Origin of the sequence: Streptomyces rhizoryzae (assembly GCF_023155275.1) — a bacterium.
GTDB classification, from domain to species: domain Bacteria; phylum Actinomycetota; class Actinomycetes; order Streptomycetales; family Streptomycetaceae; genus Streptomyces; species Streptomyces rhizoryzae.
In genome coordinates this window covers 1-43,450 of the sequence record NZ_JALMUV010000056.1, presented here as the reverse complement: position 1 = coordinate 43,450, position 43,450 = coordinate 1, and the positions used below count along the sequence as shown (strand labels likewise).

General features: G+C 74.3%; 35 protein-coding genes, 2 tRNA genes and 1 pseudogene. 25 read left to right on the top strand and 13 right to left on the bottom strand.

Annotation, left to right across the window (positions count from 1 at the left end; translation table 11 throughout):
• The coding region (locus MUU72_RS31280; protein ID WP_248016807.1) for a HAMP domain-containing protein at positions 1 to 850 on the bottom strand (850 nt) is incomplete at its 3' end.
• Between the two features lie 196 nt (positions 851 to 1,046).
• Here MUU72_RS31280 and MUU72_RS31275 point away from each other — a divergent pair.
• Entirely contained in the window at positions 1,047 to 2,945 is a 1,899-nt protein-coding gene (locus MUU72_RS31275; RefSeq protein WP_248016806.1) for a SpoIIE family protein phosphatase, read from the top strand.
• Positions 2,946 to 3,109: 164 nt separating this feature from the next.
• Here MUU72_RS31275 and MUU72_RS31270 read toward each other — a convergent pair whose 3' ends face one another.
• Positions 3,110 to 3,310 carry a DUF397 domain-containing protein gene (locus MUU72_RS31270; RefSeq protein WP_248016805.1) on the bottom strand — a complete coding sequence of 67 codons (201 nt, stop codon included), beginning with the start codon at positions 3,308 to 3,310 and terminating at the stop codon, positions 3,110 to 3,112.
• Positions 3,307 to 4,137 (bottom strand): helix-turn-helix domain-containing protein, encoded by an 831-nt coding sequence (locus MUU72_RS31265; protein WP_248016804.1) that lies wholly within the window; start codon positions 4,135 to 4,137, stop codon positions 3,307 to 3,309. Before MUU72_RS31265 ends, MUU72_RS31270 begins: the two co-directional genes overlap by 4 nt.
• Positions 4,138 to 4,393: 256 nt before the next feature.
• On the opposite strand from MUU72_RS31265, the gene MUU72_RS31260 reads away from it, so the two are divergent.
• The 4 genes from MUU72_RS31260 (at position 4,394) to MUU72_RS31245 (ending at position 7,362) form a co-directional block, all read left to right on the top strand.
• The gene (locus MUU72_RS31260) at positions 4,394 to 4,585 is read left to right on the top strand and encodes a hypothetical protein (RefSeq protein WP_248016803.1); all 192 of its coding nucleotides are present in this window, start codon (positions 4,394 to 4,396) and stop codon (positions 4,583 to 4,585) included.
• A 71-nt stretch (positions 4,586 to 4,656) separates the two neighbouring features.
• The gene (locus MUU72_RS31255) at positions 4,657 to 4,872 is read left to right on the top strand and encodes a hypothetical protein (RefSeq protein WP_248016802.1); all 216 of its coding nucleotides are present in this window, start codon (positions 4,657 to 4,659) and stop codon (positions 4,870 to 4,872) included.
• Between the two features lie 153 nt (positions 4,873 to 5,025).
• On the top strand, positions 5,026 to 5,442 hold the full coding sequence (locus tag MUU72_RS31250; RefSeq protein WP_248016801.1) for a hypothetical protein: 417 nt from the start codon (positions 5,026 to 5,028) through the stop codon (positions 5,440 to 5,442).
• A gap of 267 nt (positions 5,443 to 5,709) precedes the next feature.
• Positions 5,710 to 7,362 carry a long-chain fatty acid--CoA ligase gene (locus tag MUU72_RS31245; protein WP_248016800.1) on the top strand — a complete coding sequence of 551 codons (1,653 nt, stop codon included), beginning with the start codon at positions 5,710 to 5,712 and terminating at the stop codon, positions 7,360 to 7,362.
• Between the two features lie 46 nt (positions 7,363 to 7,408).
• Here MUU72_RS31245 and MUU72_RS31240 read toward each other — a convergent pair whose 3' ends face one another.
• On the bottom strand, positions 7,409 to 11,275 hold the full coding sequence (locus MUU72_RS31240; RefSeq protein WP_248016799.1) for a response regulator: 3,867 nt from the start codon (positions 11,273 to 11,275) through the stop codon (positions 7,409 to 7,411).
• A gap of 192 nt (positions 11,276 to 11,467) precedes the next feature.
• Complete coding sequence (locus MUU72_RS31235; RefSeq protein ID WP_248016798.1) at positions 11,468 to 11,974, bottom strand: SSI family serine proteinase inhibitor; 507 nt, start codon at positions 11,972 to 11,974, stop codon at positions 11,468 to 11,470.
• A gap of 268 nt (positions 11,975 to 12,242) precedes the next feature.
• Between MUU72_RS31235 and MUU72_RS31230 the strand changes: the two genes are divergently transcribed.
• The 9 genes from MUU72_RS31230 (at position 12,243) to MUU72_RS31190 (ending at position 19,662) form a co-directional block, all read left to right on the top strand.
• A tRNA-Ser gene (locus MUU72_RS31230) sits at positions 12,243 to 12,333 on the top strand.
• An 88-nt stretch (positions 12,334 to 12,421) separates the two neighbouring features.
• Entirely contained in the window at positions 12,422 to 13,432 is a 1,011-nt protein-coding gene (locus MUU72_RS31225) for a GlxA family transcriptional regulator (protein ID WP_248016797.1), read from the top strand.
• A 128-nt stretch (positions 13,433 to 13,560) separates the two neighbouring features.
• On the top strand, positions 13,561 to 14,325 hold the full coding sequence (locus tag MUU72_RS31220; protein WP_248016796.1) for an HD domain-containing protein: 765 nt from the start codon (positions 13,561 to 13,563) through the stop codon (positions 14,323 to 14,325).
• Between the two features lie 132 nt (positions 14,326 to 14,457).
• A tRNA-Arg gene (locus tag MUU72_RS31215) sits at positions 14,458 to 14,530 on the top strand.
• Positions 14,531 to 15,059: 529 nt separating this feature from the next.
• Positions 15,060 to 15,533, top strand: a complete 474-nt coding sequence (locus tag MUU72_RS31210; protein WP_248016795.1) for an RICIN domain-containing protein — start codon at positions 15,060 to 15,062, stop codon at positions 15,531 to 15,533.
• A gap of 434 nt (positions 15,534 to 15,967) precedes the next feature.
• Positions 15,968 to 16,483, top strand: coding sequence for a toxin-antitoxin system HicB family antitoxin (locus MUU72_RS31205; RefSeq protein WP_248016794.1), 516 nt, complete (start codon positions 15,968 to 15,970; stop codon positions 16,481 to 16,483).
• A gap of 88 nt (positions 16,484 to 16,571) precedes the next feature.
• On the top strand, positions 16,572 to 17,417 hold the full coding sequence (locus MUU72_RS31200) for a DUF4097 family beta strand repeat-containing protein (protein WP_248016793.1): 846 nt from the start codon (positions 16,572 to 16,574) through the stop codon (positions 17,415 to 17,417).
• A gap of 446 nt (positions 17,418 to 17,863) precedes the next feature.
• The gene (locus MUU72_RS31195) at positions 17,864 to 18,883 is read left to right on the top strand and encodes an ATP-binding cassette domain-containing protein (protein ID WP_248016811.1); all 1,020 of its coding nucleotides are present in this window, start codon (positions 17,864 to 17,866) and stop codon (positions 18,881 to 18,883) included.
• The gene (locus MUU72_RS31190) at positions 18,880 to 19,662 is read left to right on the top strand and encodes an ABC transporter permease (protein ID WP_248016792.1); all 783 of its coding nucleotides are present in this window, start codon (positions 18,880 to 18,882) and stop codon (positions 19,660 to 19,662) included. Before MUU72_RS31195 ends, MUU72_RS31190 begins: the two co-directional genes overlap by 4 nt.
• 104 nt (positions 19,663 to 19,766) lie before the next feature.
• Here the strand turns inward: MUU72_RS31190 and MUU72_RS31185 are convergent, their stop codons facing one another.
• Positions 19,767 to 20,561, bottom strand: coding sequence for an NAD(P)H-dependent oxidoreductase (locus MUU72_RS31185; RefSeq protein ID WP_248016791.1), 795 nt, complete (start codon positions 20,559 to 20,561; stop codon positions 19,767 to 19,769).
• A gap of 177 nt (positions 20,562 to 20,738) precedes the next feature.
• Between MUU72_RS31185 and MUU72_RS31180 the strand changes: the two genes are divergently transcribed.
• Positions 20,739 to 21,830: a GlxA family transcriptional regulator gene (locus MUU72_RS31180; protein WP_248016810.1), complete on the top strand. Its 1,092-nt coding sequence runs from the start codon at positions 20,739 to 20,741 to the stop codon at positions 21,828 to 21,830.
• Between the two features lie 4 nt (positions 21,831 to 21,834).
• Positions 21,835 to 22,893: a DUF2797 domain-containing protein gene (locus MUU72_RS31175; protein WP_248016790.1), complete on the top strand. Its 1,059-nt coding sequence runs from the start codon at positions 21,835 to 21,837 to the stop codon at positions 22,891 to 22,893.
• A gap of 13 nt (positions 22,894 to 22,906) precedes the next feature.
• Here the strand turns inward: MUU72_RS31175 and MUU72_RS35480 are convergent, their stop codons facing one another.
• Positions 22,907 to 23,470, bottom strand: a complete 564-nt coding sequence (locus MUU72_RS35480) for an NADPH-dependent FMN reductase (protein WP_282505055.1) — start codon at positions 23,468 to 23,470, stop codon at positions 22,907 to 22,909.
• Positions 23,471 to 24,110: 640 nt separating this feature from the next.
• Here MUU72_RS35480 and MUU72_RS31165 point away from each other — a divergent pair.
• From MUU72_RS31165 to MUU72_RS31140, 6 genes are all read left to right on the top strand, one after another.
• Positions 24,111 to 24,812, top strand: coding sequence for a response regulator transcription factor (locus MUU72_RS31165; protein ID WP_282505061.1), 702 nt, complete (start codon positions 24,111 to 24,113; stop codon positions 24,810 to 24,812).
• Positions 24,813 to 25,011: 199 nt separating this feature from the next.
• Positions 25,012 to 26,652 (top strand): sensor histidine kinase, encoded by a 1,641-nt coding sequence (locus MUU72_RS31160; protein WP_443743072.1) that lies wholly within the window; start codon positions 25,012 to 25,014, stop codon positions 26,650 to 26,652.
• Between the two features lie 86 nt (positions 26,653 to 26,738).
• Positions 26,739 to 28,145: a bifunctional glycosyltransferase family 2/GtrA family protein gene (locus MUU72_RS31155; RefSeq protein ID WP_248016788.1), complete on the top strand. Its 1,407-nt coding sequence runs from the start codon at positions 26,739 to 26,741 to the stop codon at positions 28,143 to 28,145.
• 149 nt (positions 28,146 to 28,294) lie between these two features.
• Complete coding sequence (locus MUU72_RS31150) at positions 28,295 to 30,562, top strand: ArnT family glycosyltransferase (protein ID WP_372503276.1); 2,268 nt, start codon at positions 28,295 to 28,297, stop codon at positions 30,560 to 30,562.
• A 104-nt stretch (positions 30,563 to 30,666) separates the two neighbouring features.
• On the top strand, positions 30,667 to 32,238 hold the full coding sequence (locus tag MUU72_RS31145; protein ID WP_248016787.1) for an MFS transporter: 1,572 nt from the start codon (positions 30,667 to 30,669) through the stop codon (positions 32,236 to 32,238).
• A 114-nt stretch (positions 32,239 to 32,352) separates the two neighbouring features.
• Positions 32,353 to 33,153 carry a TetR/AcrR family transcriptional regulator gene (locus tag MUU72_RS31140; protein WP_248016786.1) on the top strand — a complete coding sequence of 267 codons (801 nt, stop codon included), beginning with the start codon at positions 32,353 to 32,355 and terminating at the stop codon, positions 33,151 to 33,153.
• 150 nt (positions 33,154 to 33,303) lie between these two features.
• On the opposite strand, the gene MUU72_RS31135 is transcribed toward MUU72_RS31140, so the two are convergent.
• On the bottom strand, positions 33,304 to 34,596 hold the full coding sequence (locus MUU72_RS31135) for a S53 family peptidase (protein WP_248016785.1): 1,293 nt from the start codon (positions 34,594 to 34,596) through the stop codon (positions 33,304 to 33,306).
• A gap of 353 nt (positions 34,597 to 34,949) precedes the next feature.
• Between MUU72_RS31135 and MUU72_RS31130 the strand changes: the two genes are divergently transcribed.
• On the top strand, positions 34,950 to 35,843 hold the full coding sequence (locus MUU72_RS31130) for a TrmB family transcriptional regulator (protein WP_248016784.1): 894 nt from the start codon (positions 34,950 to 34,952) through the stop codon (positions 35,841 to 35,843).
• Positions 35,844 to 35,979: 136 nt separating this feature from the next.
• On the opposite strand, the gene MUU72_RS31125 is transcribed toward MUU72_RS31130, so the two are convergent.
• The 3 genes from MUU72_RS31125 to MUU72_RS31115 form a co-directional block, all read right to left on the bottom strand.
• The gene (locus tag MUU72_RS31125; protein ID WP_248016783.1) at positions 35,980 to 36,822 is read right to left on the bottom strand and encodes a YceI family protein; all 843 of its coding nucleotides are present in this window, start codon (positions 36,820 to 36,822) and stop codon (positions 35,980 to 35,982) included.
• 357 nt (positions 36,823 to 37,179) lie between these two features.
• Positions 37,180 to 39,705, bottom strand: coding sequence for an MFS transporter (locus MUU72_RS31120; protein WP_505016672.1), 2,526 nt, complete (start codon positions 39,703 to 39,705; stop codon positions 37,180 to 37,182).
• Positions 39,706 to 39,806: 101 nt separating this feature from the next.
• The gene (locus MUU72_RS31115; RefSeq protein ID WP_248016781.1) at positions 39,807 to 40,289 is read right to left on the bottom strand and encodes a MarR family winged helix-turn-helix transcriptional regulator; all 483 of its coding nucleotides are present in this window, start codon (positions 40,287 to 40,289) and stop codon (positions 39,807 to 39,809) included.
• 465 nt (positions 40,290 to 40,754) lie between these two features.
• Here MUU72_RS31115 and MUU72_RS31110 point away from each other — a divergent pair, with 465 nt between their 5' ends.
• On the top strand, positions 40,755 to 40,973 hold the full coding sequence (locus MUU72_RS31110) for a hypothetical protein (protein ID WP_248016780.1): 219 nt from the start codon (positions 40,755 to 40,757) through the stop codon (positions 40,971 to 40,973).
• Positions 40,974 to 41,029: 56 nt separating this feature from the next.
• Here the strand turns inward: MUU72_RS31110 and MUU72_RS31105 are convergent, their stop codons facing one another.
• The gene (locus MUU72_RS31105) at positions 41,030 to 41,506 is read right to left on the bottom strand and encodes a VOC family protein (RefSeq protein WP_248016779.1); all 477 of its coding nucleotides are present in this window, start codon (positions 41,504 to 41,506) and stop codon (positions 41,030 to 41,032) included.
• Between the two features lie 205 nt (positions 41,507 to 41,711).
• On the opposite strand from MUU72_RS31105, the gene MUU72_RS35475 reads away from it, so the two are divergent.
• A complete protein-coding gene (locus MUU72_RS35475; protein WP_282505052.1) occupies positions 41,712 to 42,767 on the top strand; it encodes a methyltransferase domain-containing protein in 1,056 nt (351 codons plus the stop codon).
• Positions 42,768 to 43,107: 340 nt separating this feature from the next.
• Here the strand turns inward: MUU72_RS35475 and MUU72_RS31095 are convergent.
• Positions 43,108 to 43,450: pseudogene (locus MUU72_RS31095) on the bottom strand (hypothetical protein); the annotation flags it as partial.

The following is a 43,450-nucleotide window of genomic DNA, read 5'->3' as shown; positions in this document are numbered from 1 at the left end:
GCCGGCCCTCGGTGCCGACCTCGCCGGCGACCCGGGTGACCTCGTCGGCGAACGCGGAGAGCTGGTCGACCATGGTGTTGACGGTCAGCTTCAGCTCCAGCAGCTCGCCGGTGGCCTCGACCGTCACCTGCTGGGTCAGGTCGCCGCGGGCCACCGCCGTGGTCACCACCGCGATGTCCCGGACCTGCGCGGTCAGCCGGGACGCCATGGTGTTGACCGCCTCGGTCACGTGCAGCCAGTCGCCGGAGAGCCCCTGGACCTTCGCGCGGCCGCCGAGCCGGCCCTCGGTGCCGACCTCGCGGGCGACCCGGGTCACCTCGCCGGTGAACAGCGACAGCTGGTCGACCACGCGGTTGACGCAGCGGCCCAGCCGGCGCAGATCGCCGCGCAGCTCGCGGCTGCCGTCGTGCAGGTCGACGCGGCGGGTCAGATCGCCCTCGGCGATCGAGTCCAGCACCCGGGTGGCGTTGGCGACCGGGGTGACCAGGGCCTCCAGCACCGCGTTGGCGGACTCGACGGTGGTCGCCCAGCCGCCCTGGCCGGGGCTCGCGCCGATCCGCTCGTCCAGCCGCCCCTCCCGGATGACCTCGTGACGCAGCCGCCGGAGTTCGGCGGCCAGGTGGGCGTTGCGGGCGGCGATCTGGGCGAAGACGTCGGTCATGTCGGCGAGCACGCCATCGGGCGCCGCGCCCCCTTGGGGCGGTGCGGCCCGGGCGGTGAAGTCGCCGTCCCGCAGGGCGTTCATGGCGGCGAGCAGGGGGCGCAGTTCGCTGGTGCGCACCCACGGGCCGTCGGAGCGGGGGTCCCGGGGCGGCGCAGCCGACTCGGGCCGGGTCGGATCGGGCGCCATGGCCACCATCCCCCAGTGACGAGACCGACGGGGAGCGGACGGACACCGTCCGTCGGGCGGAAGCCGTCCGGGAACGGTCCCGGGCCGGCCCGTCGACAACCCGATGCCAGGTCCGGAACTGATCGAATTGGGCAGGTATGACATAGTATAAAGCGCCCGTAATGAGTTGCTTTTCCAGGCGTATTCAGGGGGCGCAGTGACGTCGCTGTCCCCGCGATCGACGGCCCCGCAGCAGACCGAGACGGTGTGCCGCACCGGGCTGCCGGCCAACCAGCTGGCCGCCGCCGGGGCCCGCCGCTTCGTGCGCACCCTGCTGACCGAACGGGCCGCCGCCCCGGACGCCCCCGGCGCCGCCGCGATCAGCCGGGAACTCATCGACCAGTCCGTCCTCCTGGTCAGCGAACTGGTCACCAACGCGGTGATGTACGCGGGCACCGACATCGACGTCACCTGCCGGCTGGAGTACGGCCGCAAGGACGCCCCGGCCCCCGCCGGCGGCCCCCGACCCCGCGCCCCGGCCCCGGGCCCGCCGCCCGGCCCCGCCACCGTCGCCGTCGTCCTGGAGGTCTCCGACCGGCACCCCTCGCGGGTGGTGCGCGGCGGGGTGGACGCCCGCAGCGGCGAGCCCGGCTACGGCCTCCAGCTGGTCAGCGCGCTCGCCGAGTCCTGGGGCGTGACGTACCGGAAGGCCACCAAGACGGTGTGGTTCCGGCTGACGGCCACCGAGGGCGAGCCGGAGACCACCCCGGCCGGCCCGGCCCGGCCCCCGTACGGCGAGGCGACCCCGGTCCGGGGCCCGGCCGGGCAGGGCCCCGCGTGCGCCGACGCCGCCGAGTGGGCCGACCGCGGCGGCCCGTCGTTCCTCGCCGAGACCAGCGAGCTGCTCGCCGGGCAGCTCGACCAGGACATGGTCACCGCGCTCGCCGCCCAGCTGCTGGTCCCCCGGCTCGCCGACTGGTGCGCGATCTGGCTGTGCGTGGACGGCGGCCGGATGCAGCTGTCCCGGGTCTGGCACGTCGACGAGCGGCGCATCGGCCCGCTCCGCACCGACCTGGAGCGCGAACCGCCCACCGGCATCGCCCGCACCGGCGGCACCGCCTGGCCCTGGCCGGAATGTGCCGGTGCCTGCCCGTCGGGCGGCTCCGCGCTGGCCTTCCCCCTGGTGGCCCGCGACGAGCTCCAGGGGGTCCTGCTGCTCGGCCGGGCGGGCCGGCTGAAGATGACCGACACCGTGATCCGCATGGTCGAGGACGTCGCCCGGCGGGTCGCCCAGGCCGTCCACACCGCCCGCCAGTACACCCGGCAGACCAGCATCAGCCTGGCCCTCCAGCGCCGCCAGCTGCCGGCCTCGCTGGCCAGCATCCCCGGCGTGGACACCGCGGTCGTCTACGAGCCGCACGGCGCCGGGCAGACCGTCGGCGGCGACTTCTACGACATCTTCCCGATGGGCGACCGCCGCTGGTGCTTCCTGCTGGGCGACGTCCAGGGCAAGGACCCCGAGGCGATGTCGGTGACCGGGCTGGCCCGCCACCTGGTGCGCCTGCTGGCCCGCGAGGGCCACGGCGTCGAATCGGTCCTGGGCCGGCTGAATCTGGCCATGGCCGAGGAGAGCGCGGAGGCGGTGGAGGTCGACGGCGAACAGGCCGGATCCCGCTTCCTGAGCCTGCTCTACGGGGAGCTGGCGGTCGACCCCGGCGTCCCCGGGGCCCGCTGCACGGTGGCCAGCGCCGGCCACCCGCCGCCGCTGCACCTGTTCACCGACGGCACCGTCGAACCGGCCTCCGACCCGCAGATGCTGCTGGGCATCGACGAGGGCACCGAGTTCCACGCCAGCACCTTCACCCTGGCCCCCGGGGAGACGCTGCTCTGCGTCACCGACGGGGTCACCGAACGCCGCTGCGGCACCTGGCAGCTGGACGACAACGACGGCCTGGCCGAGGTCCTGCGGGACGGCCTCGGGCTGGGCGCCAAGGCGCTCGCCGAGCACGTCCGGCGGGCCGCCCACGACTTCGGCACCGGCCCGGTCGAGGACGACCTGTCGGTCCTCGTCCTCCAGCCGGTCAGCTGCGCGCCCGGCCCGGACCGGACCCGCTGACCGCCGGCCTACCGCGCGTCGGCCCCTGGGGGAACGGTGAGGACGCTGGTGTGCAGTAGCGCGGGTAGATCACCCGGCCATTGATCCGGGGAAGCGCAGCAAGGCGCCCGCGCCGGGATCCTCTCCCGGCGCGGGCGCAGTTGTCCGAGGGCGCGGACGACCCGTCAGCCGCACGTCTTGGCGAACTGCACCAGGCCGGCGAACGCCTGCGGGGTCAGAGTGAGGTGAGGGCCGTCGGGGCTCTTGCTGTCCCGGACCAGAACCTCGCCGGTGCTCCTGGCGTGCTCCGGCGCCCACTCAAGGCACGAGCCACCGTTGCTACCGCTGTAGGAGGACTTGATCCAGGTGAGGGGTTCGGTCGTCACGGGATGCCCTTTCGTGCCTGCTCGATCATGGCCACTGAGTCCGCCTGGGAGAGCGCTTCGGTCTGTAGCTGATGGTATGCCCTCACCAGCGGCACGACGGAGTTCAGTTCGCGGTCCAGGTGGCCATGAGTCTGCGACTCGACGTAGGAGACCACAGAGCGATCTGCCAGCGTGAGCAGGTGCACCAACCGGCGGAACGGTTGCCTCTCTCCCATGGCAAACGGTGCAAGCTGTAGAGCGGTGTTCGGCTGACGCGCAAACTCGACCAGACGGGCGAGTTGCCGCTCCATGACCGCGGAGCCTCCGACTGGCCGCCGGATGCAGCTCTCGTCCAGCACCACGATCACCAGCGGGGCCTGCGGGCGGGCGAGTGCGGCTTGCCGCTCTATCAAGAAGTTGACCCGCTCCGCTGCCTGCTCAGCAGTGAGGTCTCCGCGCTCTACGTTGACGGCTTCCAGAGCCTCCGCATACTCCCGTGTCTGAAGCGGGCCCGGGATCACGCCCATTTCGAAGAGCCGGATCTCCGCCGCCCGGCCCTCGTGCCTGACGTACTCCTGAAACCCCTCCAGGAGGCTTCCGTTCCGGATCTCCCGCCACTCACGTTCGAACGAAGTGCCGGTCCCCAAAGCCTTGTCAGCACCTGTCGCAAAGCGTTGGGTTGGTGGCCTGCGGCCAGTTTCAACGGCAGAGACATGCGCTCCGGTGCACCCGATGCGTTCGCCCAACTCTTCCTGCGTCCAGCCGCGTTCGTCCCGTAACCTGCGCAAACGCTCGCCGAACGCCGCATGGGGCGACTCGTCGGGTGTGAGTTCCTTGCGGTTCACCATGATCCCTCAACTTGCCAATCGGGTTTCCCTAGTTGATGGGTGCGCCGACTGTAGTCCACGCTGCACCTCCCCGGTAGTGCTACCACTACGGAGAGGAGCGACCCATGCTCATGCAGCTCATCCCCCTGTCCTGCCCCGGTTGCCGCATCGGTGAGGCCGCGGCGCACCGCGCAAAGGACAGCGCCGTTCCGGCGGCGAAGGCCCGCTTCTGCCGGACCATCGCGCCTGCGGCCCACGGGGCGGGGGTGCACCGGTCATGCCCGGCCTGAGCGGCCCCGTCCACCTGCCGGACCCGTTCCCGGAGCCCCGGCCGGTCCCCGGCTGCGACGTCTGCGCGGCCCTGGTCCGGCAACGAGAGGCACACCGCAGGCACCGCGCATACGCGCTCGCCGCGTCCTGCACGCTGGAACTCGAACGCCACTTCCACCGCGGTAAGGCGAATCCGTGAAACGGGGACAGCGGCGCCGCGCCGCCGCAATTCCTCCCTCCGTGCCCCCGCCCGTGTGAAGAGGAGCTGTCATGGCCGAAGCCGGAACCGTCGAAGAAGACGACCTGACCGTTCACGAACTGCGCGACGGAAAACCGCTCTGCGGTGAAGCGGGAATGGTCCACGAGTGGCTGCGCGCCGTCAATTGCGGTAAATGCCTCACCGCCAGGAGCGAGAAGGCACCCCGTCGCCGGGAACGACCGTGGAGAAATCCGGCGGTTGAAGACCTCCCGCCCCGCGATTCCTGAAGTCCCGGTTTTCCGGGTCGGGATTGCAGAGCATCTTTATGAAAGGTGGATGGGAGTACAGCCGGAACCATGCCCGGACGCAATGCGTCGTCAGTGGATGTCCTTCGCCCGCCTTCCCTCCTGGATTGAGCAGCCGGCAAGAGAGGACGACCGGTGCGACCACAGACATTTCAAGACTTCGTCATCGACCTGGCGAAGAACGACCCGACCACCGTCAGCGTGCGAAGCCTTGCGGACGCGGGGGACAGTGCGCACCCGTACGGCGTGGTGATCACCACGGGGCACGGCGAATCCCGCTGGCAGTTCGTGGGGCAACTCCCGGAGGGAGAACGCCATCGGGAAGACGGCGGGGACCCCGCGGCGGTGGAGGGAACGCCACTTCCGGCCGGCGAGTCTCCGCAAGCGAACGATGATCCGGAAACGTGGCTCGCCGCCCTCCTGAGCAAGGCGGAGTCCCCGCAGGTCGCTGCCGTTGAGCGCTGGTCGACGCGGGAGGGCAATCGGCCGGACCACGTGGGACTGACGATCACCTTTTACAACACGGCGCGGATCTTCGCCCGCCGTATGTGACCCCGTTATGGGCCCCGTTATGGGCCCCGTCCGCCCCGTACGGAGGGCGGACGGGGCCGGTAGGCGACAGCAAGGAGTTCAAGCTCCTGGGGTCACGGAGCAGGTCCCGAAAGTGAGGGACGGCTTATCCGCCGGCTGGGGGACGGAAGGGGCGGGCACGCCGCCGGAAGAGCCGCAGCTACCCGGGGGTAGTGACGTACCGGCCGTTACCCCAGCAGAATCGTGCGCAGGGTCGTCGAAGCGGCGACAGGACGCCCGGGAGGCTCTGTGCACGGCACGATGCAAGACGTACCACTTCTGATCAGCCGGATCCTCGAACACGGGAGGACCGTCCACGGGCAGGCGACCGTGACGACGTGGACCGGCGGGGCCGAGCCGCACCGCCGCACCTTCGCCGAGATCGGCCGCCGGGCCGCGCAGCTCGCCCACGGGCTCCGGGACGCGCTCGGCGTGGTCCCCGAGGAGCGGGTGGGGACGCTGATGTGGAACAACAGCGAGCACATGGAGGCGTACCTCGCCATTCCGTCCATGGGCGCGGTGCTGCACACGCTCAACCTCCGCCTCCCGGCCGAGCAGCTCGCCTGGATCGTCCGGCACGCCGGGGACCGGGTGATCCTCGTCAACGGCAGCCTCGTGCCGCTGCTGGCGGCCCTCCTGCCGCAACTGCCCGAGGTGGCGCACGTGGTCGTCGTCGGGCCCGGCGACCGCGCCCCGCTGGCCGGCACCCACGCCGCCGTCCACGACTACGAGGAACTGCTCGCCGGCCGCCCCGGGCACCACGACTGGCCCGCCCTGGACGAGCGGGAGGCCGCGGCGCTCTGCTACACCTCGGGGACCACCGGCGAGCCCAAGGGCGTGCTCTACAGCCACCGTTCGCTGTACCTGCACTCGCTCCAGGTCAACACCGCCGAGGCGTTCGCGCTCGGCTCCGGGGACCTCGCGCTGCCGGTCGTCCCGATGTTCCACGTCAACGCCTGGGGCCTGCCGCACGCCGCGTTCATGGCCGGCGCCTCGCTGCTGATGCCGGACCGCTTCCTCCAGCCCGCGCCGCTGGCCGAGATGATCGAGACCCTCCGGCCCACCATAGGCGCCGCGGTGCCGACCATCTGGCAGGGCCTGCTGGCCGAACTCGACGCCCGCAAGCGGGACGTGGCCTGCCTGCACACCGTCGTCATCGGCGGTTCGGCCTGCCCGCCGGCCCTGATGCGCGGCTTCCAGGAGCGGCACGGCATCCGCGTGGTGCACGCCTGGGGGATGACCGAGACCTCCCCGCTGGGCTGCGTCTCCCACCCGCCGGCCGGGCTGGACGCCGAGGAGGAGTGGGCCTACCGCGCCACCCAGGGCCGCTTCCCGGCCTCCGTGGAGGCCCGGCTGATCGGCCCGTCCGGCGAGGAGCTGCCCTGGGACGGCACCGCGGCGGGCGAGCTGGAGGTCCGCGGCCCGTGGATCGCGGGCGCGTACTACGGCGGCGCGCAGACCGGACCGCTGCGCCCGGACGACAAGTTCAGCCCCGACGGCTGGCTGCGCACCGGCGACGTCGGCACGATCACCCCGGACGGCTACCTCACGCTGACCGACCGGGCCAAGGACGTCATCAAGTCCGGCGGCGAGTGGATCTCCTCGGTCGAGCTGGAGAACCACCTGATGGCCCACCCGGGCGTCGCGGAGGCCGCGGTGGTGGCCGTCCCCGACGAGAAGTGGGGCGAACGGCCACTGGCCACCGTGGTGCTGACGGACGGCAGCGCGCTCACCTACGAGGAGCTGCGGGCCTTCCTCGCCGAGCGGATCGCCCGCTGGCAGCTGCCCGAGCGGTGGGCGGTGATCCCGTCGGTGCCCAAGACCAGCGTCGGCAAGTTCGACAAGAAGGTGCTGCGCCGGCAGTACGCGGACGGCGAGCTGGACGTGACGCTGCTGCGGTGAGGCCCGGGCGCGGGCCCGCCGGCCGGTCCGGCGGGCCCGCCCGCGGTCAGTTCGTGCCGATCTTCGCCAGCAGGTCCACGATCCGGGTCTGCACCTCGGCGCTGGTGGACCGCTCCGCCAGGAACAGCACCGTCTCCCCGGAGGCCAGCCCCGGCAGCTGCGCCGGATCCAGGTCGGCGGCGGTGTAGACGACCAGCGGGGTGTGGTCCAGCATCCCGTTGGCGCGCAGCCAGTCCACGATCCCGGCCCGGCGTCGGCGCACCTGCATCAGGTCCATCACCACGAGGTTGGGCCGCAGCTGCGTCGCCAGCGCGACCGCGTCGGTGTCCGCCCCGGCCCGGCCGACCCGCATCCCGCGCCGCTCCAGCGACGCGGTCAGGGCGCCCGCGATGGCGTCGTTCTGCTCGATCAGCAGCACCCGCGGCGGGACGTCCGCGCCGTCGCGCGGCGCGAGCGCCTTCAGCAGCACCGCGGGGTCGGCGCCGTACGCCGCCTCCCGGGTCGCCTGGCCCAGCCCCGCGGTCACCAGCACCGGCACCTCGGCGGCCCCGGCGGCCTGGCGCAGCGACTGGAGCGCGGTACGGGTGATCGGCCCGGTCAGCGGATCGACGAACAGCGCCGCCGGGTACGCGGCGATCTGCGCGTCCACCTCCTCGCGGGAGTTGACGATCACCGGGCGGTAGCCGCGGTCGCTGAGCGCCTGCCGGGTGGCGACGTCGGGCGCCGGCCAGACCAGCAGCCGGCGCGGATTGTCCAGCGGCTCCGGCGGCAATTCGTCGTCCAGGGGCGGCTGCTGACGCTCCATCACCTCGACCGCGCCGTTCGGCCCGTCCAGCGGCTCGGGCCCCTCGCTGCCCTCGTCGGGTGCCGAGATGGCGAACGCCCGGCCCTCCCCGGCGTCCATGAGGTGCGGCTGCGGGCCCGGCTGCTTGGGCCGGGCGGGCACCTGCGGCTGCGGACCGGTGGCCTGGTGCGGTACGGCACCGGACGCCGCGGCCTCCTGGCGCGCACCCTCCGGCGGCGGCGCGGCGAGCTTGCGGCGGCGGCCCGAACCGGCGGAGGTACCGCCCGGCGGCGTACTGCCCGCGGGCGCGGCACCGGGCTGCGGCGCCGGCCGCTGCGGATCGGCCAGCTGCTGGGCGAACGGCACGCCCTGGCCGAGCGTGCGCACGCTGAACGCCCGCCCGGAGGTGTGCCCGGACTCGTCCGCGCCGTCCGGCAGCGGCTGCCGCCCGGCGGGGGCGGGCCCCTGCGCGGGGACGGCGGCGGAGCCCGGCGCGGGCCGGGCGGCGGCCTCCTCGGCGGGGCTGGGGCGGCCCCGGCGGCGGCCGGTGGGCGCGGGTGCGGACGCGGGTGCGGGGCCCTGCGCGGGCACGGTCGGCGCGGGACCCGCCGGTGCGGGCGCGCCCGGGGTGCCCGGAGCGCCCGGAGCACCGGCGGCACCGGGCGCGCTGCCCGGGCCCGTCCCCGTCACCCCGGCCGGTCCCTCCGGCCCGGCGGGCTCGGCCGGCGGCGCGACCAGGCCCTCGGGGCCCGCCACGAACGTGCCGGACGCCTTGGAGTCGGCCATCGCCGCGGCCGCGCGCTCCTCGGCGGCGGCCCGCCGGGCCCGCCGCCGTCCGGTCGGCTCGGCGTCCCACGCGCCCTGCGCGCCGGGGGAGTCGGCGGTGTCCCCGGCGGGCGCCGGCCGGTCGCCGGTCCCGTCCGCGGGGCCGTTCCCGGACGCCGTCTGGGGACCGCCCGCCACCGGACGGCGCGCCCGGCGCCGTCCCGTACCGGCGGCCTCCCCCGGCCCGTCCGCGGCCTGCACCGGCATCCCGCCGGAGATCGCGGGCAGCGCCGGCTGACCGGCCGGCGGCCGGGGCCCGGGCCCGGGCTGGGGCTGGGGTGTCCGGTCCGCCGCGGCGGGCGGCAGCGCGAACGGCGCGCGCGGCGCGGGTGCGCCGGAATCCTGCGCGGGCGCCCCGGCGGACGCGCCCCGCTCGGGCGCCTCGGTCAGCGCCCGCCGGGCCCGCCGCCCGCCGGGCGGCACCGGACCGAGCGCCGGACCCACCGCGGGCGTCAGCCCGGGTGGCGGGCCTCCGGCCGGGGTCCCGCCACCGGTCCCGGCCGGCAGCGCGGGCAGCGCCGCGCCTTCCGGGGCCTGCCGCGCCCGGCGGCGGCCGCCCGGCGCCACCACCTCGGCACCGGCCGTGCCCGCGGGCAGTCCGGCGCCCTGCGTCCCGTCCGCCGCGGGGGCCTGCCCCGGCCCCGAGTGCCGGGCCCGCCGGCGCCCGCCGCCGGTACCGTCCTTGGCGCCCGCGGGCGCCAGGGCCTGTCCGGGACCGCCCGCGGTACCGCTCTCCCCGGGGCCCGCGGCCTCCTCCGGCCCGTCCGCGCCGCCGTCCGCCGGCTCCCCGTCCTCGACCAGCACCGGCAGCTCCAGCACGTACGCGCTGCCGGCCGCGCCGGAACCACCCGGCACCTTGTGCGTCTGGATCAGCCCGTCGTGCATCCGCACGATCCCGCGGACGATCGGCCCGTGCACCGGGTCACCGCCGCCGAACGGGCCGCGCACCTCGATCCGCACGACCTGGCCGCGCTTGGCCGCCGCCACCACGATCGTCGAGTCACCGGGCACCGGACGCCCGCCCGCCCCGGCGGGCCCCTCGGCGGCCGCCGTCCGGCCCGTGGAGTCCACCCCGGCGACATCCGCGATCAGGTGCGACAGCGCCTGCGCCAGCCGCTCCGGGTCGACCAGGGCCGCTATCGGCGGCGCGTGCACCGCGAACTGCGCCCGGCCCGGCCCGATCAGCTCGACCGCGCCCTCCACACCGGCCGCGACCACCTGGTCCAGCGACACCCGCGTGCGGTTGAGCTTGTCCGTGCCGGAGTCCAGCCGCTGGTAGCTGAGCACGTTGTCCACCAGCGTCGTCATCCGGGCGTGCCCGGCGGCGAGGTGGTGCAGGATCTGGTTGGCCTCCGGCCACAACTGGCCCGCCGGGTCCGACGCGAGGGTGGTCAGCTCCCCGCTCAGCTCCTCCAGCGGCCCGCGCAGCGACCGCGCCAGGACGGCCAGCAGCTGCTCGTGGCGGGCCACCAGCGCGTCGAACGGCCGCCGGTCGGTGAACGTCATCACCGCGCCCACCAGCTGGTCGCCGTCCCGCACCGGCGCGGTGGTCAGGTCCACGGCCACCGCCCGGCCGTCCTTGGCCCACAGCACCTGCCCGCGCACCCGGTGCTTGCGCCCGGACTTCAGGGTGTCGGCGAGCGGGGTGTCCTCCCACGGCAGCGCCGAACCGTCCGCCCGCGAGTGGTGGACCAGCGGGTGCAGCTCCTTGCCGCCCAGCTCGCTCGCCCGATAGCCGAGGATCTGCGCCGCCGACGGGTTGACCAGGACCACCCGCCCCTCGGAGTCGACGCCGACCACGCCCTCCGCGGCGGCCCGCAGGATCATCTCGGTCTGCCGCTGCTGCCGGGCCAGCTCGGTCTCGGTGTCCAGCGTCCCCGACAGGTCCCGCACGACGAGCATCAGCAGCTCGTCGCCGGTGTAGCCGTTGCGGTGGTCGGCGTAGGCGGCCTCGAAGGCGGACTCGTACGGGGTCCGGCCGTCCTCCAGGTTGGCGCTGGTGACCTCGACCAGCAGCTCGCGGCCGTCGGTGCGCCGCGCGATCATCCGCGTCGGCTTCGTCCGGCCCCCGACCTCCTCGTCCCGGCGCCGCATCGACCCCGGGATCCGCTTGGAGTCGAAGGTCGGCAGCAGATCGAGCAGCCCGCGCCCCACCAGGGCCGTGCCCGGCGCCTCGAACATCTCCAGGGCGATGGCGTTGGCGTTGACGACGGTGCCGTTGCAGTTGACGAGCAGCAGCGCGTCGGGGAGGGCGTCCAGTATGGCTGCGAGGCGAGCAGCGCCTCGGGATGGCCTGCTGCTCACGCGACGCTTCCTTCCCTGTTACCGCACCTTGCCGGCCCACCCTGGCGGGCCACTGGGAGGGAGTCTACGGGCACATGCCGGGGACGAGGAGGCGGATGACGGCCCGGTAATGCCGCGCCCCGGCGCGACTCGCCGCACGCCCGACATGTGCCCCTCGTCCTGACCTGGCGCGCTACTCCCGCACGAACCGGGTCAGGAAACCGTCGCCGGGAGCATGGGTTCGAACCGGCCCCAGCGGGCGATCTCACATCCGTTGGTGCGCCGGAACTCCGCGTTGACCGGCCGCCCCGCCCACACGCCGGTGACGCGCGCCCGCGCCGGACCGCCGTACATCATCGTGCACTGCGCACCCCGCGGAACCGGCGCGAACGGGTCCTTGCCCCAGCGCGCCATCCGGTCCAGCCGGTCGCAGGCGCGCCGGACGTCGAAGTGGTTCCCGCCGCGCGGATGGCAGTACAGCTCGAACCGGCCGTCCGTGCGCGCCGACCCCGACTCGGTGACGGTGATCGTCAGGTGGTCCCCGCGCCCCGCCCCGAACGCGCCGCCGGCCTCGCCCGGCGCGTGGCGGGAGGGCAGCGGGAGGGGGGCGGCGGTGGCGGCCGGCACCCCGGCGAGCGCGACGGCGGCGGTGGCCGCCGCGGCGGCGACCAGGGCGAGCGACCGGTGCGGGAACGGGAACGGCGTCCGGCGACGGAACATCACGGGCTCCTGAGACGGGTGCGGGCAGTACCCGCGCGGTGACCGGGACGGCGCGCCACGGGGCCCGTACGCGCCGGGGGCGCACACCACGCGGACGCGGCCGAGGCCCCGTCTCTCTAACGCCGCGGCGCCCGCGACGTTGCGCCGCAGGAACGTCTTTGCCGGGTGGGCCGCGGGCCTAGTACCGTAGGGGGCGATTGGTGACAGCCCACCGGGCTGTGTCATCATCTGGTCACGCCACATCGCGCTCACGCGCGTAAAGGTGTGTGGAGGCGTCGCCTAGTCCGGTCTATGGCGCCGCACTGCTAATGCGGTTTGGGTTTTAACGCCCATCGAGGGTTCAAATCCCTCCGCCTCCGCTTGCAACACTCCCCGGACCCGGTCCCAGCGACCGGGTCCGTTTTTTTCGTCCCCGGCCGGCTTCGCCCCGGGCCCTACCCTGCGGTCATGCCCCTGCCGACCCCGCCCCCGGCTCCGGAGTCCGAGCCGGGCGCCCCCGCCGCCCGCCGCGTCGTGATGCTGGCCTTCGAGGGCGCCCGACTCCTGGACATCACCGGCCCGTTGGAGGTCTTCAGCGCCGCCGCCCGGTTCGGCGGCCGCTACGCGATCCGCCTGTGCTCACCCGACGGCCGCCCGGTCACCACCTCCTCCGGCACCCGCCTGGCCGTCGACGCGGGCCTGCCGGAGATCCTCGCCGGCCCCCTGGACACCGTCCTCGTCCCCGGCGCCGAGCAGCTCACCCAGGGCCGCTTCCCGCCCGGCCTGCTGGACGCCGTCCGCGCCCTGGCCGACCGCGCCCGCCGCACCGCCTCGGTCTGCGCCGGGGCGTTCGCGCTGGCCGGCGCCGGTCTCCTGGACGGGCGCCGGGCCACCACCCACTGGCGCCACACCGCCGCCCTGGCCGCCCGCCACCCCGCCCTCTCCGTCGATCCGGACGCGCTCCACGTCCGCGACGGCGAGGTCTACACCTCCGCCGGGGTCTCGGCCGGCATCGACCTGGCGCTGGCCCTGGTGGAGGCCGACGAGGGCCCCGCCCTGGCCCGCGAGGTCGCCCGCGACCTGGTCGTCTTCATGCAGCGGCCGGGCGGCCAGTCCCAGTTCTCGGTACCCGCCCGCACCCCGCGGCCCCGCCACGACGCGCTGCGCGCCCTCCTGGACGCGGTGGCCGCCGACCCGGCCGCGGACCACTCCAACACCGCGCTGGCCGCCCGCGCCGGCCTCAGCCCCCGCCACCTCGCGCGCCTCTTCCGCGCGCACACCGGCACCACCCCGGCCGGCTACGTCGAGGCGGTCCGCCTGGAGGCCGCCCAGAACCTCCTGGCCAACGGCGAGACGGTCACCGCCACCGCCCGCCGCACCGGCATCGGCAGCGACGAGTCCCTCCGCCGCCTCTTCCTCCGCCGCCTGGGCGTCACCCCGTCCGCGTACCGCTCCCGCTTCCGGACCACCGGACGCTGACGGGGCGGCCGCTCCCACCGGGCGCGCCACGGGCTGCCGCGCCGTGTCCCCCTCCGTGTCCCCATCCGTGGGAAACGTGTCCTCGCCGCACCGGGCGCCGGCCGCCCCCGCCGGCCCACCCTGTCCCCATGACCACCGAGCACACCCCGGCCGACCCCGCCCCGGCCGACCGCGAACCCACCGTCCCCGCGTCCACCGCCCCCGACCCTGCCGACGCCGCCCCGGCGGGCTCCCGCCCGGACTCCCGCCCGGGGTCCGCGCGCTCCCTGGCCGGCATCCCCGTCCCGGACAGCCGGCTGGTCCGCGAGGCCACCGAACTGGTCCGCGACCTCACCGACGACCTGATCTACCACCACTCCCACCGCGTCTACCTCTTCGGCGCCCACCACGGCATCCGCCACGGGCTGGACTTCGACCCCGAGCTGCTCTACGTGGGCGCGCTCTTCCACGATCTCGGCCTCACCGGGAAGTTCCGCACCTCCCCGCAGCGCTTCGAGCTCGACGGCGCCGACGAGGCCCGTGCCTTCCTGACCGCCCGGGGCGTCCCCGAGGACCGCGCCCGCCTGGTCTGGGAGGGCATCGCCCTGCACACCACCCCGGAGATCCCGCACCGCATGGCACCCGAAGTGGCCCTCGTCACCGCAGGCGTCGAACTCGACGTCCTCGGCATCGGCCACGACGCCCTGCCCCCGGAGACCCGCGACGCCGTCGTCGCCGCCCACCCCCGCCCCGACTTCAAGCGCCGCATCCTCCACGCCTTCCACACCGGCCTGGCCCACCGCCCCGCGACCACCTTCGGCAACGTCAAGGCGGACGTCCTGGACCGCTTCGAAGCCGGTTACACCCGCCCGAACTTCGTCCGGATCATCGAGGACTCCGCCTGGCCGGCCTGACCCCACATTCCGACCTCCCGCACGTTTCCGCAGGTCAGAGGGGGTGCGGGAATCGGATTTCGCCTAACGGCGCAGGTCATGTAATGTTGTTCTCGCAACGCCGACCGGCAAGAAAAACCGCCGGAAAGCCAAGCGCTCGTAGCTTAACGGATAGAGCATCTGACTACGGATCAGAAGGTTGCAGGTTCGAATCCTGCCGAGCGCACAGCAAGCCGGAGGCCCTGTCGAGTGATCGACAGGGCCTCCGGCTTTTGTGTTGACGGCCGTGGACGACGGCAGTCGCCGGGAAGGACCGGTCCGGGGAGGCCGGCGGGCTGCCAGGAGGGCTCCGGCGGGCGCAGTGCCCCGTCGGGGCGGTCGGGGGCGGCGGGGCGGCCAGGGCGGGGCGCGGGCGTCGAGTCGTACGAAGGTGCAGGGGACCGTGCGCAGGTGAACGGAGCGCGGGCCGGAACTCGGTCTGCCGCGGGGAGTGCTGGGGCGGCGCGGGCAAGTGCCGGCGGGAAGCCCGGGATCCGGGCGGGCGGGGGCTTCCTGTCCGATCCGGGTGCGCAGGTGCTCCGGGCTTAACAGCACATATATCTCGCAATCACCTTTGCGGAGGGTTTGCCGCATTCGGGGGGAAGGGGCGGGAAGCCTCCTCGCGCAATGTCCCCAGGGAGCCGGTGGGCCGCGCGTTCGCGCACGTCCTCACGGTCACCATCTCCGAAACTCGCCATCAGAAAGGCGACCACTCCATGAGCTTCACGCTCCGCAAGTGCCTCAGCATTGCTGCGCTCGTGCTGGCGTCCGCCGCCCTGCCGTCGGCCACGGCCACGGCCGCCGTTGCCCCAACGACCGGCAGTGCCCAGCAAGTCGGCCGCTACTGTCTCTCGAACACCTGGGGAACGCCCGAGGTGCGCACCCGGTGGTGCGGCGAGGAGCCGGGGCAGCGCTGGCAGGTCCGGGGTGATCACATCGTGTTGCTCGTTGACCCCCGGTACTGCCTGTCCAACACCTGGGGGACGCCGGAGGTGCGTACCCGGCCGTGCGGGGAGGAGCCCGGGGAGCGCTGGGAAGTGCGGGGGGACCACATCGTGATGGCCGCCGACCCCCGGTACTGCCTGTCCAACACCTGGGGGACGCCGGAGGTCCGTACCCGGCCGTGCGCCGAGGAGCCGGGGCAGCGCTGGGATGTGGAGGGCGACCACATCGTGCTGCGGTACTCCTGAAGTCGCACTCCGCGAGTCGCTCCTTCTGAAGGCGCCGTTCCGCAACGAGGTTGTGCGCGCGGGTCGGTGTGGCGGGAGTGGAGGCCGTAGGGCCTTGCGGTAGCTGCGGGCCAGAGGTCCTGTCGAGTGATCGGCGGGGCCTTTGGGTTTTGTGGGGTGGGTGGGGGGGGGGGGGGGGGGGGGGGGGGGCGGGGGGCGGCGGGCGGCGAGCGGCGAGCGGCGTCAGGTGGCGCCACGTGGTGCCACGTGGTGTCTGGGGGCGCCAGATAGTGCCATTTCGGGGTTGCGGGGTGAGTGGGGGTGGTTGGTGTAGGGGGTGTGGTGGGGGAAAATGGGGGCGTTTTCGCAGGTTGGGGGGCGGTTGAGGGTGGGTGTGAGCTGGAGGGCGCCGGGAGGGGTTGCGAGTGGCGCCATGATGGTGTCATCATGGCGTCATGGACCTCACACCGTATGTCGAGAACCTTCGCCGTGAGCTTGCGGTGGCCGCCGAGGCGGGCGGGGATGACGCTCGTGAGCTGGCTGAGCGGCTCACCACCCCCTTGGAGTCGGCGACCCGGCTGACCATGCTCAATGTGCTCTCCGCGGCGATGGACGAGATCACCCGGGAGCTCGCGCCCGGGTCGGTCGACGTACGGCTGCGGGGGCTGGACCCCGACTTCGTCGTGTCGCTGCCGCCCGCCGGCGGCCATGCGGAGGCGCCCGTCGCACCCGTCGAGCCGGTCAAGGCACCAGCGCCCGCCGACGGCGACGAGGGGGGCACGGCACGCGTCAACCTGCGGCTGCCGGCCCACCTCAAGGCGCGGGCCGAGGAGGCCGCGAGCCGGGAGGGCCTGTCGGTCAACGCCTGGCTCGTGCGGGCCGTGTCGGCCGCGGTCGGCGGCGGCGCGCAGCCGCGCCCGGCGGAGTCGGCCGCCACCATCGGACAGAGCTTCAAGGGCTGGGTGCGCTAGCCGCGCCCGCGCCCGCCCACTTCACCCGCTACCCACACCACGTCCCACCAGCGGGGACGACTCAAGGACTCATGAGGACGGTACAGCCATGCCTTCTTTCGCCACTCCCGAAGCGATTTCCGTTACCGCTCGTGTGGACGCCGGCTCCCTCCGGTTCGCCGCCGGGGACCGCTCCGACACCGTCGTGGAGGTGCGGCCCCGCAACCCCAAGAAGGACCGGGACGTGCGGGCCGCCGAGCAGACCGAGGTCACCTACGCCGGTGGCGTGCTGACCGTACGGACCCCCAAGCCGCGCAACCTCATCGGGCCGGCCGGTACCGTCGACGTGTCGGTCGAACTCCCCGCGGGCTCGCAGGTCGACGTGACCGGCGCCTGGCTCCAGGTGTTCGGGGAGGGCCGGCTCGGGGAGGTGCGGGCGAAGACCTCGTCCGGTGACGTCCGCCTCGACACCGCCGGGCCGCTCCAGCTGACCGCCTCCCACGGCTCGATCACCGTCGATCGGGTCGAGGGCAAGGCCGAGATCACGACCAGTTCGGGCAGTCTGCGGGTGGGGTTCGTGGACGGTCCCGCCGTTCTGAAGAACTCGCACGGCAGCACGACCGTGGGCGCCGCCACCGGTGATCTGCGGGTGAGCGGCGCCAACGGCGACATCGACATCGCGCGGGCCGAGGGCTCGGTCGCCGCCACCACCGCCCACGGCACTCTTCGGGTCGGTGAAGTCGCCCGCGGGACCGTGCAGTTGGAGACCTCTTACGGCGCCATCGAGGTCGGTGTCCGCGAGGGCACCGCCGCCTGGCTCGACGTCAGCTCCGAGCGCGGGCAGGTGCGCAACACGCTCCCCGCCTCGCAGTCGCCGGACGAGACCGAGGACACCGTCGAGGTCCGTGCCCGGACCCGCTACGGCAACATCGATGTGCGCCGCGCCCGGGTCTGAGCTCCGGCCCCGTCCGGGCGGCTGAGCGGCCGGGCGGCCGGGCACCGGCCCCATGTGAGCGTCTGCGTGCCGGTTCGGCCCGCGGAACTGAGTGCCCGCGGAAGTGCGTGCCCGAGCGCCTGAGTACCCGAGCCTGCCCCCGTCCGCGCCTCGGCGCCCCTGTGTCTCCGGGTTCCCGTGCCCGCGCGCCGGTCGCTTTCCTCTCGCCGCCGGCCGGCTCACCCGGCCGCCTCCCCCGCCGCTCCGCCCGCCAGGCCCCCGGGCGCCTCTCGGGGCCGCTTCTCCGGCCGCCCCCAGCCACTTCTCCAGTCGCTACTCCGGCTGCTTCTCCGGTAGTTCGCCAGGTGCTTCTCCGGCTCCTTAACCGGTAGTTCACCGGCTGCTTCTCCGGCTCTTTCTCCAGTCACTTCAGCCTCCGAACGGGAGGGCTCATGCGTTCTTCTGTCATGCCCACACCACCTCACGCGGGTCCGCAGTCGCCCGTTGCCGTCTCCACCAGCGGACTGCGCAAGGCGTACGGCGACAAGACGGTGCTGGACGGGATCGATCTGCGGATCCCGGCCGGGTCGGTGTTCGCGCTGCTCGGGCCCAACGGGGCCGGCAAGACCACCACCGTGCAGATCCTGTCCACGCTCGTCGCCGCCGACGGCGGGCAGGCCCTGGTCGCTGGCCACGATGTCGCCACGTCCCCGGACGGGGTGCGCGCCGCGATCGGCGTCACCGGGCAGTTCGCCGCGCTCGACGACCTGCTCACCGCCGAGGAGAACCTGCTCCTGATGGCCGACCTGCTGCGGCTGGGGAAGCGTGAAGCGCGGTCCCGCACCCGGGCGTTGCTGCGGCGGTTCGATATCGCGGATGTCGCGCACAAGCGGGCCGCGACCTTCTCCGGCGGGATGCGGCGCCGGCTGGACATCGCCATGACGCTGGTCGGCGAACCCCAGGTGATCTTCCTGGACGAGCCGACGACCGGGCTCGATCCGCGCAGTCGCCGCACCATGTGGGACATGGTCCGCTCGCTGGTCGCGGGCGGCACCACGGTCTTCCTCACCACCCAGTACCTGGAGGAGGCGGACCAGCTGGCCGACCGGATCGCCGTCCTCGACGGCGGCCGGATCGTCGCCGAGGGCACCGCCGACGAGCTGAAGGCGCGGATCCCCGGCAGCCACGTACGGCTGCGGTTCACCGACGCGGTGGAGTACGAGCGGGCGGGCGCCGCCTTCCCCGGGGCGACCCGGGACGACGAGAACCTCGCCCTGCGGGTGGCGGGCGACGGCGGTCTCGACGCGCTGCGCGCCCTGCTGGACCGGCTGGACGCGGCCGGCATCCGGGCCGCGGACTTCTCCGTGCACACCCCCGACCTCGACGACGTGTTCCTCACCCTGACCGGCACCGGCACCACCGGCCCGGCCGGCACCGGTACGACCGGCACCGGCGCACCGCTTCACGACCAGGAGACCCTGCGATGAGCACCCTCACCTTCGCCGTGCACGACTCGATGACGATGCTGCGGCGCAACCTCAAGCACGCGATCCGCTATCCGGCCGTGTCCCTCGGCAGCGCCATGATGCCGATCCTGATGCTGCTGCTCTTCGTGTACGCCTTCGGGGACTCGATCGGGGCCGGGATGGGCGGCGGCCGGGACGCGTACCTGAACTACCTGACCCCCGGCGTCATCATCATGGGGGTGGCCGCCGGATCGATGTCGACCTCGATCGCGGTCTGCTCCGACATGACCGAGGGCATCATCAACCGCTTCCGCACCATGAACATCACCCGCTCGTCGTTCATGACGGGCCATGTCCTCGGCAGCGTCCTCCAGACGATGGTGAGCCTCGTCCTGGTCATGGGGGTCGCGCTGGCCCTCGGCTTCCGTCCGGCGGCGGGTCCGGTGGAGTGGCTGGCCGCGGCGGGGCTCCTCGCGGCCATCGCGTTCGCGGTGACCTGGCTGTCGGCGGCGCTCGGTCTGATCTCCAAGACCGTCGAGTCGGCGAGCAACAAGCCGCTGCTGGTCCAGTTCCTGCCGTTCCTCGGGTCGGCGTTCGTGCCGGCCGCCTCGATGGCGCCGGGCCTGCGCTGGTTCGCCGAGCACCAGCCGTTCACGCCGATGACGGAGGCGCTGCGCGGGCTGCTCTCCGGCTCGGAGATCGGCAACAACGGCTGGATCTCGCTGGCCTGGTGCGCCGGTATAGCCCTGGTCGGTTACGTCTGGTCCCGCGCGCTCTTCAACAGCACCACCAAGCGCTGAGAAGCCCGGGCCCGCGCGCCGAGAAGCCCCGGGCCCGGGCCTGTTGACCTCGGCCGAACCCCCGCTGCGGAGGGCTCGTTGACGCGAGCCCTCCGTTTGCGGGGTTACGGGTGGGCCGGCGGGGGCGGGGTTGTGTAGTGGGCGGAGGGGCCGGTGGGGGGTGTGGGGGTGAGGTGGGGGTGGAGGAGGAGGTTGTCGTCGTAGTCGCCGGTGTTCTGGTGGCGGAAGGGGAGGGGGTCGGTGGTGGGGAGGGTGAGGAGGCGGTGGCGCAGGCGGGCGGCGGCGGTGGCGTAGGCGTCGGGGGTGGTGCGGTCCGCGCCGGGGATCAGGAGGGGCGGGACGACGGTCATGCCGGTGTACCAGAGGGTGCCGTGCTGAAGGGGGAAGAGGAGGTCGTTGAGGTCGCCGTTGACCCCTCGGGGGCCGAGGGTGGCGGCGCGGGCGCCGGCGGTGACGACGACCAGGGCGCGCTTGCCGGTGAGCGGGCCGTCGCCGTAGCGGCGCGGGCGGCCGGTGGCCGGGTCGGTGAGGCCGAACGCGTAGCCCTTGACGAAGACCCGGTCGAACCAGCCCTTGAGGATGGCGGGCATGCCGTACCACCAGAGCGGGAACTGGAGGACGAGGGTGTCGGCCCAGGCGAGTTTGCGCTGCTCGGAGGCGATGTCGGGGCTCAGGCGGCCGGTGGCGTGGGCGCGTTCGGCGGCGTCGCCCACCAGGAGGCGGCCGGCCGGGTCGTGGTCGTAGTCGGCGGCGTCGACCACCGGGTTCCACTGCATCGCGTAGAGGTCGGAGAGCTGGTGGCGGTGGCCGTGGGCTTCGAGGGTGCGCAGCCCCTCCGTGGTGAGGGCGCCGTTCAGCGAGCGGTGGTCGGGGTGGGCGGACAGCCAGAGGACCTTCATGGCTCCACCCTCGCGGCGGGGCGGAGGGCGAACGAGTGGCCCGATGGTCAAGGTGTGCAAGGATCGGGCCACCGGGTGGGTGTGCAGTAACGGGGTGCGAGACGGGGAGGCCGGGGCGTGGTGGTGCGGGAGACGGGCGGGCGGCGGCACCGGGTGGCGGTGCTGGTGCGGCCGGGGATGCTGCCGATCGAGGTGGGGAGCGTGCACCGGATCTTCGGGGAGGCCAGGTCGGCGTCCGGGGAGAAGCTGTACGAGCTGGTGACGTGCGCGCTGGTGCCCGGGGAGGTGCGGACGGACACGGACTTCACGGTGAACGTGGCGCACGGCCCGGAGGCGCTGGAGACCGCGGACACGGTCGTGCTGCCGGCGTCCTCGGTGGACTACGACCCGGGGTCCGAGCAGCGGGAGGGGCGGCTGAGTCCCGCCATGGCCGACGCGCTGGCCCGGATCCGGCCGGGGACGCGGATCGCGTCGATCTGCACCGGAGCGTTCGTCCTGGCCGCCGCGGGGCTGCTGGACGGGCGGCGGGCCACCACGCACTGGCGGTCGGTGGACGACTTCCGGCGGTTGTTCCCGCATGTGGAGCTGGACGCCGACGTCCTGTACACCGACGAGGGGGACGTGCTGACGGCGGCCGGGGTGGCCTCGGGGGTCGATCTGTGCCTGCACATGGTGCGGTGCGACCACGGGGCGGCGGTGGCCAATGACGTGGCGCGGCGAACGGTGGTGCCGCCGCACCGGGAGGGCGGGCAGGCCCAGTACATCCGGCGGCCGGTACCGGAGCCGCAGGTGTCGTCCACGGGGGCGGCCCGGGCCTGGGCGCTGGAGCACCTCGACCGGCCGCTGAGCCTGCGCGAACTGGCGGCGCGGGAGGCGATGAGCGTACGGACCTTCACCCGGCGGTTCCGGGAGGAGGTGGGGATGTCGCCGGTGCAGTGGCTGACCCAGCAACGCGTCGAGCGGGCACGGCAGTTGCTGGAGGAGACCGGGATGACGGTGGACCGGGTCGCGGCCGAGGCAGGTTTCGGGACGGCGGCGTCGCTGCGGCAGCACTTCCAGGCGGCGCTGGGCGTCTCGCCGCGGGCCTACCGGAGCACGTTCCGGGGGACGGGGGACGGCTTGGCGGAGGGAGATGAGGCGGTGGAGGACGGGTCGGTGGTGGACGGCTCGGTGGCGGGCGGGGCGGTGGAAGCGTGGGGCGCGGACGGGGGAGGCGGCGGGGCGGGGAGCTCGGACGCGGTGGGTTGTCAGTGGGCGGTCGTACGCTGACGGTGTGTGGCGATGTACGGGACCGCGCTGGTCGGGCGGCGGGCCGGGGGCCGGGCCGGAGGGACGGTTCGGTCAGCGGCTCGGCTGGTACTGCGCGGAGCGGGACGCCGAGCGGGTGAGCCTGCTGCCGCCGGGGAAGGCGCTGGCGTTCGCGGCGGTCGGGGAGCGGCGGTGCCTGGGCGTGCGGCGGGCCGGGCGGTGGCTGCCGTGCCCGTACGGGGCGGTGCTGGAGAGCGAGGGGGTCAGGGACCAGTGTCCGGCGTGCGCGCGGCTGGACCGGTCGCGTTCGGTGGCGGCGGACACCATGGCCGATGATCCGCGGCCGTACGGCGTCTATCTGGCGTACTTCGGGCCCGGGCTGGTCAAGGTGGGGATCACGGCGGCGGAGCGCGGGGCGGCGCGGCTGGTGGAGCAGGGCGCGGTGGCGTACGCCTGGCTGGGGCGCGGGCCGCTGATGGCCGCGCGGCGGGCGGAGGCGGTGCTGGGGAGCGCGCTGGGGGTGCCGGACCGGTTCGCCAAGGAGGCGAAGCGCGCGGCGCGGGCGGCGCTGCCGCCGGTGGCGGAGCGGGCCGCGGAGCTGGCCCGACTGCACGGTGCGGCACGGGCGTTGGCGGGCTGGCCGGAGACGCTGGAGCCGGTGGCGTTCGCCTGCGTGGACCATACGGAGCTGTTCGGGCTGGCGCGGATACCGGCGGGCGGGGCCGTGGAGCTGGGCGGGCCGGCGGCCGGGGCGGAGATCGTCGGGGAGGTCGTGGCCGGCGTGGGGGCCGATGTGTATCTGCGGCTGGCGGGGGACGCGGCGGAGGCGCGGGAGGCGGGGCGCGCGAGCTGTGAGGGCTGTGGGGGCCTCGGTGGTCGGGAGGTTGGTGGTGTGCACGGGGGTGGGGTGGTCGCCGTGCTGGACGGGCGGTTGCTGTCGGGGTGGGTGCTCGGGCCCGCTCGGGGGCGGGTGACGACGGTGCCGGTGCGGCCGGCCGGGGGAAGCGGGTCGGCGGAGCGGGGGAGACCCGGGGAGAGAGGGAAGCGGGGGGAGCCGGGGGAGGGGCAGGAAGGGCTGTTCTGAGGGTGGAGTGGTGTCAGGGGGCGGCCGGGGTGGCGGTGCCGGGCCGGGTGGCGGCTGTGGCCAGGTGGGCGAGGGCGGTGCGGAGGTCGGCGAGGGTGGGCTCGTCGGTGACGCGTTCGGTGGCGGGGTCGATCTTCGGGCCGATGGCGGGGATCTCGCGGCAGGCGTCCGCGATGACCTCGGCGCTCATCATGCGGAGGGTTTCGCGGAGTTGGGCGTTGGCGTGGTCGCCGCCGGTCGGGAACGGCGAGGCGGTGATCACCGCGACCGGTTTGCCGACGCATTCGCCGCTGCTGACCAGCCAGTCGAGCGCGTTCTTGAGGACTCCGGGGACGCCGTGTGCGTACTCCGGGCTGACCAGGAGCAGGGCGTCGGCCGCCGCGGCGGCGGTGCGCAGCGCGGCGACCGGGGGTGGCGGGGTGGCGCCCTCGCCGTCCAGATCGGGGTTGAAGTGCGGCAGTGCGCCGATGTCCGCGGTGGTGGCGGCGCCGTCGAAGAGGTCCAGGGCGGAGCGCAGCACCGCGCCGTTGGCGGAACGGGCGCGCAGGCTGCCGGAGAGGGCCAGGAGTCGTGGCATGGGGTGACGGTACGCCTGGGGGCGAGGGGTGGCGCGGGCGGGCCGGGGCGAGCGAGGGGCCGGTGTTCTCGCGGGTGGGGCGGTGGCGCCGGGGCGGGCGCGTGGACGGGGGTCGGAGCGGGCGTCGCGGCGGGTGCCGGTCGGGTCTCGGGAGGGGGCCGGGGTGGGGTCGGGAGGGGCGTCCGGTCGCGCGTCGGAACGGGCGCGTGGACGGGAGTCGGGACAAGCGCCTGGACAAGCGCCGGGACCGGTTCGGAAGGGTGTCCTGGTGGCTTCCTCGGTTGGGTGAAGGTGCAGGTCAGGGGCGTTGTCAGTGGGGGGTGCGATGCTGGGGGCACGGTGATCGGCCTGGACCGCGCGGGGGGCGGCCCAGGCCGGGCGCGGCCGGGCGCGGTCAGGTCCGGCCGGGCGCGCCTCTTGGTACGGCCTTGGTGGGCTTGACCCGGGGAAGGGGGGATTCTCAGGAGATTCACAGGAAGGCGCAAGGGAGCTTTCAGGGCGGCGGGTCAGGCTGCCTGCCATGACCGTGACTTCGTCGACGTCCTCGTCCGTTTCGTACCGTGCGCCGGCCCCGGGCTCGTCCGCGCGCGGGGGGACCGGCAAGGCCGCCGGGCAGCGGCCCGGCAAGCAGCCGGAGCTGCTGCGGGCCGACGGCAGCCCCGTACGGGTGCTGGTGGTGGACGACGAGTCCTCGCTCGCGGATCTGCTGTCGCTGGCCCTGCGGTACGAGGGCTGGGACATCCGCGCGGAGGGCGACGGGGCGGGCGCGCTGCGGTGTGCCAGGAGCTGGCGGCCGGACGCGGTGGTGCTCGACGTGATGCTGCCGGACATGGACGGGCTGACCGTCCTGAGCCGGTTGCGGCACGATCTGCCGGACGTACCGGTGCTGTTCCTGACGGCCAAGGACGCGGTCGAGGACCGGATCGCCGGACTGACGGCCGGCGGGGACGACTACGTCACCAAGCCGTTCAGCCTGGAGGAGGTGGTGGCCCGGCTGCGCGGGCTGCTGCGCCGGGCGGGTGCGGCGGCGGTGCGCAGTGAGTCGCTGCTGACGGTGGGCGATCTGGTGCTGGACGAGGACAGCCACGAGGTGTGGCGGGACGGCCAGGACATCCACCTGACCGCCACGGAGTTCGAACTGCTGCGGTATCTGATGCGGAATCCGCGGCGGGTGCTGAGCAAGACGCAGATTCTGGACCGGGTGTGGAGCTATGACTTCGGGGGGCAGGCCAATGTCGTCGAACTGTATATCTCGTACCTGAGGCGCAAGATCGACGCCGGGCGCGAGCCGATGATCCACACCCGGCGGGGCGCGGGCTATCTGATCAAGCCGGCGGGGTAGCGGGCCGGTGGCGGGTGCGGGGCCCGGACCGTGGGCCGGTGTCCCCGACGGGGAACCTGCCGGTAGCCGGGCCGGTGTCCCTGCCGGCGGTCGGGTCCGTGACCGGGCCGGGGACCGGATCGGCGGCCGGGCCGGTCGTGGGGTCCGTTCGGGCCGGGGTGCGGGGCGGCGGCGCTGGACGCTGCGGACGCGGCTCGTGGTGTCGGCGGTGGCGCTGATCGCCGTCGTGGGGGCGGTGATCAGCACGGTGACCGCGATCGCGCTGCACTCGTACCTCCAGCGGCAGTTGGACGGGCGGCTGTTCGGCGGCGTGGTGCGGGCGGAGGGCCCCCGGCCGCACGACCCGATGCCGCACGATCCGCTGTCCAACGCGGGACTGGACTTCGTCGCCATGGGCGGCCAGCCGTTCGGGTCGGTGGGGGCCAGGGTCGGGGCGGACGGGAAGCTCGCCGCCGGCGCGCGGCTGAACCGTTCGCCGAGCCGGCTGCCGTCCGAGCGGCTGACGCCGCTGAGCGGCGCCCAGCTGGCGGCGCTGGACGCGGTGCCCCGGGATGGTGCGCCGCACGGGGCGGACCTGCCCGGCCTCGGCTCGTACCGGGTGCAGTACGTCCGCGACGGCGCGCTGGTGCTCGGCATGCCGGTGAACGAGGTCAACGACATCGTCGGGCGGCTGGTGCTGATCGAGTGCTGTGTGACGCTCGCCGGGCTGGTCGCGGCGGGGATCGCGGGCTCGGCGATGGTCGGGATCGCGCTGCGCCCGCTGCGGCGGGTCGCCGCGACCGCGACCCGGGTCTCCGAACTCCCGCTGCACCGCGGCGAGGTGGCCCTGCACGTACGGGTGCCGGTGGACGAGGCCGATGCCCGGACGGAGGTCGGACAGGTCGGGGCGGCGCTCAACCGCATGCTGGGGCACGTCGGTTCGGCGCTCTCGGCGCGCCAGGAGAGCGAGACGCGGGTGCGGCGGTTCGTCGCCGACGCCAGTCATGAGCTGCGGACGCCGCTGGCCTCCATCCGGGGTTACGCCGAGCTGACCCGGCGCGGGCAGGAGCGGCCCGGGCCGGAGACCCGGCACGCGCTGGCGCGGATCGAGTCGGAGGCGGAGCGGATGACCGGGTTGGTGGAGGACCTGCTGCTGCTGGCCCGGCTCGATTCCGGGCGGCCGCTCTCGTACGGGACGGTCGATCTCCCGCCGCTGGTGGTGGACGCGGTGAGCGACGCCCGGGCGGCCGGTCCCGGCCACCGCTGGCGTCTGGAACTCCCGGACGCGGACGCCGCCGTGCCGGTGCGCGGCGACGCCGACCGGCTGCACCAGGTGCTGGTCAACCTGCTCGCCAACGCGCGGACGCACACGCCGGAGGGGACGACGGTCACGGCCCGGGTCCGGGCGGGGGAGGGGCCGGGCGCCGGCACCGGTGGTGCGCCGGGCGGCGGGCCGTGGGGCGGGGCGGGCGCTGGGCCCGGTGGCCGGCCCGACGCTCGGCCCGGCGGCCGGTCGGGCGGTCGGTCGGGCGGTGTGGTGCGGCTGGAGGTCGAGGACGACGGGCCGGGGATCCCGCCGGCGTTGCTGCCGCATGTCTTCGAACGGTTCGCGCGCGGGGACGCGTCCCGGTCGCGGGCCTCCGGGAGCGGCCGGAGCGGCGGCAGCACCGGGTTGGGGCTGGCCATCGTGCAGGCCGTGGTGGCCGCGCACGGCGGGTCGGTCGGGGTGGTGAGCGAGCCGGGGCGGACGGTGTTCACGGTGACGCTGCCGGTGGCGGGCGGGCCGGTGGCGGGTGGCCCGGTGGCGGGTGGCCCGGTGGCGCAGGGCGCGGGACACGGCCCGGCGGGCCGGGGGGTGTGACTCACAGGCGGGCGGGGGCGTGACTCACAGGCTGTGCACAGGCGCGCCATACGGCTGTGACAGGCCGGTTGGCGACCGTCGTGGGCATGACGACGCCTCCGCCCACCCCGACGCCCCTGGGTTCCCTGCCACCCCGCGAGCATCTGCGCCCGGGCCAGCTCACCACCGTTCTCGACGTCGTGATCCCCGTCTACAACGAGGAGCGGGACCTCGAACCCTGTGTGCGCCGGCTCCACGACCACCTGACCCGCACCTTCCCCTACGGGTTCCGGATCACCATCGCCGACAACGCCAGCACCGACGACACTCCCCGGATCGCCGCCCGGCTGGACGACGAGATGGACCACGTCACCGCCGTACGGCTGGAGCAGAAGGGCCGCGGCCGGGCGCTGCGCACGGTGTGGTCGCTGTCCGAGGCACCGGTGCTGGCCTACATGGACGTCGATCTGTCCACCGACCTCAACGCCCTGCTGCCGCTGGTCGCACCGCTGATATCCGGCCACTCGGACCTGGCGATCGGGTCCCGGCTCAGCCGGAGCGCGCGGGTGGTCCGCGGTCCGAAGCGGGAGTTCATCTCGCGCACCTACAACCTCATCCTGCGCGGTTCGCTCGCGGCGCGGTTCTCGGACGCGCAGTGCGGTTTCAAGGCGATCCGCGGCGATGTGGCGCGCCGGCTGCTGCCGCTGGTGGAGGACACCGGCTGGTTCTTCGACACCGAGATGCTGGTGCTCGCCGAGCGGGCCGGGCTGCGGATCCACGAGGTGCCGGTCGACTGGGTGGACGACCCCGACAGCACCGTCCACATCGTGCGGACCGCGACCGATGACCTCAAGGGCGTGTGGCGGGTGGGGCGGGCGCTGGCCACCGGGGCGCTGCCGCTGGACCGGCTCGCCCGGCCGTTCGGCGACGACCCGCGGGACCGGCAGCTGTCCGGCGTACCGGGCGGGCTGGCGCGGCAGGTCGTCGGGTTCGCGGTGGTCGGGGCGCTGAGCACCCTGCTCTACCTCGGGCTCTACTCCCTCTTCCGGCTCGGGGTCGGCCCCCAAGTGGCCAACGCCGCCGCCCTGTTGGTCTCGGCGCTGGCCAATACGGCCGCCAACCGGCGGCTGACGTTCGGTGTGCGGGGGCGGGACCGGGCGGTCCGCCACCAGGCGCAGGGGCTGGTGGTCTTCGCCATCGGGCTGGTCCTGACCAGCGGGTCGCTGGCGGCCCTCGACGCCGCCACCCGCACGCCCTCGCACGCCAGCGAGCTGACGGTGCTGATCGCCGCCAACCTGGCCGCGACGGTGCTGCGCTTCCTGCTCTTCCGCGCCTGGGTCTTCCCGGACCGCGAACGGCGCGCGGCGGCGGAGGGCGGCGGGTACGGCGTAGCCGGGAGCGAGGGCGAGCGCGCGGGCGAGCGCGCGGGCGGGCCGTCCGGTGGCCTGCGCGGTGACGTCCCCGGCCCGCACGGTGCCTTCGGCCACGGCGGCGTCGACAGCCGGACGCGGTGACGGCCCTTCGGCCCACCCGGCACCGTTCACCTCGCCCCCCGCAACCACCGTCCTTCAAGCACCCCGATCACCTCAACCACCTCGATCACCGCAACCACCCCGACCACCTCAACCACCCCGACCACCCCTCGACGCACCAGGAGAGAACGTTGCCGCCGGATCACGCCCCGGATCACGCCCCCGGTCCCGCCCCGGACCACGTCCCGGACCCGGCCCCCGGGGCCGCCACGGGCAGGAGACCCGACCCCCGCTGGGCCCGGCCCGCGCTGTGGGCCCTGCTGGCGGTCACCGCGGTGCTCTACGTATGGGACCTGTCGGCGTCCAAGTTCGCCAACCAGTTCTACTCGGCCGCCGTCCAGGCGGGCAGCGTGAGCTGGAAGGCGTTCTTCTTCGGGTCCTCGGACGCCGCCGGCGCCATCACCGTGGACAAGCCGCCGGCCTCGCTCTGGCCGATGGAGCTCTCGGTACGCCTCTTCGGGCTGAACTCCTGGGCGATCCTGGTGCCCGAGGCGCTGATGGGCGTCGCCGCCGTGGCCGTGCTGTACGCCGCCGTGCGGCGCCGGTTCGGTGCGGTGGCGGGGCTGCTGTCGGCCGCGGCGCTGGCGCTCACGCCGGTCGCCGCGCTGATGTTCCGCTTCAACAACCCCGACGCGATGCTCTGCCTGCTGATGGTCTGCGCGGTCGCCTGCGTGCTGCGCGCCCTGGAGGCGGGCCGCACCACGTGGCTCCTGCTGGCCGGGCTCTGCTTCGGGCTCGGCTTCCTCACCAAGACGCTCCAGGCGTGGCTGATCCTGCCGGCGCCGGCCCTCGTCTACGCCTGCTGCGCGCCGGTCGCGCTGCGCAAGCGGCTGGGGCAGCTGCTGCTGGCCGGACTGGTGCTCCTGGTCTCCGGCGGCTGGTGGGTGGCGATCGTCGAGCTGCTGCCGGCGTCGGCGCGCCCGTACGTGGGCGGGTCGCAGACCAACAGCTTCCTGGAGCTGACCTTCGGCTACAACGGCCTGGGGCGGATCGACGGGAACGAGCGCGGCAGCGTCGGCGGCCACCACGGGGCCGGCGGCCGGGGCGGCGGGGGCTGGGGCGAGACCGGCATCACCCGGCTGTTCTCCTCCGACATGGGCGGCCAGATCTCGTGGCTGCTGCCCGCCGCGCTGATCCTGCTGGTCGCCGCGGTGTGGATGCTGCGCCGGGCACGGCGCGCGGTCGCCGCCCAACAGGCCGCCGAACGCGCGGAGTTCCTGGTGTGGGGCGGTGCGCTGCTGATGACGTTCACCATCTTCAGCTTCATGTCCGGGATCTTCCACCAGTACTACAACATCGCGCTGGCGCCGTACATCGCGGCGGTGGCCGGTATGGGCTCGGTGGTGGTGTGGCGGCGCGGCGGGTGGCCGGCGCGGATCGTGCTGGCGGTCGTCGCCGCGGTGACGGCGGTCTGGTCGTACGTGCTGCTGGACCGGTCGCCGGAGTGGCTGCCGTGGCTGCGCTGGACGGTGCTGGTGCTCGGATCGCTGGCGGCGCTCGGGCTGCTGCTGACGGCAGGGGACCGGGCCCCGGCCGACGCCACCCCGCAAGCGGACGCCACCCCGGAAGCGCCCCCCTCCCCGGCACGAGAAGGGCAGACCGGGCAGGCCGGGCCGGCCGGGCAGTCCCTGCGGCCCGCTCGGGCGCGGCGGCCGCTGGCCGTGGTCGCGGCCGGGCTCGGCGTGGCCACGGCGCTGGCCGGGCCGCTCGCGTACACCCTGGACACCGTCAACACGCCCAAGGGCGGTTCGATCATCACCGCCGGGCCGGCGGTCGCGGGCGGCCGGGGCTTCCCCGGCGGCGGGCGGACGGCCTGGCGGGGCGGCGCCGAGCAGGGTCTGCCGGGCGGTGCCGGGCGGCAGCGCGCCGGCGGGTTCCCGGGCGGCTTCCCCGGGGGCCAGGGCTTCCCGGGCCGCGGGCGGTTCACCGGCGGCGGTGCGGGCGGACGCGGCGGCCGGAACCACGGCACGGGCGGGACGCCCGGCGGTACGGGCGGTCTGCTGAACGGCGCCGCGGTGAGCGCGCAGGCCGAGCGCCTGGTGGAGCGGGACGCCGACCGGTACACCTGGGCCGCCGCGGCCATCGGCTCCCAGAACGCCGCGAGCTACCAACTGGCCACCCGGAAGCCGGTGATGGCGATCGGCGGCTTCAACGGGAGCGACCCCTCGCCGACCCTCGCCCAGTTCCAGCGGTATGTGGCCGAAGGGAAGATCCACTACTTCATCGCGGGCGGCCGCGACGGCTTCCGCGGCTTCGGCGCCCGCCCCGGCGGGAAGGCCCCCGGCGGCATGGCGGAGCAGGGCACCTCGGCCCTGATCAGCGCCTGGATCGAGAAGACCTTCACCAAGGTCACGGCCGGTGGCGCCACCTTCTACGACCTGACGCGGAAGGCGGCGTGACGGCGCGATAGGGCGGCCCACCGCCCCCGGCGAAAAGAAATGTACGGCGTATAAGAGCCCCTGTACGGTGTAAGTCATCCGCTCGCACCGTACAGGGAGCCCGTATGTCCGCCGTGGCCCGCGACGCCACCGCCCCCACCCTCCAGCCACCGGACCGGCCCGCCGCCCGCTGGCTGATCCTGGCCGTCATCTGCATCGCCCAGCTCACGGTCGTCCTCGACAACACCGTGCTGAACGTGGCCGTCCCGTCCCTCACCGAGGAGCTGGGCGCGACCACCGCCGACGTCCAGTGGATGCTCAACGCCTATTCGCTGGTCCAGTCCGGACTGCTGCTGATCGCCGGGAATTCCGCCGACCGCTACGGCCGCAAGAAGATGCTCGCCGTCGGCCTGGCGCTGTTCGGCATCGCGTCGCTCGCCGCCACCCTCGCCCAGTCGCCCGGCCAGCTGATCGGCGCCCGCGCCGGGATGGGCATCGGCGGCGCGCTGCTGGTGACCACCACGCTCGCCGTGGTGATGCAGATCTTCGACGACGCGGAGCGCCCCAAGGCCATCGGCATCTGGAGTTCGGTGAACTCCCTCGGTTTCGCCGCCGGCCCGCTGATCGGCGGCACCCTGCTCGACCACTTCTGGTGGGGTTCGCTCTTCCTGGTCAACCTCCCGGTCGCGGCGATCGCGCTGGTGGCCGTGCTCGCCCTCGTCCCGGAGTCCAGGAGCCGCGGCGGGGAGCGCCCGGACGTGCTCGGCGCGCTGCTGTCCATGGTCGGGATGGTCGGGGTGGTCTTCGCGATCATCTCCGGACCGGTGAGCGGCTGGCTGTCCGAGCGGGTGCTGGTCTCGGCCGCCGTCGGCGTGGTCGGCCTGGCGCTGTTCGCCGTCTGGGAGCTGCACGTCCCGCACCCCATGCTGGACATGCACTTCTTCCGCAACCGCCGGTTCGTCGGTGCGGTCGCCGGCGGCATCCTGGTCGCGTTCGGCATGGGCGGCTCGATGTTCCTGCTCACCCAGCACCTCCAACTGGTGCTCGGCTACGGCCCGTTGGACGCCGGTCTGCGGATGGCGCCGCTGGCGCTCACCGTCGTACTGATCAACTTCACCGGGCTGGGCGCCCGCCTGATGCCGCGCTTCGGCACCCCCGGCATGATCGTCTCCGGGATGAGCCTGCTCGCCGCCGGTCTGGCGGCGATCTCGCTGCTCGGCGCGGACAGCTACGGCGGGATGCTGTTCGGGCTGGTCGTGATGGGCGTCGGGGTCGCGGTCGCGATGCCGACGATGGCCAACGCGATCATGTCCGCGATACCGCCGGCCAAGGCCGGGGTGGGCGCCGGCGTCAACGGCACCCTGATGGAGTTCGGCCAGGGCCTGGGCGTCGCGGTGCTCGGCGCGGTGCTCAACTCCCGTTTCGCCGCGCTGCTCCCGCTGGTCGCCGCGGGCGCCGGTTCGCTTCCCGCGGCCCTGTCCCGTACGCACACCGCGCAGGAGCGGACGGCCGTGCACGACGCGTTCGCGGCGGGGATCGGCACCAGCCAGCTGGTGGGCGCGGCCGCCGTCTTCCTCGGCGGCCTGGTCGCCGCGGTCCTGCTGAGCCGTGCCGAACGGGCCGGGGCCGCCGGAGCCCCCGGGGGTCAGGAGGGCCCGGCCGCGGGCCCCGGTACCGCCCCCGCCGCGGCGGAATAGCATCGAAGCCGGACGGGACACCGCTCGCCCCCCCGTCCCGTCCGGCACGGACCGCCGCACGCACGGGACCGGGCGGACGTCCCGCGGCATCAGTACGACCCGAGGAGTGGCGCCATGGCAGCAGCGACGAACGGGCGCGCCGGGCAGCGGCCGCACAGCGTCTGGCTGACCGAACGCCCCCCGCTCCGGAGGAAGGCGGAGCAGCCGGCCGGACTGGGCCTCGACAAGATCGTCGCGGCCACCGTGCGGCTGCTGGACGCCGAGGGGCTGGCGAAGTTCTCCATGCGCCGCCTCGCCGCCGACCTCGGCGTCACCGCGATGTCCCTCTACTGGTACGTCGACACCAAGGACGACCTCCTGGAACGCGCCATCGACGCGGTGGCCGGCGAGATGGACCTCCCCGACGGGACCGACGCCGCCGCCGACTGGCGCGACCAGCTCCGGGTGCTGGCCACCTCCTACCGCGACATGCTGCTGCGGCACCCCTGGGCGGCCCGGCTGCTCGGCGAGTTCATCAACATCGGCCCGCACTCCACGGCGTTCTCCACCGCCACCCTGCGGGTGATGGCCCGCAGCGGCCTGGACCCGGACCACACCTCCGGCGCCCTGGCCTCGGTCTTCCAGTTCGTCTACGGCTTCGCCACCATCCGCAGCCTGCACGAGGCCCGCTGCCGCGCCGCCGGCGTCACCCTCGACGCGTACTTCGCCCAGGTCATCGACGCGATCTCGGACCGTCCGGAGTTCGCCGAGACCATGGAGCTCTCCAGCCGCGCCGGCTACGCCCTGCGCGACGCCGACGCGCGGGCCATGCTCGACCGCGACTTCGCCTTCGCCCTCGACCTCCAGATCGCCGGCATCGAGGCGATGCGGGCCCGGCAGGACGCCCAGCAGCTCCAGGAGGCCGGGAAGGGGTAGTCCGCGCGGCCCGGTGCGGGCATGCGTGGGCCCGGACCGGTCGGGAGCGGCCCGGGCCCACGTCTTTTTCTGGAAGTCGCAGTCCGGTTCGTCGAAGGCGGGCGCCGGACTGCGACGGCTCGGGGGCCGGTCAGGCCCTGCGGTAAGGGGTCACTTGGTGAAGGCCGCGGTGCCGTTCGGCGTGCCGAGGCCGGTCGGGCCGTCGTAGCCGCTGTCCGCGGTGCACAGGTACGACGGCGAGCAGGAGCCGTTGGCGCCGCTGGTGACGTCGTTCAGCGCGGCGGTGTGGGCGTAGGGGTACGAGGCCGGGATGTCGGTGGCGCCCGGGGTCCCCGCGAGGGCGTAGACCCCGGCGATGAACGGCGCCGAGGCGCTGGTGCCGCCGTAGACGTTCCAGCCGCTGGCCTGGTAGCTGTCGTAGACCGCGAGGCCGGTGGCCGGGTCGGCGACCGCGGCGACATCGGCGACGCTGCGCTTGGCGCAGCCGGTGTCCTGCTGCCAGGCCGGCTTGGCGTCGTACTGGGAGCAGCCGGAGCCGGCCCCCTCGCCGCCCGCGCTGGTGCCCCACACCGACTCGGTCCAGCCGCGGGCGGAGCTGCTCTTCTTCAGCGAGGTGCCGCCGACCGCGGTGACGTACTGGGAGGACGCCGGGTACTCGGTGCCGTAGCCGCTGTCGCCGGAGCTGACGGTGATCGCCACGCCCGGGTGCTTGAAGTACGCGGCGTCGGAGGTGGCGTCGGTGGAGTCCTCCGAGCCGCCGTAGCTGTTGGAGACGAACTTGGCGCCCAGCGCCACCGCGCGGTTCACCGCCGCGCCCAGGTCGGACATGCTGGCGCTGTTCGCCTCCACCAGCAGGATGTGGCACTGCGGGCAGGAAGCGCTGACCATGTCGACGTCGAGGGAGATCTCACCGGCCCAGCCGGCGTCCGCCCTGGGGTACTTGGTGCCGCCGTTCTGGTCGACCTTCTTGAAGCAGCCGTTGGCCGTGGTGCAGTCCGGCAGGCCGTACTGCTTGCGGTAGGTGGCCAGGTCCTTCTCGGCGTTGGGGTCGTCGTAGGCGTCGACGATGGCCACGGTCTGGCCCGAGCCGCCGCCGGCGGAGAGCTTGTACGCGCTCTGTAGGTCGGCCGGGCCGTAGCCGGAGGGGGTGAGGTTGCGGCCGAGGGACAGGTGCTGCTTGACGTCCGTGCGGGCCACCGCGTTGCAGGCCATGTGGCCGGGCAGGGCCGGCTGGGCGCACAGGCGGTGGGTGGGAACGGCGGCGTGCGACGCGGTGGGGGCCGCGTGCGGCGCGGCCGTGGCGGCGCCGGCCGGACCGGCGGCGAGCAGTCCGCCGACGACCAGGCCGGTGGCGGAGAGCAGGGCGGCGACGCCGCGGCGTGCCGACCCGTTGCGGCGATCCGTTCTGCCGCTGTCCACAGGGCTCTTGCGCAGGGAAGACAAGGGAACGACCTCCGTGGGGGGGAGTGGGGGGCCGGCGCCCCGCGGTGCGGAGCGCCGGGTGGGGGGTGCTCGGGTGCGGTGGAGCGGACTGGGGGGTGCGAGCCGCACGGCAGAACGTGGGGTGTCAGGAACATGACATTCACGCCGGTGCGGGACGCGTCCGGCTCCGGTGGTGCGTGGCGCACGTGCACTCGGTGAGGTGCCACCCCGGTCAGTGGTGGCTTGTCAGGGAAGGTAGTGAACACACCGTCAAAGGGACACCGGCTTAACGCAAAGCCTTCTTCTGGTCCCCGTGGGTCCGTCTTCCGTACACCCGCCCGGACCGCCGCCCGTACCGACTACCTTGTCCTGTCATGGAGTTGGAAGAGGACGCGGTCGGCAACCTCGTCGCGCTGGGGCTGGCCCGCTACGAGGCGCGGGTCTACCTCGCCCTGATCAGACGCGAGTCCTACACCGCCGCCGAGGTCGCCCGCGAGGCCGACGTCCCGCGCCAGCGGGTCTACGACGTACTGGACGCCCTGGTCCGGCGCCGGCTCGCCAACGCCCACCCGGGCCGGGTCGCCACGTACTCCGCGGTCGCCCCCGAACTGGCCGTCGCCCGGCTCGTCGCGCTGCAACGCGAGTCCCTGGAACGGCTGGAGCGCGCCTCGGACACCCTGGCCGCCGCCCTCCAGCCGCTGTGGGCCGACGGGCGCGGGCACTCGGATCCGCTGGACTACGTGGAGATCCTGCGCGATCCGGGGGCGATCTCCGAGCGGTTCGCGGACATCCAGCGGCAGGCCCGCCGCGAGCTGCTGAGCTTCTGCAAACCGCCGTTCGTCGCCCCGGCGGAGAACGCCGAGGGCATCGCGGCGGCCCGCCGGCTGCACCGGGCCGGGGGCACCGTGCGCGCCATCTACACCACCGGCGCCCTGGAGGACGCCGGCATGCTCGCCAACGTGCGCAGCTTCGCCGCGGCCGGTGAGGAGGCCCGCTTCACCGCGGACCTGCCGCTCAAGCTCGTCATCGCCGACGCCTCGCTGGTCCTGTGCGACATGCCCGACCCGGTGGCCGGCGCCGGTTCGACCACCGCCCTGGTCATCGAACACCCGGCGCTGGCGGCGTGCCTGCGGCTGGCGTTCCGGACGGTCTGGGAGACGGCCGCCACCGCCCCGGACCCGGCCGCCCCCACCCCCGGTCCCGCCGCCCCCGGTCCCGCGGCCCCCGCCCGTACCGCGGCCCGGCCGGAACAGCCGCACGTGCGGTAACGCCCTTACGGCGCAGGGTCGTTGACGCCGTTCCCGTGGCCGGGCGATGCGGACGGGCGAAAGGGGCGGGCCCGGCGGAGGATCTCCGCCGGGCCCGCCCCTCCCCGTTCACGCGCACGCGGTGCGGGCCGCCGGGTCAGCCCATCGGCAGCGACTCGCCCTGGACGGCCTGGATGTCCAGCTCGACCTTCAGGGTGGTGCCGATGGCGGCGATCCCCGCGGCGACCACCTGGTTGTAGTTCATCTTGAAGTCCTCGCGGCGCAGTTCCGCGGTGGCGCGGAAGGCGGCGCGGACCCCGCCCCACGGGTCCGGGCCGGTGCCGAGGTAGCTCAGGTCGAGGTCGACGGGGCGGACCACACCGTGCAGCGACAGGTCCCCGTGGACCGTCCAGCGGTCCGGGCCGGCCGGGGCGAGGCCGGTGCTGCGGTAGGTGATCTGCGGGTAGACCTCGACGTTGAGGAAGTCCTCGTTGCGCAGGTGGCCGTCGCGCATGCCGTTGCCGGTGTCGATCGACGCGGCCTTGATGACCGCCTCGACGCGGGACTTCTCGACGTCCTCGGCGATGTCGATCCGGCCGCTGAACTCGGTGAACCGGCCGTGCACGCTGGAGATCCCCAGGTGCTGGGCGACCGCGGCCACCGAGGAGTGCATGGGGTCGATGGTCCAGGGGCCGGGCGGCGGCAGCTCCACCCCGCCCTGGCGGGCCAGCACGACGGTCCCGATGTCCATCCGGCCGCTGGCGGTGACGATCGCGCTGGAGGCGACCGGTGCGTAGCCGACGGCGGTCACGATGACCGTGTAGGGGCCGGCGGCCAGCGGCTCCGCGCTGCGCACCGCGCCGTCCTCGTCGGCGGTCGCGCGCAGCACCTGCGCGCCCGTCATGTCGGTGACGGTCAGCACGGCGTGCTGTACCGCCCAGCCGTCCCGTGTGCGGACCTGCGCCCGTACTCCCGCAGCTCCCGCGCCCGTCGAAGTCATGTACGTGCCTCTCCCGTTCAGTGCCGGTGCCCGCCGCGCCCGCCTGGGGCGGTGGCGTGCCGTGCCTGTCCGTGCGTGTGTCCGTGTGAGCGTGATGGTCCGGTGGTGCGCCGGGGCCGGCGGCGTCGCCGGCCGGGGCGGTCCCCCTGGGGCGTACCGTTCCCCCGCGGTCCTCGGTGTCACCGTCCCCGCGTCCCCGGGGTCGGGTCCCGGCGGCGGCGCTGCAGGCCGTCCCCTGCCTGTGCGCAGTGCCGCCACCGGGGCCCTGGGGTCCGGGCCGGGGCGCGTCTCCGCTCAACGCGCGCCCCGGTCCGGGGTCTTGCGCCGGGCCCGCGCGGTCGCGGGCCCGGGCCGGGGTCAGTCCCCGGGGTGGGCGAGCTGGACGTCGTAGCCGTCCACGCCGCCGGCGTCCAGGGCCAGACCGCTGGCGACCGGCGGGTAGCCGCTCGCGATGACGGTGTAGTCCCCGGCGTCCAGGTCGGTGAAGGCGTACGCGCCGTCCGCGCCGGTGGTGGAGGTGGCGACCACGTTGCCCGCCGCGTCGACCAGGGTGACCCGGGCGTCGGCCAGCGGTGCGCGGTCGGCACCGGCCCGGACGACGCCCTGCACGCGGGCGCCGGAGCGCAGTTCGATCTCGACCCGGGTGGTGCCCTGGCCGCCGACCTCGACCGGCTGCGCGGTGGGCCGGAAGGCGGCCGCGTTGACCGCCACGGTGTACGTGCCGGGCGCCAGGTCGCCGAAGGAGAAGGTGCCCTCGGCGGCGGTCTGCCCGGTGGCCAGCACCTCGCCGCGGACGTCGGTGACGACGACCATCGCGCCCGCCACCGGCTCCCCGGTGACCGCGCGGACCAGGCCGGACAGGCCGCTGGTGCCGCTGAGCAGGATGTCGTAGGCGTGCGGCTGGTCGCCGACGACGACCGTGGACGCCTGCGGCTGGTGGCCGTCGGCCGCCGCGATCAGTACGTACGAACCGGCGCCGGGGGCGTTGAGCACGTACGAGCCGTTGGCCTGGGCGACCGACCGGCCGAGCTGGCGGCCGCTGAGCGAGATCAGCGTGACGGCCGAGCGGGGCACCGGGTGGCCGTCGGCGTTGCGGACCGAGCCGTGGATCGCGGGGCCGTTCGGGACGGCGTCCCCGCCGCCGGCCGAGGCGTGGGCCGCGAGCGGCTGGGCCGCCGGGGCCGGCTTGGCCCAGGAGGGCGTGTGCAGACCGTCGTCGTCGGATATGGAGGGGGCGGCACCGACCAGGGCGGGCTCGCGCTCCTCGGCGACAGCGGCGGACGCCGGGGCCGGGGCGGCCGGGGCGGGCACCGCAGCGGCCGCGGGGACCTGGGACGCGTCGCCGTCGCCGTCTTCGGCGAGGGCGCGCTCCGTACCGGACTTGCTGCGCAAGGCGACCTCCTTGATGAACAGGGTGAGAAGCAGGGCGATAAGGGCGAACGGGGCCGCGTAGAGGAAGACGTCGCCGACACCGTGTCCGTAGGCGTCCTCCATGATCGACCGGATCGGGGCGGGCAGCGAGGACAGGTCCGGGATGCCGTCGCTGCCGCTGCTGCCGTGGCTCGCCGCCGCCGCGGCCTTGGGGCCGAGCGCGGTCAGACCGTCGGTCACGTAGTGCGTGACGCGGTTGGCGAGCGCCGCGCCGAGCGCCGAGACGCCCACCGCACCACCGAGGGTACGGAAGAAGGTGACCAGCGAGCTGGCGGATCCGATGTCCTGCGGCGCGACCTGGTTCTGGGTCGCCAGGACGAGGTTCTGCATCATCATGCCGACGCCGAGGCCCATCAGCGCCATGTAGACCGCCGAGTGCCAGTACGGGGTGTCCGCGCGCAGCGTGCCCAGCAGGCCCAGGCCCGCGGTGAGCAGCACACCGCCGCAGACGAGGAAGACCTTCCAGCGCCCGGTGCGGGTGATGATCTGGCCCGAGATCATCGATGAGAGGAACAGGCCCATCACCATCGGGATGGTCATGACGCCGGACATCGTCGGGGACTTGCCGTGCGCCAGCTGGAAGTACTGCGAGAAGAAGACCGTGCCGCTGTACATCGAGACGCCGACGAACAGCGAGGCCACCGCGGCCAGCGTGATCGTCTTGTTCCGGAACAGCCGCAGGGGGATCAGCGGCTGCTCGACCTTGGTCTCGACGACCACGAAGAGCAGTGCGAGCACGACCGCGCCGCCGACCATGGCGAAGGTCTGCCAGGAGATCCAGTCGTAGTTCTTGCCGGCCAGCGTCACCCACACCAGCAGCAGGGTGACCGCGGCGGCGATGAAGAACGAGCCGGCCCAGTCGACCTTGACGCCCTCGCGCTTGACGACCGGCAGCTTCAGGGTCTTCTGGAGCACGATCAGCGCGATGACGGCGAACGGCACACCGACGTAGAAGCACCAGCGCCAGCCGAGCCAGCTGGTGTCGGTGATGACACCGCCGAGCAGCGGCCCGCCGACGGTCGCGACCGCGAACGTCGCGCCCAGGTAGCCGCTGTACCGCCCGCGCTCGCGCGGGGAGATCATCGCGGCCATGACGATCTGGGCCAGCGCCGACAGACCGCCGACGCCGATGCCCTGCACCACGCGGCAGGCGATCAGCATGCCGGTGTTCTGCGACAGACCGGCGACGACCGAACCGCCGACGTAGATGACCAGGGCGAGCTGCACCAGCAGCTTCTTGCTGAAGAGGTCGGAGAGCTTGCCCCACAGCGGGGTGGTCGCGGTCATCGCCAGCAGCGCGGCGGTGACCACCCAGGTGTACGCGCTCTGACCGCCGTGCAGGTCGTGGATGATGTGCGGCAGTGCGTTGGAGACGATCGTCGACGACAGGATGGCGACGAACATGCCGAGCAGCAGCCCGGACAGGGCCTCCATGATCTGACGGTGCGTCATGGGGCCGTCATGGGAAGCGCCGTGGCCGCCCCCATGCTTGGCATGCCCGCCCCGCACACCGGCTGGTGAGGTCGTAGCCATGTGGTTCCTTTACTTCCTTTTCATCCTGCTGCGGGGGTACGGGTGGTGGCGGGGGAGTCGTGGTGGGCCCGGGTGCGGCAGTCGCCGAAGCTCGTGCGGAGCCTGGCGAGCAGCTCGATGAGGTGCCCGACGTCGGTGTCGGTCCAGTCGTCCAGATACCGGGCGAGCGTCTGGGTGTAGCGCTCGGAGAGCTCCGCCAGGAGCTCCCGCCCGCTCGGGGTCAGCCGCAGCAGCCGTGACCGCTTGTCCGCCGGATCGGGCTCGCGCTCGATCCAGCCGCGCTCGGCGACGTGGGCGACGTGCCGGCTGGTCACCGACATGTCGATCGCGAGCAGCTCGGCCAGCTGGCTCATCCGCATCTCGCCGTGCCGGTCGAGGAGCGTGAGCACCCCGGCCGACGCCGGCGGGCAGTCCTGGGGCAGGATCCGCCCCATTTCGCGCTTGACGGCCCCGATGGCGCTGAGTTGCCGGGCCAGCTCTTCGTACTGACTCCGAGCGGCCACTGGCTCCTCCACGCCTCTTCACCTGCGCAACCTTCGCGCCTGTTTGTTGCTTAAGGCAACCATAGCCATAGTTGGTTGCTGAAGGCAAACGATCTCGGGCCGGGAGGGGCTATGAATCGCGCAAAGGATGCCCCATGCCCCGGTCAACAACTCCGCTGCCGACTGTAAAGCCCCTGGTCACCGCGGTCGCGCGCCGCGACACCGGTGGCCGGCGGCGGCCCCGCGGGGCATTGGCGCCCCCTCGCCCCCTTTGCCCTCCGCCCGCCGAGAGGGGCCGCCGCCTCCCCTCACGCCATGTACGCGTCACGCCGCGCCCCGTAGGCACCCCGCCTCCGCACCGTGACCGGCGCCTCGGCGCTGCGTGACCCGCCCCGGCCGCCGGCCGCCCGCCCGCCCCCGCACGCGCGCGCAGGATACGCGCCCCAGGGGTGCCCCCTCGGCCGGGGTTCGCTAGGGTCCTTCCCCATGGCGACCAACCCGCAGCACCAGGCCGACGGCAACTACGACCCGGCGGGCAGCACGCAGATGTTCCAGGCATTCGTCCAGGAGGGCGGCACCCCGCAGGCCGGCGGCCGCCGCGCCCCCGCCCCGCAGGCGTCGGGGGGCCCGCGGGTGGGCCTGATCGTCGGCGTGATCGTGGCTCTCCTGGTGGTGGCCGGCGCGGCCTGGCTGGCCCTGGGCTGACGGCCCGTCCGGACGGGCGGGGGCCGGTCCCCGACCCCCGCGCCGCCCGGACCCCCTCACCCCTCCCCGTCGGCGGCGGCCCTGATCGCCGCGATGTCGATCTTCTGCATGCCCATCACGGCCGCCATCGCGCGCGCCGCCCGCCCCCGGTCCGGATCGTTGAGGATCGCGGCCATCCCCTCCGGCGCGATCTGCCAGGACAGCCCGTACCGGTCCTTGAGCCAGCCGCACGGCCCCTCCTGGCCGCCCTCGGACAGGGCGGCCCAGTACCGGTCGATCTCCTCCTGCCCGGCACAGGTGACGGTCAGCGAGACCGCCTCGGAGAAGGTGAACTCCGGCCCGCCGTTGAGCGCCGTGAACGCCTGCCCGTCCAGCTCGAATTCGACCGTCAGCACGGTCCCGGCCGGCCGCGGCCCGGTCTCCGGGTAGTGCGTCACGGCGGTGATCCGCGAATGCGGGAACACCGAGCAGTAGAACTCCGCGGCCTCCAGCCCCTGGGTGTCGAACCAGAGGGTGGGAACGATCTTCGGCATGACGCACTCCTCACACTGGAACCGGCCGCCCGGCCATCCGGCCCGCGGCCGACCGGGCGGCCGGCGGACGGTGACGACCGACCGGGGACGGCCGACGGCCCGGGGATCGCGGGCCGACACCTCCAACGACCGTCCCGCAGGCCGGGCCCCCTCGCCATTCGGGTGGGGAAGCCCAAGGGCGCGCAGCGGCGCGTAACGCCCTGCGATGCGCCCTGCCCCGCGGGCGTCCGGCGTCCCTACACTGCACTCGCCCGGCACCGCGCGCACCGGACACGCAGCCCGTACCTCCCGCACGTCCCGCACGTCCCGCACGTCCCGCACGTCCCGCACGTCCCGCAAGGAGGCGCATGGTGGGAAAGCACCGCTCACCGATCGGAGACGACGGTCAGCAGCCCGGCCGGCCCATTCCGCCCCCGGAGCCGACTCCGCCCCCGCAGCCGACGTAGCGGAGCGGAGGCCCGTTGCATTTCCGCGCCGCATCCGACACGGCCCCCGGCGACCTGCTCGACCAGGTCGCCGGCCAGCTGGGGACATCGACCCGGAGCTGATCCACCGGGCCGAGCGCGCCCTGCGGGCGAGCGGCCACCGGCCGGCCGTGCGGTGCGCGGACGGGGCGGAGGGCTGGCCGTCGGCGGCCCCGTACGACGCGATCATCGCCACCTGCGCCGTCCGGACCGTACCGCGCCCCTGGCTGGACCAGACCGCGACGGGCGGCCGCCTCGTCATCCCGTGGGACACCGCCTGGTGCAACTACGGCACCCTCGTCGCCACCCAACAGGCGGACGGCACGGCCGAGGGCCCCCTCGCCCCCTACGGGTCCTTCATGCTGATGCGGTCCCAGCAGGTGGACGTCGAACTCCACCGCGACGTACTCCGCCCCGGCCAGACCCCCGAACGCTCCACCACCCGCCTCTCCCCCTGGACAGTGGCCGGCGCCGACCTCAACGCGCAGGTGTACGTGGGCCTTTGCGTCCCCGGCGCCTGGCATTCCTGGGACACGGAGGCGGACGGCGCCGGGGTCCGCACCCGCCTGTGGCTGGCCGATGACGCGGCGACGAGCTGGGCCGCCGTGGACTACGACGGTCGCCAGATGTCGACCTTCGCGGTGTCCCAGTACGGCCCCAGGAAGCTGTGGGACGAGGTCGTCCGGGCGCACGAGCGGTACGTGGCCGCCGACCGCCCCGCCCTCGGCCGGCTCCGCCTTCGCATCGTCCCCGAGGGCCGTTCCACCCGCCACGAGATCCGCCTGGCGGCCCGCTGACGCACCCGCGGCCACCACCGCCTCCGCGCCTTCCCCGTCATCCAGGCATTCCGCATCACCGGACTCCGCCAACTCGCCCCCCTCATCCGGTCCACCCGCGTCCGCACGGCCCGCCAACCGCCACAGCCGCGCGCCCCTGCTCTCCGGAACGCGCTGCACTGCGCGGACGTCAGCCGCTTCGTGCTCGGCCTGCTCGTCCCGGACCGCACCGTCATCGCCGACGAGCCACAGGGCGGGCGGCGGCCGGTGTGGTGGTGCAGCCTCCCCGGGGACCGGTCGTGGGCGTGCGTCCTCTTCCGGGAGCCGCGCGTGTGGGTGGCACCGGCGCAGCGCCCGCCGATCACTTTCCCCCGCCCCAGTCGAACCGCACGTCCCGCGTCTCCAGGTGCATGCCCAGGGGGACGCGCCACGCGTCCACGCACACCCGCCAGGTGCCCGTGGCGGGCTTGCCGGGGGCGAGGGGGAGGGGGAGGTGGTGGGTGGAGGGGTAGGTGGCCCAGTCGACGCCGAGGGCGCCGATGACGTGGCTGCCGAAGGTGACCGTGCCGGTGGTCACGGGGCGGTCGCCGGTGTTGAGGAAGTCGAGGGTGACCCGCTGGCACCAGCGGACGTCCGCGGCCGCGAGGACGGGCTTGCCCACGACGAGGCCGGCGGGCGCGGACGTCCGCTGGTGCCAGCGGGTC

Excerpts from the sequence above, each read along its gene's own strand:
- MUU72_RS31225 (WP_248016797.1), top strand. The coding sequence starts at position 12,422 with ATGCCCCTGCCGACCCCGCCCCCGGCTCCGGAGTCCGAGCCGGGCGCC.
- MUU72_RS31255 (WP_248016802.1), top strand. The coding sequence starts at position 4,657 with ATGGCCGAAGCCGGAACCGTCGAAGAAGACGACCTGACCGTTCACGAA.
- MUU72_RS31205 (WP_248016794.1), top strand. The coding sequence starts at position 15,968 with ATGGACCTCACACCGTATGTCGAGAACCTTCGCCGTGAGCTTGCGGTG.
- MUU72_RS31120 (WP_505016672.1), bottom strand. The coding sequence starts at position 39,705 with ATGACGCACCGTCAGATCATGGAGGCCCTGTCCGGGCTGCTGCTCGGC.
- MUU72_RS31260 (WP_248016803.1), top strand. The coding sequence starts at position 4,394 with ATGCCCGGCCTGAGCGGCCCCGTCCACCTGCCGGACCCGTTCCCGGAG.
- MUU72_RS31220 (WP_248016796.1), top strand. The coding sequence starts at position 13,561 with ATGACCACCGAGCACACCCCGGCCGACCCCGCCCCGGCCGACCGCGAA.
- MUU72_RS31155 (WP_248016788.1), top strand. The coding sequence starts at position 26,739 with ATGACGACGCCTCCGCCCACCCCGACGCCCCTGGGTTCCCTGCCACCC.
- MUU72_RS31235 (WP_248016798.1), bottom strand. The coding sequence starts at position 11,974 with ATGTTCCGTCGCCGGACGCCGTTCCCGTTCCCGCACCGGTCGCTCGCC.
- MUU72_RS35475 (WP_282505052.1), top strand. The coding sequence starts at position 41,712 with ATGCGCCCTGCCCCGCGGGCGTCCGGCGTCCCTACACTGCACTCGCCC.
- MUU72_RS31195 (WP_248016811.1), top strand. The coding sequence starts at position 17,864 with ATGCCCACACCACCTCACGCGGGTCCGCAGTCGCCCGTTGCCGTCTCC.
- MUU72_RS31190 (WP_248016792.1), top strand. The coding sequence starts at position 18,880 with ATGAGCACCCTCACCTTCGCCGTGCACGACTCGATGACGATGCTGCGG.
- MUU72_RS31200 (WP_248016793.1), top strand. The coding sequence starts at position 16,572 with ATGCCTTCTTTCGCCACTCCCGAAGCGATTTCCGTTACCGCTCGTGTG.
- MUU72_RS31265 (WP_248016804.1), bottom strand. The coding sequence starts at position 4,137 with ATGGTGAACCGCAAGGAACTCACACCCGACGAGTCGCCCCATGCGGCG.
- MUU72_RS31180 (WP_248016810.1), top strand. The coding sequence starts at position 20,739 with ATGCTGCCGATCGAGGTGGGGAGCGTGCACCGGATCTTCGGGGAGGCC.
- MUU72_RS31125 (WP_248016783.1), bottom strand. The coding sequence starts at position 36,822 with ATGACTTCGACGGGCGCGGGAGCTGCGGGAGTACGGGCGCAGGTCCGC.
- MUU72_RS31185 (WP_248016791.1), bottom strand. The coding sequence starts at position 20,561 with ATGAAGGTCCTCTGGCTGTCCGCCCACCCCGACCACCGCTCGCTGAAC.
- MUU72_RS35480 (WP_282505055.1), bottom strand. The coding sequence starts at position 23,470 with ATGCCACGACTCCTGGCCCTCTCCGGCAGCCTGCGCGCCCGTTCCGCC.
- MUU72_RS31130 (WP_248016784.1), top strand. The coding sequence starts at position 34,950 with ATGGAGTTGGAAGAGGACGCGGTCGGCAACCTCGTCGCGCTGGGGCTG.
- MUU72_RS31105 (WP_248016779.1), bottom strand. The coding sequence starts at position 41,506 with ATGCCGAAGATCGTTCCCACCCTCTGGTTCGACACCCAGGGGCTGGAG.
- MUU72_RS31210 (WP_248016795.1), top strand. The coding sequence starts at position 15,060 with ATGAGCTTCACGCTCCGCAAGTGCCTCAGCATTGCTGCGCTCGTGCTG.
- MUU72_RS31145 (WP_248016787.1), top strand. The coding sequence starts at position 30,667 with ATGTCCGCCGTGGCCCGCGACGCCACCGCCCCCACCCTCCAGCCACCG.
- MUU72_RS31140 (WP_248016786.1), top strand. The coding sequence starts at position 32,353 with ATGGCAGCAGCGACGAACGGGCGCGCCGGGCAGCGGCCGCACAGCGTC.
- MUU72_RS31110 (WP_248016780.1), top strand. The coding sequence starts at position 40,755 with ATGGCGACCAACCCGCAGCACCAGGCCGACGGCAACTACGACCCGGCG.